57 protein-coding genes and 1 pseudogene (2 of these 58 only partly in view) are annotated in these 55,881 nt (G+C 61.6%); 37 read left to right on the top strand and 21 right to left on the bottom strand.

The annotated features are described in order from the left end of the window. On the top strand, positions 1–1,702 hold the 3' portion of the coding sequence (locus MRY17_RS02895) for a hybrid sensor histidine kinase/response regulator (RefSeq protein WP_191953135.1). 1,070 nt of this gene lie to the left of the window's left edge; 1,702 of the gene's 2,772 nt are visible here — the last part of the coding sequence; its start codon lies beyond the left edge, outside the window; it ends in the stop codon at positions 1,700–1,702. Positions 1,703–1,881: 179 nt separating this feature from the next. Beyond that, a complete protein-coding gene (locus MRY17_RS02890; RefSeq protein WP_065883442.1) occupies positions 1,882–2,478 on the top strand; it encodes a MarC family protein in 597 nt (198 codons plus the stop codon). On the opposite strand, the gene MRY17_RS02885 is transcribed toward MRY17_RS02890, so the two are convergent. From MRY17_RS02885 to cobG, 5 genes are all read right to left on the bottom strand, one after another. Further along, on the bottom strand, positions 2,475–3,254 hold the full coding sequence (locus tag MRY17_RS02885; RefSeq protein WP_181284862.1) for a hypothetical protein: 780 nt from the start codon (positions 3,252–3,254) through the stop codon (positions 2,475–2,477). The genes MRY17_RS02890 and MRY17_RS02885 overlap by 4 nt on opposite strands. Positions 3,255–3,491: 237 nt before the next feature. Beyond that, positions 3,492–5,129, bottom strand: a complete 1,638-nt coding sequence (gene cobJ / locus MRY17_RS02880) for a precorrin-3B C(17)-methyltransferase (RefSeq protein ID WP_243353269.1) — start codon at positions 5,127–5,129, stop codon at positions 3,492–3,494. Continuing rightward, positions 5,129–5,863 carry a precorrin-2 C(20)-methyltransferase gene (locus MRY17_RS02875; protein WP_375154675.1) on the bottom strand — a complete coding sequence of 245 codons (735 nt, stop codon included), beginning with the start codon at positions 5,861–5,863 and terminating at the stop codon, positions 5,129–5,131. Before MRY17_RS02875 ends, cobJ begins: the two co-directional genes overlap by 1 nt. Beyond that, on the bottom strand, positions 5,860–6,486 hold the full coding sequence (locus MRY17_RS02870) for a precorrin-8X methylmutase (protein ID WP_181284864.1): 627 nt from the start codon (positions 6,484–6,486) through the stop codon (positions 5,860–5,862). The genes MRY17_RS02875 and MRY17_RS02870 overlap by 4 nt, the downstream gene beginning before the upstream one ends. Further along, positions 6,479–7,825 carry a precorrin-3B synthase gene (gene cobG / locus MRY17_RS02865; RefSeq protein ID WP_243353268.1) on the bottom strand — a complete coding sequence of 449 codons (1,347 nt, stop codon included), beginning with the start codon at positions 7,823–7,825 and terminating at the stop codon, positions 6,479–6,481. Before cobG ends, MRY17_RS02870 begins: the two co-directional genes overlap by 8 nt. A 38-nt stretch (positions 7,826–7,863) precedes the next feature. Between cobG and cbiE the strand changes: the two genes are divergently transcribed. The 21 genes and pseudogenes from cbiE (at position 7,864) to ureC (ending at position 26,131) form a co-directional block, all read left to right on the top strand. Next, positions 7,864–9,069 carry a precorrin-6y C5,15-methyltransferase (decarboxylating) subunit CbiE gene (gene cbiE, locus MRY17_RS02860; protein ID WP_191953139.1) on the top strand — a complete coding sequence of 402 codons (1,206 nt, stop codon included), beginning with the start codon at positions 7,864–7,866 and terminating at the stop codon, positions 9,067–9,069. Next, positions 9,066–9,791, top strand: coding sequence for a cobalt-precorrin-6A reductase (locus MRY17_RS02855; RefSeq protein ID WP_243353267.1), 726 nt, complete (start codon positions 9,066–9,068; stop codon positions 9,789–9,791). The genes cbiE and MRY17_RS02855 overlap by 4 nt, the downstream gene beginning before the upstream one ends. Before the next feature lie 56 nt (positions 9,792–9,847). After that, a complete protein-coding gene (locus MRY17_RS02850) occupies positions 9,848–10,180 on the top strand; it encodes a type II toxin-antitoxin system RelE/ParE family toxin (protein WP_124431329.1) in 333 nt (110 codons plus the stop codon). A 5-nt stretch (positions 10,181–10,185) separates the two neighbouring features. Beyond that, positions 10,186–10,509: a DNA-binding protein gene (locus MRY17_RS02845; protein ID WP_124425569.1), complete on the top strand. Its 324-nt coding sequence runs from the start codon at positions 10,186–10,188 to the stop codon at positions 10,507–10,509. 297 nt (positions 10,510–10,806) lie between these two features. Then, complete coding sequence (locus tag MRY17_RS02840) at positions 10,807–11,199, top strand: DUF2946 domain-containing protein (RefSeq protein ID WP_243353266.1); 393 nt, start codon at positions 10,807–10,809, stop codon at positions 11,197–11,199. A gap of 46 nt (positions 11,200–11,245) precedes the next feature. Next, the gene (locus tag MRY17_RS02835) at positions 11,246–11,728 is read left to right on the top strand and encodes a copper chaperone PCu(A)C (RefSeq protein WP_191956845.1); all 483 of its coding nucleotides are present in this window, start codon (positions 11,246–11,248) and stop codon (positions 11,726–11,728) included. 11 nt (positions 11,729–11,739) lie between these two features. Beyond that, the gene (locus MRY17_RS02830; RefSeq protein ID WP_243353265.1) at positions 11,740–12,147 is read left to right on the top strand and encodes a DUF2946 domain-containing protein; all 408 of its coding nucleotides are present in this window, start codon (positions 11,740–11,742) and stop codon (positions 12,145–12,147) included. Positions 12,148–12,239: 92 nt separating this feature from the next. Then, the gene (locus MRY17_RS02825) at positions 12,240–14,300 is read left to right on the top strand and encodes a TonB-dependent copper receptor (protein ID WP_243353264.1); all 2,061 of its coding nucleotides are present in this window, start codon (positions 12,240–12,242) and stop codon (positions 14,298–14,300) included. Between the two features lie 141 nt (positions 14,301–14,441). Then, positions 14,442–15,803, top strand: coding sequence for a PepSY-associated TM helix domain-containing protein (locus tag MRY17_RS02820; RefSeq protein ID WP_243353263.1), 1,362 nt, complete (start codon positions 14,442–14,444; stop codon positions 15,801–15,803). Positions 15,804–15,998: 195 nt separating this feature from the next. Continuing rightward, complete coding sequence (urtA, locus tag MRY17_RS02815) at positions 15,999–17,264, top strand: urea ABC transporter substrate-binding protein (protein ID WP_181284873.1); 1,266 nt, start codon at positions 15,999–16,001, stop codon at positions 17,262–17,264. 137 nt (positions 17,265–17,401) lie between these two features. Beyond that, positions 17,402–18,904: an urea ABC transporter permease subunit UrtB gene (urtB, locus tag MRY17_RS02810; protein WP_243353262.1), complete on the top strand. Its 1,503-nt coding sequence runs from the start codon at positions 17,402–17,404 to the stop codon at positions 18,902–18,904. Further along, a complete protein-coding gene (gene urtC / locus MRY17_RS02805; protein WP_181284875.1) occupies positions 18,904–19,971 on the top strand; it encodes an urea ABC transporter permease subunit UrtC in 1,068 nt (355 codons plus the stop codon). The genes urtB and urtC overlap by 1 nt, the downstream gene beginning before the upstream one ends. Then, complete coding sequence (gene urtD / locus MRY17_RS02800; RefSeq protein WP_164484618.1) at positions 19,968–20,801, top strand: urea ABC transporter ATP-binding protein UrtD; 834 nt, start codon at positions 19,968–19,970, stop codon at positions 20,799–20,801. Before urtC ends, urtD begins: the two co-directional genes overlap by 4 nt. A 24-nt stretch (positions 20,802–20,825) precedes the next feature. Next, positions 20,826–20,912: pseudogene (locus MRY17_RS02795) on the top strand (outer membrane lipoprotein carrier protein LolA); the annotation flags it as partial. Between the two features lie 22 nt (positions 20,913–20,934). Next, positions 20,935–21,633, top strand: coding sequence for an urea ABC transporter ATP-binding subunit UrtE (gene urtE / locus MRY17_RS02790; RefSeq protein WP_191953146.1), 699 nt, complete (start codon positions 20,935–20,937; stop codon positions 21,631–21,633). 31 nt (positions 21,634–21,664) lie between these two features. Further along, on the top strand, positions 21,665–22,504 hold the full coding sequence (locus tag MRY17_RS02785; RefSeq protein WP_243353261.1) for an urease accessory protein UreD: 840 nt from the start codon (positions 21,665–21,667) through the stop codon (positions 22,502–22,504). Positions 22,505–22,648: 144 nt separating this feature from the next. Continuing rightward, complete coding sequence (ureA, locus tag MRY17_RS02780) at positions 22,649–22,951, top strand: urease subunit gamma (protein WP_003171437.1); 303 nt, start codon at positions 22,649–22,651, stop codon at positions 22,949–22,951. 9 nt (positions 22,952–22,960) lie between these two features. Further along, positions 22,961–23,473, top strand: a complete 513-nt coding sequence (locus MRY17_RS02775) for a GNAT family N-acetyltransferase (protein ID WP_181284878.1) — start codon at positions 22,961–22,963, stop codon at positions 23,471–23,473. A gap of 5 nt (positions 23,474–23,478) precedes the next feature. Further along, on the top strand, positions 23,479–24,012 hold the full coding sequence (locus MRY17_RS02770; RefSeq protein ID WP_191953148.1) for a GNAT family N-acetyltransferase: 534 nt from the start codon (positions 23,479–23,481) through the stop codon (positions 24,010–24,012). Next, positions 24,009–24,314 (top strand): urease subunit beta, encoded by a 306-nt coding sequence (locus MRY17_RS02765; protein ID WP_243353260.1) that lies wholly within the window; start codon positions 24,009–24,011, stop codon positions 24,312–24,314. Before MRY17_RS02770 ends, MRY17_RS02765 begins: the two co-directional genes overlap by 4 nt. A 116-nt stretch (positions 24,315–24,430) precedes the next feature. Continuing rightward, positions 24,431–26,131: an urease subunit alpha gene (gene ureC, locus MRY17_RS02760; RefSeq protein WP_191953149.1), complete on the top strand. Its 1,701-nt coding sequence runs from the start codon at positions 24,431–24,433 to the stop codon at positions 26,129–26,131. A gap of 51 nt (positions 26,132–26,182) precedes the next feature. Here ureC and MRY17_RS02755 read toward each other — a convergent pair whose 3' ends face one another. Further along, positions 26,183–27,121 (bottom strand): DnaJ C-terminal domain-containing protein, encoded by a 939-nt coding sequence (locus tag MRY17_RS02755; RefSeq protein ID WP_181284882.1) that lies wholly within the window; start codon positions 27,119–27,121, stop codon positions 26,183–26,185. A gap of 237 nt (positions 27,122–27,358) precedes the next feature. Here MRY17_RS02755 and MRY17_RS02750 point away from each other — a divergent pair, with 237 nt between their 5' ends. Continuing rightward, the gene (locus MRY17_RS02750; RefSeq protein ID WP_181284883.1) at positions 27,359–28,627 is read left to right on the top strand and encodes an Hsp70 family protein; all 1,269 of its coding nucleotides are present in this window, start codon (positions 27,359–27,361) and stop codon (positions 28,625–28,627) included. Between the two features lie 123 nt (positions 28,628–28,750). Here MRY17_RS02750 and MRY17_RS02745 read toward each other — a convergent pair whose 3' ends face one another. After that, entirely contained in the window at positions 28,751–29,764 is a 1,014-nt protein-coding gene (locus MRY17_RS02745; protein ID WP_057724189.1) for an AI-2E family transporter, read from the bottom strand. 177 nt (positions 29,765–29,941) lie between these two features. Beyond that, positions 29,942–30,241, bottom strand: coding sequence for a PsiF family protein (locus MRY17_RS02735; RefSeq protein WP_181284884.1), 300 nt, complete (start codon positions 30,239–30,241; stop codon positions 29,942–29,944). 138 nt (positions 30,242–30,379) lie between these two features. Here MRY17_RS02735 and MRY17_RS02730 point away from each other — a divergent pair, with 138 nt between their 5' ends. Both MRY17_RS02730 and MRY17_RS02725 read left to right on the top strand, forming a co-directional pair. After that, on the top strand, positions 30,380–31,255 hold the full coding sequence (locus MRY17_RS02730) for a DMT family transporter (protein ID WP_181284885.1): 876 nt from the start codon (positions 30,380–30,382) through the stop codon (positions 31,253–31,255). A gap of 112 nt (positions 31,256–31,367) precedes the next feature. After that, on the top strand, positions 31,368–31,898 hold the full coding sequence (locus tag MRY17_RS02725; protein ID WP_124422191.1) for a ferritin-like domain-containing protein: 531 nt from the start codon (positions 31,368–31,370) through the stop codon (positions 31,896–31,898). A 131-nt stretch (positions 31,899–32,029) separates the two neighbouring features. Here the strand turns inward: MRY17_RS02725 and MRY17_RS02720 are convergent, their stop codons facing one another. Then, on the bottom strand, positions 32,030–34,096 hold the full coding sequence (locus MRY17_RS02720; RefSeq protein WP_181284886.1) for an AsmA family protein: 2,067 nt from the start codon (positions 34,094–34,096) through the stop codon (positions 32,030–32,032). Positions 34,097–34,453: 357 nt separating this feature from the next. Here MRY17_RS02720 and MRY17_RS02715 point away from each other — a divergent pair, with 357 nt between their 5' ends. Next, a complete protein-coding gene (locus MRY17_RS02715; protein WP_124431307.1) occupies positions 34,454–34,825 on the top strand; it encodes a hypothetical protein in 372 nt (123 codons plus the stop codon). 151 nt (positions 34,826–34,976) lie between these two features. Next, positions 34,977–35,609, top strand: a complete 633-nt coding sequence (locus MRY17_RS02710; protein ID WP_181284888.1) for a TetR family transcriptional regulator — start codon at positions 34,977–34,979, stop codon at positions 35,607–35,609. Positions 35,610–35,614: 5 nt separating this feature from the next. Here MRY17_RS02710 and MRY17_RS02705 read toward each other — a convergent pair whose 3' ends face one another. Further along, a complete protein-coding gene (locus MRY17_RS02705) occupies positions 35,615–36,112 on the bottom strand; it encodes a C40 family peptidase (RefSeq protein ID WP_243353259.1) in 498 nt (165 codons plus the stop codon). Positions 36,113–36,462: 350 nt separating this feature from the next. Between MRY17_RS02705 and ureE the strand changes: the two genes are divergently transcribed. The 5 genes from ureE to MRY17_RS02680 all read left to right on the top strand — a co-directional run bounded on the left by ureE (position 36,463) and on the right by MRY17_RS02680 (position 40,153). Next, positions 36,463–36,963 (top strand): urease accessory protein UreE, encoded by a 501-nt coding sequence (ureE, locus tag MRY17_RS02700; protein WP_181284890.1) that lies wholly within the window; start codon positions 36,463–36,465, stop codon positions 36,961–36,963. Further along, complete coding sequence (locus MRY17_RS02695; RefSeq protein ID WP_181284891.1) at positions 36,960–37,634, top strand: urease accessory protein UreF; 675 nt, start codon at positions 36,960–36,962, stop codon at positions 37,632–37,634. Before ureE ends, MRY17_RS02695 begins: the two co-directional genes overlap by 4 nt. A gap of 21 nt (positions 37,635–37,655) precedes the next feature. After that, positions 37,656–38,270: an urease accessory protein UreG gene (gene ureG / locus MRY17_RS02690; RefSeq protein ID WP_017849719.1), complete on the top strand. Its 615-nt coding sequence runs from the start codon at positions 37,656–37,658 to the stop codon at positions 38,268–38,270. Between the two features lie 20 nt (positions 38,271–38,290). Further along, positions 38,291–38,863, top strand: a complete 573-nt coding sequence (locus tag MRY17_RS02685; protein ID WP_243353258.1) for a HupE/UreJ family protein — start codon at positions 38,291–38,293, stop codon at positions 38,861–38,863. A 180-nt stretch (positions 38,864–39,043) separates the two neighbouring features. Then, complete coding sequence (locus MRY17_RS02680) at positions 39,044–40,153, top strand: AGE family epimerase/isomerase (RefSeq protein ID WP_243353257.1); 1,110 nt, start codon at positions 39,044–39,046, stop codon at positions 40,151–40,153. 108 nt (positions 40,154–40,261) lie between these two features. On the opposite strand, the gene MRY17_RS02675 is transcribed toward MRY17_RS02680, so the two are convergent. From MRY17_RS02675 to amaB, 9 genes are all read right to left on the bottom strand, one after another. After that, positions 40,262–41,167, bottom strand: coding sequence for a cation diffusion facilitator family transporter (locus MRY17_RS02675; protein WP_191953155.1), 906 nt, complete (start codon positions 41,165–41,167; stop codon positions 40,262–40,264). A 206-nt stretch (positions 41,168–41,373) separates the two neighbouring features. Then, positions 41,374–42,138, bottom strand: coding sequence for an SDR family oxidoreductase (locus MRY17_RS02670; protein WP_181285332.1), 765 nt, complete (start codon positions 42,136–42,138; stop codon positions 41,374–41,376). A 762-nt stretch (positions 42,139–42,900) separates the two neighbouring features. After that, positions 42,901–43,617: an ABC transporter ATP-binding protein gene (locus tag MRY17_RS02665; protein WP_181285333.1), complete on the bottom strand. Its 717-nt coding sequence runs from the start codon at positions 43,615–43,617 to the stop codon at positions 42,901–42,903. After that, positions 43,614–44,489: an ABC transporter ATP-binding protein gene (locus tag MRY17_RS02660; RefSeq protein ID WP_191953156.1), complete on the bottom strand. Its 876-nt coding sequence runs from the start codon at positions 44,487–44,489 to the stop codon at positions 43,614–43,616. Before MRY17_RS02660 ends, MRY17_RS02665 begins: the two co-directional genes overlap by 4 nt. Beyond that, the gene (gene livM, locus MRY17_RS02655) at positions 44,486–45,763 is read right to left on the bottom strand and encodes a high-affinity branched-chain amino acid ABC transporter permease LivM (RefSeq protein WP_181285335.1); all 1,278 of its coding nucleotides are present in this window, start codon (positions 45,761–45,763) and stop codon (positions 44,486–44,488) included. The genes MRY17_RS02660 and livM overlap by 4 nt, the downstream gene beginning before the upstream one ends. Positions 45,764–45,765: 2 nt before the next feature. After that, positions 45,766–46,680: an ABC transporter permease subunit gene (locus MRY17_RS02650; protein ID WP_003188099.1), complete on the bottom strand. Its 915-nt coding sequence runs from the start codon at positions 46,678–46,680 to the stop codon at positions 45,766–45,768. Positions 46,681–46,863: 183 nt separating this feature from the next. Beyond that, on the bottom strand, positions 46,864–48,000 hold the full coding sequence (locus tag MRY17_RS02645) for a branched-chain amino acid ABC transporter substrate-binding protein (RefSeq protein WP_181285336.1): 1,137 nt from the start codon (positions 47,998–48,000) through the stop codon (positions 46,864–46,866). 389 nt (positions 48,001–48,389) lie between these two features. Beyond that, positions 48,390–49,673 (bottom strand): L-pipecolate oxidase, encoded by a 1,284-nt coding sequence (gene amaA / locus MRY17_RS02640; RefSeq protein WP_243353256.1) that lies wholly within the window; start codon positions 49,671–49,673, stop codon positions 48,390–48,392. A 151-nt stretch (positions 49,674–49,824) separates the two neighbouring features. Beyond that, positions 49,825–51,315 carry an L-piperidine-6-carboxylate dehydrogenase gene (amaB, locus tag MRY17_RS02635; RefSeq protein ID WP_243353255.1) on the bottom strand — a complete coding sequence of 497 codons (1,491 nt, stop codon included), beginning with the start codon at positions 51,313–51,315 and terminating at the stop codon, positions 49,825–49,827. Positions 51,316–51,469: 154 nt separating this feature from the next. On the opposite strand from amaB, the gene MRY17_RS02630 reads away from it, so the two are divergent. The 3 genes from MRY17_RS02630 (at position 51,470) to nadE (ending at position 54,613) form a co-directional block, all read left to right on the top strand. After that, positions 51,470–52,360 carry a LysR family transcriptional regulator gene (locus tag MRY17_RS02630; protein ID WP_243353254.1) on the top strand — a complete coding sequence of 297 codons (891 nt, stop codon included), beginning with the start codon at positions 51,470–51,472 and terminating at the stop codon, positions 52,358–52,360. Between the two features lie 207 nt (positions 52,361–52,567). Then, the gene (pncB, locus tag MRY17_RS02625) at positions 52,568–53,782 is read left to right on the top strand and encodes a nicotinate phosphoribosyltransferase (protein WP_065883346.1); all 1,215 of its coding nucleotides are present in this window, start codon (positions 52,568–52,570) and stop codon (positions 53,780–53,782) included. Between the two features lie 3 nt (positions 53,783–53,785). Then, complete coding sequence (gene nadE, locus MRY17_RS02620) at positions 53,786–54,613, top strand: ammonia-dependent NAD(+) synthetase (RefSeq protein WP_181285340.1); 828 nt, start codon at positions 53,786–53,788, stop codon at positions 54,611–54,613. 124 nt (positions 54,614–54,737) lie between these two features. Here nadE and azu read toward each other — a convergent pair whose 3' ends face one another. Next, positions 54,738–55,184, bottom strand: coding sequence for an azurin (gene azu / locus MRY17_RS02615; RefSeq protein WP_057724237.1), 447 nt, complete (start codon positions 55,182–55,184; stop codon positions 54,738–54,740). A gap of 333 nt (positions 55,185–55,517) precedes the next feature. Between azu and MRY17_RS02610 the strand changes: the two genes are divergently transcribed. Continuing rightward, positions 55,518–55,700: a hypothetical protein gene (locus tag MRY17_RS02610; RefSeq protein WP_243353253.1), complete on the top strand. Its 183-nt coding sequence runs from the start codon at positions 55,518–55,520 to the stop codon at positions 55,698–55,700. Between the two features lie 71 nt (positions 55,701–55,771). Here MRY17_RS02610 and MRY17_RS02605 read toward each other — a convergent pair whose 3' ends face one another. Further along, positions 55,772–55,881: the 3' portion of a transglutaminase family protein gene (locus MRY17_RS02605; RefSeq protein WP_181285342.1), read on the bottom strand. The gene runs 781 nt beyond the window's last position; only the last 110 of its 891 coding nucleotides appear in the window; its start codon lies off the right edge, out of view; the stop codon is at positions 55,772–55,774.

Genomic DNA, 55,881 nt, shown 5'->3' with positions numbered 1-55,881 from the left:
GAGTTTCATCTGCATCAGCGGCCTGTTGATGAGCCTGGCCCTGGGCGAGCGCCAGCGCGCCATTGTCGAAACGCGCTTCAGCCTCAGCCGCGACCTGGCTGCGAGCAACGCCGAAATCGCGGCCAAGGCCGAGTTCCTGGCGAAGATCAGTCACGAAATCCGCACCCCCATGAACGGCGTGCTGGGCATGACCGAATTGCTGCTGGGCACGCCGTTGTCGGTGAAACAACGCGACTACGTGCAGACCATCCACAGCGCCGGTAACGAGTTGCTCACGCTGATCAACGAAATACTCGACATCTCCAAGCTCGAGTCGGGGCAGATCGAACTCGATGATGTGCAGTTCGACCTCAACGCGCTGATCGACGACTGCCTGAGCATCTTCCGCGCCAAGGCCGAGCAGCAGAATGTCGAGCTGATCAGCTTCATCCAGCCTCAGGTACCGCGCGTGATCAGCGGTGACCCGACACGCCTGCGCCAGGCGTTGCTGAGCCTGCTGGAAAACGCCCTGCACAAAACCGACGAGGGCGAAGTGCTGATCGTCGTTGCCCTCGATGAACGCAGCACCCAGCCACGCCTGCGCATTGCAGTGCAAGACAGCGGCGTGCCGATGGAAGCCGCCGAGCGCGATGCCCTGTTGCACAGCGAACTGCACAGCAAGAACTTCCTTTCGGCGACACGCTTGAGCGGCCACCTGGGCCTGGTGATCGCACGCCAGTTGATCCTGTTGATGAACGGCGAATTCGGCGTCAAGAGCGGCAGTCACCAGGGCAGCACCCTGTGGCTGACCCTGCCTCTGGACCCGGAACGCCTCGAGCACCCGACCTCTGATCTCGACGGCCCGCTCAAGGACGCACGCGTACTGGTGGTGGACGACAACGACACCTGTCGCAAGGTGCTGCTGCAGCAATGTTCGGCCTGGGGCCTGAACGTCAGCGCCGTGGCTTCCGGCAAAGAAGCCCTGGCCCTGCTGCGCACCAAGGCGCACCTGCGCGATTACTTCGATGTGGTGCTGCTGGACCAGAACATGCCAGGCATGACCGGCATGCAACTGGCGGCCAAGATCAAGGAAGACCCGAGCCTGAATCACGATATCCTGCTGATCATGCTCACCGGCATCAGCAACGCGCCGAGCAAGATCATTGCGCGCAACTGCGGGATCAAACGCATCCTCGCCAAACCGGTGGCCGGCTATACGCTCAAGACCACCCTGGCCGATGAACTGACCCAGCGCAGCAAAGGCGTAACCCACCCTCGTCCCACCCCCGCCGCGCCGGTAGCCATTACCGTGCCCAGCGACTTCCGCATTCTGGTGGCCGAGGACAACAGCATTTCCACCAAAGTAATACGCGGCATGCTCGGCAAGCTCAACCTCAACCCGGACACCGCCAGCAACGGCGAAGAAGCGTTGGAGGCGATGAAAGCCCAGCGCTATGACCTGGTGCTGATGGACTGTGAAATGCCGATCCTCGATGGCTTCTCCGCCACCCAGCAGCTACGTGCATGGGAAGTCAGCCATCAACGTGTGCGCACGCCGGTGGTGGCGCTCACGGCGCACATTCTCTCGGAACATAAAGAACGCGCGCGCCAGGCCGGAATGGACGGGCATATGGCCAAGCCGGTGGAGCTGTCGCAGTTGCGCGAGCTGGTGGAATTTTGGGTGGCGCAGCGTCAGCAACGCCCGGAACACACTCCGTCCTAATTGAAATGCAATCAAGTGGTATGGGTGATCACATGTGGGAGGGGGCTTGCCCCCGATAGCGGTGGGTCAGTGACAAATAAGCTGACTGTCACACTGCAATCGGGGGCAAGCCCCCTCCCACATTTGATCTCTTGCGCCTGATAGACTCCTCCACACTTCCACCGCCCGCGAGTCCCCCCATGCTCCACGTGTTATTCAGCGTTTATCTGAAGATGCTGGTGCTCTACAGCCCGTTCTTCGTGCTGTCCTGCTTTATCAGCCTGACCCGCGGCTATTCCAGCAAGGAGCGGCGGCGCCTGGCCTGGAAAGTCGCGTTGGCGACGCTGGTATCGAGCGTGCTGCTGTACCTGTTCGGCCGGGTGATTTTCAGTGTGTTCGGCATCACCGTGGACGCGTTCCGCATCGGCGCCGGCAGCGTGCTGTTCATCTCCGCCCTGGGCATGGCTCAGGGCAAGTCAGCGGTGCAGACCGACAACGTGCAGCAGGACGTGACCATCGTGCCGCTGACCATCCCGCTCACGGTCGGCCCCGGCACCATCGGTGCGTTGCTGGTGATGGGGGTGAGCCAGCCCCATTGGGACGACAAGCTCACCGCCATCCTCAGCATCGCCCTGGCCAGTCTCACGGTGGGCGTGGTGCTGTACCTGTCCAATCGGATCGAACGCATTCTTGGCGACCAGGGCTTGCAGATCGTCAGCCGGTTGATGGGCCTGTTCGTGTGCGCCCTGGCCGCGCAGATTATCTTTACCGGGGTTCGTGGCTACCTGGTGACCTAGATCCGGTATTTGGCAATGGCCGACTGCACCTTGTCACCCGCACTGTCGCGCATCAGTTGAAGGGTCTTTTCGTTGACCACCGAGGTATTGAGCACCAGGCAGGTCTGCCCGCTGAAGGCCTCGAACGATGAACTGTCCCATTCAAGAAATGGCAACCCCACCTGTCTGCTCACGCCGTGGCTGCTGTAGGTCACCAATACCATCATGACTTCGCCATTGGTTTCAGCACAGGAGGCCACGCCGAAGTCACCGCCTTCGTGCACGCTGCTGTTGCGCTTGAACAAATCGAACGATGCCGGCTGTTGCTTCATGGCCTCCAGCGCATCCGCGGCCAGTTTCGGCAGCAGGCTGAGCAGCGACCCTGACAGCGACATCGAGGCGAGCATCACGCTGATGATATTCAGCGCTGCCAGTTGCACCGTCAGCCCCTTGCCGGCGCGTGAAACGCGCTCGAAACTTCTGCGCAGCGGCAGCCAGCCGAGGCTGACCATGACGTTGATAAATTCGTCGTACCAGGCCTCGGTACCCCGATGCACCTTCAATACATCGCTCACATAACTGCTCGCCAGCAGGTAACTTTTACGGATGTACTCGCGGTTAAGCCCGGACACCCCCTCGGCAAAAGAAATCACGCCGTTGTTGACCACTGCCGCGTTGCAGTCATCTTCGGTGTCCAGCGGTAAAGTCGCAGGCGCGCCTGGCGCACCCGGTAACTTGTAAGCGGCAATCAGCTTGCGCCGTTTTGTACTGTTGATCCTTCTATGGTGTCGCTCCATTTGCAATTCTCCACGTACACCCCGACTCGGGGCTTGTAACCACACTAGTCCACTCACTGACAGGCTTTCCAGACGACAAACATCCCTTGGCGCGGCACCGCAAAATGCGTCGGCCCGCAATGACGCGGCATGAACGATGGGTCTGGTTGTTTCGTCGTAAAAAAAAGAAAAAGGCCCGAACGACAGCAGGAAAATCCCTGTGTCATTCGGAGCTTTCGCGCCACCGTCGAGCTGTTTTCAGGAGGCGGGCTTATCGCCGTACCAGCGCGGTGTGTACACCCACTCGCCGCCACCGGCACGCGCAAAGGTGCAGGTGGTGGATGAACCGACCAGCACCATGGTGCGCATGTCCACCTGGTCCGGGGTGAGCTGCCCCAGCGTGGTGACGCGCAGCGTCTGGCCGGGACGACCGATATCACGGCCCAGCACCACCGGTGTCTGCGGGGTGCGGTGCTGTGCGACGATCTCCAGCGCACGCCCCAGTTGCCATGGCCGCGCACGGGAAATCGGGTTGTAGAACGCCAGGGCCAGGTCGGCCTGGGACGCGAGGTCCAGACGTTTTTCGATGATCGACCACGGCTTGAGGTTGTCCGACAGCGACATCACACAGAAGTCATGCCCCAGGGGCGCACCGGCCTGGGCGGCAGTAGCCAGGGAGGCAGAAACCCCCGGCAGGATTTCCAGGTCGACCTGATGCCAGGCCGGGTCCGTGGCATCGTGCAACGCCTCGATCACTGCGGCGGCCATCGCGAAAACACCCGGATCGCCGGACGACACCACCACCACCGAGCGCCCCTGGGCGGCCAGTTCGAAGGCGTGACGGGCGCGCTGCATTTCTTCACGGTTGTCCGTGCAATGCTGCACCTGATCATCCCGGAACGGCCCGGCCATGCGCACATAGGTTTCGTAGCCAAGCACATCGGTGCAGCGCGCCAACTCGGCCTTGACCGCTGGCACCATCAACTCGGCAGCACCGGGGCCCAGCCCGATCACGGCAAGGCGACCGCGTGGGCGGCCGACCTGTGACACGTCCAGAGGTTGCTCGGCGACGCTCAGGGTGATATCCGCCTGTGGCTCGACCCTGGCAAACCGCAGCGGTACGCCCAGTTCCAACGCGGCCTCATGCAGCGACGCTTCGGCCATCTGCAGGTCGCTGGCGAGCAGGCACGCCAGCGATTGCACGGCAATGCCCGCCTCATGCAAGGCGCTGCGCACACGTACCGCCAAGTGCACACCTGGCTTGCAGGTGGCGCACACCGTCTTCGGATAGATCAGCAATTCGTTGGCGGCGGGCGTACGCTCGGCACTGCCCACATGAATCGCCAGACGGGCGTGCGGGTCCTGCGGCAAGTTGGCCTGCGCAAGCCAGGGCGCCGCGCCTTCAATGCGCACGCTTTCACCGGCCAGCAGGTCCGAGACAAAGCGCTTGCCCACCTCCAGGTCCGCCAACTCATAGCCCTTGGGCGGGTTGAGCAGGCAGGTGCCAAAGCGCAGCTCGCCGCTGGTGGTGATCGCCGCCGCCACGCCCAACGCGGCGGCAATCTCACGCGCCATCACATTCACACCGCCCAGCCCCCCCAGCAACGGCACCACGGCGCTGCCGTCTTCGGCAACGGCCAGCACCGCCGGCTCCTCACCTTTTTCGAGCAACAGCGGTGCGAGGGTACGGATAACAATGCCGGCGGCGCACAGCGCAATCAGCGGTGTGCCCTGCTGGTAGAGCTGGCGCAGTGTGGCGCCGAATTCGCTGTAGCCCTGGTCCGCACCGTCGACCCGACCGGTCAGGCCGTGGATCAGCGCAGCCGGGTAAAGCTGCTGGAGCTTGCGCGCCGTCGCCAGGCTGCCCTGTCCCAGAATGACAATCGCCGGGCTCATCAACCTTGCCACCGTTCACCGGGCACGATGATCAACGAGAAATACGGTGACGACATCGGCTCCACCTGGTCCAGCGGCACGATTTTCTGATTGGCCATGGTGGCGCGTTCCACGTACAGCGCGCGCCCGGCCAGACCGAGTTCTTCCAGTACCTGACGCACCTTGGGGAAATTGCGCCCCAGCTTCATGATCACCGCCGCGTCGGCGTCCGCCAGCCGGCGCTTGAGGTCGTCGTGCGGCAACACGCCCGACAGCACCGACAGGCTCTGGTTGCGATACACCAGCGGCGCGCCCAATACCGAAGCGCCGCCCAGCATCGAACACACGCCCGGGATGACCTGCGCTTCATAGCGCTCGGCAAGGCGGTCATGCAGGTACATGTAGGAGCCGTAGAAGAACGGGTCGCCTTCGCAGATCACCGCCACATCGCGACCCGCATCCAGGTGCGCGGCCACGTCGACGCTGGCGGTGTCGTAGAAGTCGCTGATCACTTGCTCATAGGACAGCGGCGCCGGCAGCGCCTCGGTGGTCACCGGGTACACCAGTGGCATCAGGGTCTGTTGCGGCACCAGATGATCCTCGATGATGCCGAACGCATTGCCCTTCTTGCCCTTGGCCACGAAGTACGCCACCACCGGCGACTCGCGCAGCAGGCGCAGGGCTTTGACGGTTATCAGCTCAGGGTCGCCGGGCCCTACGCCCAGGCCGATCAGACGTCCGCGTGCGTGCATCATTCGACCTCCGTGGCGAGCGCATTGACGGCGGCGGCGGCCATGGCGCTGCCGCCCAGACGGCCCTGCATGATCACGAACGGTACGCCACGGCTGTCGGCGGCGAGCATCGCCTTGGATTCGGCCGCGCCGACGAAACCCACCGGGAACCCCAGGATCAACGCCGGTTTCGGCGCGCCGGCGTCAAGCATTTCCAGCAGGTAGAACAAAGCCGTCGGCGCGTTGCCGATCACCACCACACTGCCCGCCAGGTGCGGGCGCCACAATTCCAGGGCGGCGGCGGAACGGGTGTTGCCCAGCTCCCGCGCGAGCTCAGGCACGCTGTCGTCGCGCAGGGTGCAGATCACCTCGTTATGGGCCGGCAGGCGCGTACGGGTCACGCCTTCGGAGACCATCCGCGCATCGCATAAAATCGGCGCGCCCGCCGCAAGCGCTTCGCGCCCGGCCTTGCCCGCGCCTTCGGAAAACTGCAGACCGTCGATGGCCTCAACCATGCCGCAGGCATGAATCACCCGCACCGCGAGCTTTTCCAGATCCGCCGGGATGCGGTCCAGGTTGGCTTCCGCGCGAATAATGGCGAAGGAGTTGCGATAGATCTCCTGACCGTCGCGGATGTAATCAATCATCGGTGTTGCTCCGTGGGCGAGCGCGTAACAGGGCGCCCGCCGCTTCAATGGAAAGAGTGCACGCGTGCAGCCGGCCAAAACCCGGATGGGCGGCGTCGCGAAAATAGAGGTCGTAGTGGCCGGGGCTCACCGCCAGTAAGGTGGCCGGCGCGGTGTGCGCGGCGGCGCAGGAGCGCGGGCAACCGGACAGGTGCACCTCAACCCCCGGTTGCAGGGCGGCCAGTTGTACTGCGTCGGCCTTGGTATCGGCCAGGCCTTTGCCGCAGCCGCTGGACCCGGTGCAGGCGATCATGCGTGCCAGGGGCTGGTTGATTGAGCAGAGAAAGCCCAGTTGCGCCAAGCGTTCAGTCACGGCGCCAGGGCGTTCAATGTTGGGCAGCAGCACGCCCTGCCAGGGCGTGAAGCGCAAGGTGCCATCGCCGTACTCGCTGGCCAGCTTCGCGACGCCCTGGAGCATCAGCGAATCCAGGCGGCCCAGTGGCGCGACTGCCGCGACATAGAACTGATTTTTCTGCGACTGGGGATAACTTCCGATGTGCAGCAACGCACCATTGGCCGGGCGTTTGAAGCCTTGCGCCGACCGCAGCGGCAGGCTCAGGCGGCTCAATAACTTATCCACAGGCAGATGGCGCATACGCGTCTGTTCGGGTATCGCCAGGTCGAGAAAGGCCTCCAGCACCGCCACCACCAGCGCATGGCCCTGGTCCAGCGGTACTGCCGCCACCGGCGCATCCAGCCCCGGGCACCCGGCCAGGCCGAACGCGAATAACGTCTTGCCATCGCGCACAAACGCCGACAGCCACAGGTCGTGATGATGTTCGAGCATCGCCAGGGCCTCGCCGCCGTCCAGCTGTATAGCAAACTTGGCCGACAATTGATGAAAACGCGGATGAGTTTCCAACGTGGCGAGAATCTGCGCCGCCAGCGGGCGCGTGTCGAACAGCATCTGCGGATCGATGCCGGCGCTGGGGCTGAGCATCAGGTTACGCACGTCATCACCGGCCGCAGTGCTCGGGCCGAGACCGGCCGCCAGCAGCATTGCGATCAGGGCGTCCTGCTCGGCGCCGATTCCGCGAATCTGCAGGTTGGCGCGGTTGGTTGCTTCGATCACCCCCCTCGCGTACGCCTGGGCCGCGTCCGCCACGGCGTTGGCCTGGGCTGCGGTGATCGAACCACCGGCCAGTTTGACCCGGCAAATGCCGCCGTCCAACGCCTGGACAATACGCAGCAACCCCGGACAAGCCGAGGGGCGCAAGGTATTCAGAGCGGGCGTTGGGTTCACGGGGCTACCGGTTGACGGGTAAAGGCGCGGTATTATGCCTGCTTTGTCCGGCGGCATGAAAAGCCTGCCCGTCGGATGTCGTTCAAGGAATTGCTATGTCGCCCTGGCTGACGGTTGTAGGCATCGGTGAAGACGGCTTCAAGGGCCTGGGCAGGAATGCTCGGCACGCCCTGTTGCGCGCCACGCGGATTATAGGCGGCCAACGCCAGTTGGACCTGTTGCCACTGTGTATTCGTGGCGAGCGCCAGCTGTGGCCGAGCCCGTTTTCCCTGGAGCCGGTGCTGGCGAAGCGCGGCGAACCGGTGTGCGTACTGGCCAGCGGAGATCCGATGTTTTATGGCGTCGGCGCCAGCCTGGCCCGGCAGGTGGCGGCTGAAGAATTATTGATTTTGCCCGCGCCGTCGTCGGTGTCCCTGGCGGCGGCGCGCTTGGGTTGGCCGCTGCAGGACGTGGTGACGATATCCGTGGTGGCCCGCCCCTTTGCGGCAATCAACGCGCACCTGGCCAGCGGTGTGCGCTTGTTGGTGCTGAGCAATGATGGTGGCAGCCCTGCGTTGATTGCCGCGTTATTGACGCAGGCGGGGTTTGGGCCCAGCCGATTGACGGTGTTTGAACACCTGGGCGGCGCCAAGGAGCGGCGCCTGGACGGCCTGGCCGCAGACTGGCGACACCTCGGCACTGCCGATCTGAACCTGGTCGCCATCGATTGCCTGGCCTCCAGCGACACGCCACCTCTGTCGCGCCTGGCAGGCCTGCCGGACTCGGCGTTCCAGCACGACGGCCAACTGACCAAACGCGATGTGCGCGCCATGACCCTCGCCCGCCTCGCGCCGATGCCCGGCGAACTGCTGTGGGATGTGGGCGCAGGCAGCGGGTCCATCGGCATCGAATGGATGCGCACGCATCCCAGCTGCCGTGCGCTGGCGATAGAGGCCGACATAGGCCGCCAAGGCCTGATCGAACACAATCGCGACGCCCTCGGCGTGCCCGGCCTGCACCTGATTCGCGGCCAAGCCCCGGACGCGTTGCACGGCCTGCCGGTCCCCGACGCCATCTTCATCGGCGGCGGCGTCACCCGTGACGGCGTGCTCGATACCTGCTGGCAACAATTGCGGCCCGGTGGACGGTTGGTCGCCAACGCCGTGACCCTGCAAAGCGAAATGACCTTGATGAACTGGCGCGCGGAGCACGGCGGCGAGCTGACCCGCATCCATGTGGCCCAGGCGCAGCCATTGGGCGAGTTCGATACCTGGCGCCAGGCGCTGCCGATCACGCTGCTGGAAGTGATCAAGCCGCTATGAAAAGGATTCTGTTGCTGGGCGGCGTGACGGAAGCGCTGGCCATTGCCAGCACGTTGGGGCCGGAGCATATCTACAGTTTGGCCGGTGTGGGCCGTGTGCCGACCGACCTGACGTGCCAGGTTCGAGTCGGCGGTTATGGAGGCGCTGAAGGCTTGGCCCAGTTTGTTCGCGATGAACGCATCAGCCTGATCCTCGATGCCACCCATCCGTATGCGGCGCAGATCAGCCACAACGCGGCCCGGGCTGCACGGTTGTGCGGCGTGCCGTGCTGGGCGTTGCGACGTCCGGCGTGGCAGCCGCAGGCGGGGGATGATTGGCGCGAAGTGTCCGGCTGGGCCGAGTTGGTAGAGGCGTTGAAGCCCTTCAAGCGCCCGCTGTTCACCTTGGGTCGCGAACCGTTGCAGCATCTCGATGAAATCCCCGCCGACCAGTTCTGGACGTTGCGCGCGCTGGACGTGTACCCGGGCAATGAGCGCTGTGAAGTAATCGGCGCGCGGGGGCCGTTTCTGATCGAGGACGAGCGGGCTTTATTCGAACGGCGCAGGATTGATGTGCTGATCAGCAAGAACAGCGGCAGTACCGCCACCGAGCCAAAGCTGGAAGTGGCGCGGGAGCGAGGGGTGCCGGTGCTGGTGTTGAAGCGGCCGGTGTTGGCTCAGGTAGACCGTGAACTCCTGTCGCCTGAAGAAACACTCAATGCGTTGGCAAATTTCATTCGATAAGTCAGGATCTCTCGCTTGCTTGATAAGTAACCTATTTGTTACCTTCAGGACGGCTAATGATTGAGATTGAAGAATATCGGCGCGACAACCTGTCCAGCCCCTTCGATGAGTGGTTTTCATCATTGAGTGTGCCGGCGGCAACCAGAGTCTCAACCGCCTTGGTTCGACTTGAAATGGGCAACACCAGCAACATCAAGTGGTGCGACGGGTTCGGTGAATACCGCATCGATTGGGGACCAGGCCTGAGAATCTATCTGATACAGGAAGGTAACCGATTAATTGTCCTGTTCGGTGGCGGGGACAAGTCCAGTCAAAAGCGCGATATCAAAATCGTTAAGTCGCTGATCAGTGAGCATCAGCGTGACAAGAAATTGAAACAAAAGAGGTAACCAGCATGGCGTTAACCCGCAGCTACAAGCACACCATCGCTGAACGTGCCCAGCGCGACCCTGCATTTGCCCAAGCTCTTCTCGACGAGGCTGCTACTCTGTTTCTCAACGGTGAGCCGGAAATTTCCCGCGTGATTCTGCGTGATTTGGTCAACGCCACAGTGGGCTTTGAAGGACTTGCGAAAGGAACTGCCAAACCGAGTAAAAGCCTGCACCGAATGCTCTCAGCCAGCGGTAACCCAAGCATGGATAACCTCGCCGCGATTTTTGCAGTGATCAGAAAAGCTTTAGGTGTCGACATGCAGGTGCACGGAGTTCCCACTGCATAATTCATCAGCGGTGCTACAGACAATCACCACTCTCTAAACTCCACCTATCCAATGTGGGAGGGGGCTTGCCCCCGATTACAGTGGTTCAGCCAGCAACTCGTTAGCTGACACACCGCAATCGGGAGCAAGCCCCCTCCCACATTTGACCTGCGTGGTCTTGAAGATCGGCATCCACTCGATTACCCGTCTATCCTCAATTCCAGCACTGCGACACCACACCACACCGCGCGTTTTTACTTATCCCCCCCGATCAGGCTAAATACCCCCCTGATCGTTTAACCCTACGGATTATCCGCCATGGCCCGTCAACGCTTTGCAATTGCCTGGATCGCCTGCCTTGCAGTGCTGTTCAATGCGTTTGCCATGCCGTTGGCCAGTGCGATGCAGCAAGCCGATGACCCGGTCAAACGCCTGATATGGGGCGGGTTCTGTTCGTCCAATGGCGCCAGCCTGAAGGTCATTGCCCTGGGCCAGCTGGAAATCCCGGCAGCGCCGGACGATCACTCCGCCATGCAGCATTGCTGGTGTTGCTCGGGCTCGGCGTCGCTGGTGGCGTTGCCGGGGCATGTGCCGCAGTTGTATGTGATGCGCTTGGAGGCGGTACAGAGCCTGCCGCCGCGCTCATTGCAAAATCCCACCCCGCGCCGGCAATGGCCGAGCCTTAACCCCCGCGCCTCTCCAATGGTCTGATCTTCTTCGCAAGTGACTGCGTTTAAAACCGTTCCGGAGAACTGCCATGCTTAAATCTTCCCTGCTTCTGGCGGCGTTGCTGCTGCCGGTGTTCAGTGCTGCCAATGCCGAAGACTACAAGGCCGGCGACTTGCTGGTCAGCGATCCCTGGTCCCAGGAGTTGCCGCCCAATGCTCCCACCATCGCGGCGTACTTTGTGATTCATAACACAGGCGCCACCCCGGATCGCCTGCTCAGTGCCGAGACGCCCCTGGCGGAAAAAGCCGAACTGCATGAACACGTCATGCAGGGCGACCTGATGAAAATGCGACAGGTACCCAGCGTCGCCGTACCGGCCAAAGGCGAGTTGACCTTCGCGCCCATGGCCTACCACGTGATGTTGCTGGGCATCAAAGACCGCAGCCTCTTGGCCGACGGCAAGCAATTCCCGCTGACCCTGACCTTTGAAAAGGCCGGCAAGGTCGAGGTGGAGGTATCGGTGCAAAAAGTGCCGCCGATGGCCAGCCACGCGCATAAACACGCCCAGTAGGCAGACACTCGATGGGCGCCCCTCGCGCCAGGCTCTCTCTACACCACCGCGTGAAGCGCGGCAGTTGGATCAGTCTGTTCGCCATGCTGATGATCTTTATCGGTCCGCTGATTTCCCAAGCGATGCCGATGGATCATCACGCCGGTATGTCGATGCCGATGAGCATGTCCATGGACATGCCGAGCGACCATGGCGAAGGTCATCACCCTAATATTCCCGACGAACATCACGCACTCTGGGCCAAGTGCGGTTATTGCGACCTGCTGTTCAGTTGCCCCGCCCTGCCCGGCAGCGTGTCATTCGTGGCCCTTGGCACCCCGCCGCCGGCCAACGCGCTTATCCCCGCCCCGCATCTGGGCCATGCCCGGCAGAGCATCTTCCCCGGCGCGCGCAGTCGTGCGCCGCCTATCGCGTCGTAAGCCTTCACTGCGCTACTTCACCCCGGCCGACTTCAACCAGACAGCCGCAGGCTGCTGGCCGTGTTGTTTACGATTGATTGATGGAATTTGTCATGTCCAGGTTTTCTGCTGACCCCCGTTTGGGATGTACTCCCCTGCTCGCCGCCCTGTGCGGCGCATTGCTGGCTCCGCATGTCTACGCGGACGAACATGAACTGAGCCCCACGGTCATCACCGCGATCGCCCCCAGCTCGCCCCTCACCGTTGTCACCCACCCCAAGGATCCACGCCAGCCGGTGCCTGCCAGCGATGGCGGCGACTACCTCAAGACCATCCCCGGCTTCGCCCTGGTGCGCAACGGCGGCACCAACGGCGACCCGGTGCTGCGCGGCATGTTCGGCTCGCGCCTGAATATCCTCACCAACGGCGGCATGATGCTCGGCGCCTGTCCGGGCCGCATGGATGCGCCCACCTCGTACATTTCGCCGGAAACCTACGACAAGCTCACCGTGATCAAGGGCCCGCAAACCGTGCTCTGGGGCCCGGGTGCATCGGCCGGTACGATCCTGTTCGAGCGTGAGCCCGAGCAGTTCGGCGAGCTGGGCACACGGGTCAACGCCAGCATACTGGCCGGCTCCAACGGGCGCTTCGACAAGGTCATCGATGCCGCTGCCGGCGGGCCGTTGGGCTATGTGAGGGTGATCGGCAACCAGGCCCATGCCGACGACTACAAGGACGGCAACAACGACACCATCGCCTCGCGCTATGACAAGTGGAACGGTGACGTGGCCGTGGGCTTCACGCCTGACGCCGATACCCTGCTGGAACTGACCGCAGGGCGTGGCGATGGCGAAGCGCGCTACGCCGGGCGCGGTATGGACGGCTCGCAGTTCCTGCGCGAAAGCCTCGGGCTGCGCTTTGAAAAGTCCAACATCGGCGAGGTGCTGGACAAGGTCGAGGCCCAGGTCTACTACAACTACGCCGACCACGTCATGGACAACTACAGCCTGCGCGTCCCCTCGGGTACCGGCATGATGGCCGGGCCCATGGCCTCCAATGTCGACCGTCGCACCCTGGGCGGTCGGATCAAGGCGACCTGGCGCTGGGCCGATGTGCAACTGATCGGCGGCCTGGACGCGCAGACCAACGAACACCGCGCGCGCAGCAGCATGGGCATCGACACCTACAAAGACCTGCCGCGCGACAAGGACGCCAACTTTCACAACTACGGCGTATTCGGTGAATTGACCTGGTACGCCGCCGAGAATGACCGCCTGATCACCGGCGCCCGCCTGGACCGCGCCTCGGCCAAGGATTTTCGTCAACGCACCGGTTCGGGAATGATGAGCCGTGCCAACCCCACCGCCGACGATACCCGCGCCGACACCTTGCCATCGGGCTTTGTACGCTACGAGCACGACCTGACGGACACGCCCACCACCGTCTATTCGGGCCTGGGCCACGCTGAGCGCTTCCCGGACTACTGGGAGCTGTTCTCGCCGAACACCGGTGCGGCCGGCTCGGTGAATGCCTTCGACGGCGTGAAGCCGGAGAAGACCACCCAGCTGGATTTCGGCGCGCAATACAAAACCGCCGACCTTGAAGCCTGGGCTTCGGGTTACATCGGCCAGGTGCGCGACTTCATCCTGTTCGACTACCGGCCCGGCATGATGGGCACCACCTCCCAGGCGCGCAATGTGGACGCACGCATCATGGGCGGTGAACTGGGCGCGGCGTACAAGCTGACCCGCCATTGGAAAGCCGACGCCACGCTCGCCTACGCCTGGGGCAAGAACAGCAGCGACGGCAAGGCCCTGCCGCAGATGCCGCCGCTGGATGCGCGCCTGGGCCTGACCTACAGCGAAGACGACTGGAGTGCCGGTGCTTTGTGGCGCGTGGTCGCGGCGCAGAACCGCATCGACCCGAACAAGGGCAACGTGGTCGGCAAGGACTATGACAAGAGCAGCGGTTTTGGCGTGTTCTCGCTGAACGCCGCGTACCGCATCAACAAGAACTTCAAGGTCAGCAGCGGGGTCGACAATCTGTTCGGCAAGGCTTACGCCGAGCATCTGAACCTGGCCGGTAACGCTGGCTTCGGTTACCCGGCGAACGACCCGCAGGCCATCAGAGAGCCGGGGCGTACGCTCTGGACCAAGGTGGACATGAGCTTCTAAAAGCATCGGGGGCAAGCCCCCTCCCACATTTGACCGTGTTCACATATTTTGATTTGCAAACCCGATCAAGTGTGGGAGGGGGCTTGCCCCCGATGGCGGTACAACTGACACAAGAAAATCAAAAGCCTTGCGGAGCCCCTGATGACCACACAAAAGATTTCCTTCTACAACCTGGCCTGGCGCTGGCACTTCTACGCCGGCCTCTTCGTCGCCCCCTTCATGGTGCTGCTGGCCCTGACCGGCATCATCTACCTGTTCAAACCCCAGCTCGACCCGCTGATGTACGGCCACCTGCTCACCGTACCCGCCGCCGAACATGCGCTGAGCGCCGACGAGCTGCTGCAACGCGCCAAAACCGCCTACCCCCAGGCGGCGATCAGCAAGTACCTGCCGCCTGCCGAGGCCACCAGCAGCGCACAGTTCGTGTTGCACAACGACGGCCGCGAAGTGACGGTATTCGTCGACCCGTATCGCGGCACAGTCCTGGGTGAGCAGGATGCCAAATACAACCTGCAAGCCATCGCCCGCGCCCTGCACGGCGAGCTGATGATCGGCACCACCGGCGACCGCCTGATAGAGCTCGCCGCCGGCTGGGGCGTGATGCTGGTGGTGTCCGGCCTGTACCTGTGGTGGCCACGGGGCAAGTCATCGGCTGGCGTTTTGTGGCCGCGGCTCAACAGCCGTGGCCGGTTGCTTTGGCGCGACCTGCACGCTGTCGCTGGCTTTTGGGGCGCTGCGTTTTTGCTGGTGATGCTGCTCAGCGGCATGACCTGGACCGGTTTCTGGGGCAAGCAATACGCCGACCTGTGGAACACCTTCCCGACGGCAATGTGGAACAGCGTTCCGCAGTCCGACCAGCAGGCGCGAGTGCTCAATACCGCAACCCAACAGACCGTGCCCTGGGCCCTGGAAAATACACCGATGCCGATGTCCGGCGACCATGCCGAACACATGAACCACGGCGCCATGCACACAGGTCCCGCCGCGCCCGGCATCAGCCTGCAAAAGGTGGTCGAGCTGGCCAACGCACGCGGTGTGGAGCCCGGCTACAGCATCACCTTCCCCACGACCGCCACGGGGGTGTTCACCATCGCCGTGTTCGCCAACGACCCACGCAATGACGCCACCCTGCATGTGGACCAGTACACCGGCAAGATTCTGGCCGATGTGCGGTGGGAACATTACAACCTGGTCGCACGCGCCACCGAGACCGGCGTGATGCTGCACGAAGGCAAGATGTTCGGCTGGGTCAACCAACTGATCGTGCTGCTGATCTGCCTGATGATCCTGCTCAGTGCGGTGAGCGGCGTGGTGATCTGGTGGAAACGCCGGCCACAAGGCGGGCTGGGGGTGCCGCCGCTGCGCCATGACCTGCCCAAATGGAAAACCGCGATGGTGATCATGCTCGGGCTGGCGATCATTTTCCCGTTGGTGGGCGCATCGTTGATCCTGGTGTGGGCGCTTGATCGCTTGCTGCTGTCACGGATTCACGCGACCGCCTGAGCCGCCGCGTCGCGCAACGCCCTCTTTTGAAGCCTGCCGTGCACTCAACGGCCCCTGTGGCGCCAACCTGGTGCGCCACAGCGGCATCCCCTCCTGAACCCGCCTGTAAATCCGTGCCTCGCGTAGCAGGCACAGCCCTTGCAAAGTCGTGTGTATCTGCCCAAACAAAAACTATCGGTTTACGGAGATCGCACCATGCAGCGTCGTAGCTTGATCAAGGCTTTCACTTTGTCGGCATCCCTGGTTGCCATGGGGTTGACCTGGACCGTACAGGCTGCCGAGACCATCAAGGTCGGCATCCTGCACTCCCTGTCGGGGACCATGGCCATCTCCGAAACCTCGCTTAAAGACATGGCGCTGATGACCATCGACGAGATCAACGCCAAGGGCGGTGTGAACGGCAAGATGCTCGAACCGGTAGTGGTGGACCCGGCGTCCAACTGGCCGCTGTTCGCGGAAAAAGGCCGGCAGTTGCTGACCCAGGACAAGGTCGCCGTGGTGTTCGGCTGCTGGACCTCGGTGTCGCGTAAATCCGTACTGCCGGTGTTCGAAGAACTCAACGGCTTGCTGTTCTACCCGGTGCAGTACGAAGGCGAAGAGATGTCGCCGAACGTGTTCTATACCGGTGCGGCGCCGAACCAGCAGGCGATCCCGGCGGTGGAATATCTGATGAGCGAAGAAGGCGGCAGCGCCAAGCGCTTCTTCCTGCTCGGCACCGACTACGTGTACCCGCGCACCACCAACAAGATCCTGCGCTCGTTCCTGCACTCCAAAGGCGTGGCGGATAAGGATATCGAAGAGGTCTATACCCCGTTCGGCCACGCCGACTACCAGACCATCGTCGCCAACATCAAGAAGTTCTCCGCCGGCGGCAAGACCGCAGTGGTCTCCACCGTCAATGGCGACTCCAACGTGCCGTTCTACAAGGAACTGGCCAACCAGGGCCTGAAGGCGACCGATGTACCGGTGGTGGCATTTTCCGTGGGTGAAGAAGAACTGCGCGGCATCGACACCAAGCCGCTGGTGGGCAACCTCGCGGCGTGGAACTACTTCCAGTCGGTAGAGAACCCGGTGAACCAGAAATTCGTCGCCGATTGGAAAGCCTACGCCAGGAAGCACAACCTGCCGGGCGCGGACAAAGCCGTGACCAATGACCCGATGGAAGCCACCTACGTAGGCATCCATATGTGGGCCCAGGCGGCGGAGAAAGCCAAGTCCACCGACGTCGACAAAGTGCGTGAAGCCCTGGCCGGCCAGACCTTCGCCGCGCCGTCGGGCTTCACCCTGACCATGGACAAGACCAACCACCACCTGCACAAACCGGTAATGATCGGCGAGATCCAGGCCGACGGGCAGTTCTCGGTGGTGTGGCAGACCGAAGCGCCGATCCGCGCCCAGCCGTGGAGCCCGTACATTCCGGGCAATGACAAAAAACCGGACTATGCGGTGAAGAGCAACTGAAGCCCACTATAGGTCAAAAATGTGGGAGGGGGCTTGCCCCCGATAGCGGAGTGTCAGACCTATATTCATCAACTGACACACTGCCATCGGGGGCAAGCCCCCTCCCACACTGTCCCCGCATGATCAGGACATTGTGTATGCCCACTGCCCTCCAACGCTGTTTCCTGGTATTGCTGCTGTTGCTGCCTTTGGCCGCACACGCCAGCGACGCCGAAGACTTCCTTGCCGCCAACCCGGTACAGCAAGCCAAACTTCTCCAGGCGTGGGCCGCCAACCCCGACCCTGCGCGCATCGAACTGGTGGACGCCCTTGCGCAAGGCCAGCTCAGGCTCAACGGCGAAACCAGGACTGTGCGCCTGAACAACCGCCTGCGCGGCCTGATCGACAACGTCCAAGCCAGCCAGCAATTGCTCGCCGCCGATCCCCAGGTACGCCTTGACGCTGCGCGCACCCTGCAAAAAAGCGCAGTGCCTGCGCAACTGAAATTCCTCGACCAGCAGGTCGCCGCCGAGACCGACGAGGATGTGCACAGCGCCCTCAGCCTGGCCCTGGCCAACCTGCAACTGGTCGACACTGACCCGGTGGTGCGCCTGGCCGCCGTGCGCTTGCTCGGCAGCACCGGCGACCCGCTGGCCCGCACGCGCCTGGAAGCCTTGCTCGCGCCCGGCGTGGAAACCGATGCCACCGTGCATACCGCCGCCGAAACCAGCCTGGCCCAGGTCAAACGCAAATTGATGTTCGGTGAAATCCTCGGCCAGGCCTTCAGCGGTATGTCGCTGGGCTCGATCCTGTTACTCGCGGCCCTGGGCCTGGCGATCACCTTCGGCCTGCTCGGCGTGATCAACATGGCCCACGGCGAGATGCTGATGCTCGGCGCCTATTCCACCTACGTGGTGCAGTTGCTGATGCAGCGCTACGTGCCCCAGGCCATCGAGTTCTACCCGCTGATCGCGCTGCCGGTGGCATTCTTCGTCACCGCCGCCATCGGCATGGCGCTGGAGCGCACGGTGATTCGTCACCTGTATGGCCGCCCCCTGGAAACCCTGCTCGCCACCTGGGGCATCAGCCTGATGTTGATCCAGTTGGTGCGCCTGGTGTTCGGTGCGCAGAACGTCGAAGTGTCCAACCCGCAATGGCTGTCCGGCGGCATTCAAGTGCTGCCCAATCTGGTGCTGCCGTACAACCGCCTGGTGATCATTGCGTTCGCGCTGTTCGTGGTGGTGTTGACCTGGCTGCTGCTGAACAAGACGCGCCTGGGTCTCAACGTGCGCGCCGTCACCCAGAACCGCAACATGGCCGCCTGCTGCGGCGTGCCCACCGGGCGCGTGGACATGCTTGCTTTCGGCCTCGGCTCCGGCATAGCGGGCCTGGGCGGCGTAGCGCTGAGCCAGGTCGGCAACGTCGGCCCGGACCTGGGCCAGAGCTACATCATCGACTCGTTCCTGGTGGTGGTGCTCGGCGGTGTCGGCCAGTTGGCCGGCAGCGTGACGGCAGCGTTTGGCCTGGGGATCGCCAACAAGATCCTGGAGCCGCAGATCGGTGCGGTGCTCGGCAAGATCCTGATCCTCGCGCTGATCATTCTGTTTATCCAGAAACGCCCGCAAGGACTCTTCGCACTGAAAGGACGGGTGATCGACTGATGAATCAGCCATTGATGCTAACGGCCACGCAAAAGGCCGGCCCCAAAGTGACGATTGCAGTGGGCGCGGTGATCCTGTTCCTGCTGCTGGCTCTGCCCTTGGGTTCGCTGCTGTCGCCGGAAAACCCGCTGCATGTGTCAGCCTATACCCTGACCCTGGTCGGCAAGATTCTCTGCTATGCCATCGTCGCACTGGCGCTGGACCTGGTGTGGGGTTACGCCGGCATGTTGTCCCTCGGCCATGGCCTGTTCTTCGCCCTCGGTGGTTATGCCATGGGCATGTACCTGATGCGCCAGGCATCGGGCGATGAGTTGCCGGCGTTCATGACCTTTTTGTCGTGGACCGAATTGCCGTGGTACTGGGTCGGCACCCAACACTTCTGGTGGGCGCTGTGCCTGGTGGTCCTGGCGCCAGGCTTGCTGGCGCTGGTCTTCGGTTTCTTCGCCTTCCGCTCGCGGATCAAGGGTGTGTATTTCTCGATCATGACCCAGGCCCTGACCTTTGCCGGGATGCTGTTGTTCTTTCGCAACGAGACAGGGTTTGGCGGCAATAACGGCTTTACCAATTTCCGCAGCATCCTCGGTTTCGGCATCACCGAGCCGGGCACGCGGGCGGTGTTGTTCGTCACGACGGTACTGCTGCTGGTGGCCAGCCTGTACATCGGTTGGCGCCTGGCGCGCAGCAAGTTCGGTCGCGTATTGACCGCCCTGCGCGATGCCGAGAACCGCCTGATGTTCTGCGGCTATGACCCGCGTGGCTTCAAGCTGTTCGTGTGGGTGCTGAGCGCGGTGCTGTGTGGTTTGGCGGGCGCGTTGTACGTGCCGCAGGTGGGCATCATCAACCCCAGCGAAATGTCGCCGACCAACTCCATCGAAGCCGCCGTGTGGGTGGCCCTCGGCGGGCGTGGCACGCTGATCGGCCCGCTGCTTGGCGCCGGCGTGGTGAACGGCATGAAGAGCTGGTTCACCGTGGCCTTTCCCGAGTACTGGCTGTTTTTCCTCGGGGCGCTGTTCATCATCGTCACCCTGTACCTGCCCAAGGGCGTTATCGGGCTGCTGAAGAAATGAGGAACGTCATGCTTGAACCTATTTTCGATGCCGGCAGCGGCCGCGAGGCCATTGGTATCGGCCAGGCGGCCGGCAAGGGCCTGAACACCCGCCACGGCACCATACTGACCCTGGAAGACATCAGCGTCAGCTTCGACGGTTTCAAGGCGCTCAACGACCTCAACCTTTACATAGGTGTCGGCGAACTGCGCTGCATCATCGGCCCCAACGGCGCGGGCAAGACCACGCTGATGGACGTGATCACCGGCAAGACCCGGCCCAGCCACGGCAACGCCTGGTTCGGCGAAACCCTGGACTTGACCGGCATGAGCGAGGTGCAGATCGCCCAGGCCGGTATCGGCCGCAAGTTCCAGAAGCCCACGGTGTTCGAAGCCCTCAGCGTGTTCGAAAACCTCGAGCTGGCGCAGAAGACCGACAAGTCCGTCTGGGCCAGCCTGCGCGCGCGCCTGAGTGGTGAGCAAAAAGACCGCATCGATGAAGTGCTCGACACCATCCGCCTCACCGCCTCGGTGCATCGGCCCGCCGGCTTGCTGTCCCACGGCCAGAAGCAGTTCCTGGAAATCGGCATGCTGCTGATGCAGGACCCGCAACTGTTGCTGCTGGATGAACCGGTGGCGGGCATGACCGACGCCGAAACCGAATTCACCGCCGAACTGTTCAAGCGCCTGGCCGGCAAGCATTCGTTGATGGTGGTGGAGCACGACATGGGCTTTGTCGGCTCGATTGCCGACCATGTGACCGTGTTGCACCAGGGCAGCGTATTGGCCGAAGGGTCGCTGGAACAGGTGCAGGAAAACGAGCGGGTGATCGAGGTTTACCTCGGCCGCTAAGGTAATTTTCCTGTAGGAGCGAGCTTGCTCGCGAAGATCGTCAACGATAACGCGGGCATTCTGAATGCACGCGGTGCCCTCAGGTTTTTCGCGAGCAAGCTCGCTCCTACAGGGGATTGAGGAGGTTTTTGGAATGCTGCAAGTCGACAAGCTGCACCAATACTACGGCGGTAGCCACATCCTGCGCGGACTGTCGTTTGATGTGAAGATCGGCGAAGTCACCTGCCTGCTCGGGCGCAACGGTGTGGGCAAGACCACCCTGCTCAAGTGCCTGATGGGCCTGCTGCCGGCCAAGGAAGGCGCAGTGAATTGGGAGGGCAAGGCCATCACCGGCTTCAAACCGCACCAGCGTGTGCATGCCGGGATCGCCTATGTGCCTCAGGGCCGGGAGATTTTTGGCCGGCTCACGGTGGAAGAAAACCTGCTGATGGGCCTGTCACGCTTTCCCGGCTCGCAAGCCAGAGAAGTGCCCGCATTCATCTACGAACTGTTCCCGGTGTTGCTGCAAATGAAGCATCGACGCGGCGGCGACTTGTCCGGCGGCCAGCAGCAGCAATTGGCGATTGGCCGCGCCCTGGCCAGCCGTCCGCGCCTGTTGATCCTCGATGAACCCACCGAAGGCATCCAACCGTCAGTGATCAAGGAAATCGGCGCGGTGATCAAGAAACTCGCCGCACGCGGTGACATGGCGATTCTCCTGGTGGAGCAGTTCTACGACTTCGCCGCCGAATTGGCCGACCAATATCTGGTGATGTCCCGTGGTGAAATCGTGCAGCAGGGCCGTGGTGAAAATATGGAAAGCGAGGGTGTGCGCGGTCTCGTAACCATCTAATCTGTGGCGTCACGACACTAAGCCAAAAACCATGAACCTGCCTGTCTCCCCTGCCCTGTTCACCCCCAGCTGGCACGCCGCGCTGGAACTGGGCTATGCGCGTTTCGGCGACACCACGCGCCCGGTCATGCGCCGTCACCTTGGCCCGCTGCGGGTGCAAAAGCACCTGTACGCCGAAGGTCCCGAGGTGTGTCAGCACATCATCGTGCACCCGCCCGGCGGCATTGCCGGCGGCGATCGCCTGGACATCAGCGCCCACGTCGGCGCCGGTGCCTGGGCACAGTTGACCAGCCCCGGTGCGGCCAAGTGGTACCGCGCCAGCGGCCCGGCGTTCCAGCAGCTTGAATTGACCGTGCAAGCCGGCGCGACCCTGGAATGGTTGCCCCAGGAAACCATCGTGTTCAGCGCCGCCCAGGCCGAACTCACCACGCGCATCGACCTGCAAGGCGATGCCCGGCTATTTTACTGGGATGTCGTTGCCCTCGGCCGCCCGGCCAGTGATGAGCGCTTCGACCTCGGGCACTTCCAATCACACCTGGATATCCGCCGCGACGGCCAGTTGCTCTGGCACGAACGCCAGCGCATCGTGGGCGGCGATGGACTGCTGGATTCACCGATCGGACTGGATGGGCAACCGGTGTTTGCCACGTTGCTCGTGACCGGCGAGATCGACCCTGAACTGCTTGAACACTGCCGCTCACTGCCCCATGCGGTGCGCGGCGACTTGACCCAATTGCCCGGATTGCTGGTGGCGCGTTGCCTGGCCAGTGAAGCGCTGCTGGCGCGGGGGTGGTTGATTGATTTATGGCGGCTGTTACGCCCCGCCGTATTGGGACGAGAAGCGATATCACCGAGAATCTGGAGCACATGAAGATCAACTGTGGGAGGGGGCTTGCCCCCGATGGCGGTGGGTCAGTAACAGGTGTATTGGCTGACACCCTGCAATCGGGGGCAAGCCCCCTCCCACAGTTTGATCCTCATTGTATTTAAGAATGTATTTAAAGGACCTTGAACCATGGACCTGACCCCACGGGAAAAAGACAAACTGCTGATCTTCACCGCAGGCCTGGTCGCCGAACGGCGCCTGGCGCGCGGTGTGAAGCTCAACTACCCGGAAACCATCGCCTATATTTCCGCCGCGCTGATGGAAGGCGCTCGCGATGGCCGCACCGTGGCCGACCTGATGCATTACGGCACCACCCTGCTCAGCCGCGAACAGGTGATGGAAGGCATCCCGGAAATGATCCCGGATATCCAGGTGGAAGCCACCTTCCCGGACGGCACCAAGCTGGTCACCGTTCACCAGCCCATTGCATGAGGCACGGCCATGATTCGTGATGCAACCGAGCAGGACCTGCCGGCAATCCGCGCCATCTACAACGACGCGGTGCAGAACACCACGGCGATCTGGAACGAGCAACCGGTGGACCTGGCGAACCGTCAGACCTGGTTCAGCGCGCGTCAGGCGCAGCAGTACCCAATCCTGGTCGCGGTGGAAAACGATGAAGTCACCGGCTACGCCTCGTTCGGCGACTGGCGCCCCTTCGAGGGCTTTCGCTACAGCGTCGAACATTCCGTGTACGTGCGCAATGACCAGCGCGGCAAAGGCCTCGGCCCACGCTTGATGCTGGCCCTGATCGAGCGAGCACGCAGTTGCGGCAAGCACGTCATGGTCGCCGCCATTGAAAGCGGCAACCTGGCCTCGATCCGCCTGCATGAACGCCTGGGTTTCAGCGCCACTGGGCAGATGCCCCAAGTGGGCATCAAGTTCGGCCGCTGGCTGGACCTGACCTTTATGCAACTGACGTTGAATCCGGGCGCCGAACCGCCCAGGGAGTGAGATCGATGAGCGCTGCACAATTGCGTCGCGTCAATGCGGAAAGTTTTGCCCATTACCGCCTGGGTTTGATCGAGCTATTGCTGGACGCGGTGCAGCATGGCGCTTCGGTCGGCTTTATGGCCGATTTCGATGAGGTCCAGGCCCGCGAATATTTGACCGGCGTGCAAGCCGGTATCGAAGACGCCAGCCTGTTGCTGTGGGTTGTGGTACGCGACGAGCAAGTGATCGCCAGTGTTCAATTGGCGCTGTGCCAGAAAGCCAACGGCCTGAACCGCGCCGAGGTGCAAAAGTTGCTGGTGCACAGCAGCGCGCGCCGCCATGGCCTGGGCCAGCAATTGATGAACGCCCTGGAACTCGCCGCCCGCCAGCACAAGCGCGGCCTGCTGTACCTGGACACCGAGGCCGGCTCCGGCGCCGAGGCCTTCTACCAGTCGCTGCGCTACACCAAAATCGGTGAACTGCCCGATTACTGCCAAAGCCCGGACGGGCACTACAGCCCGACCGCCATCTACTACAAGACCCTGGGGCAACCTGCATGATTCCTGGCGAATATCAGATCCAACCTAGCGAAATCGAACTGAATGTCGGCCGACGCACCGTCACCTTGAGCGTGGCCAACAGCGGCGACCGACCAATCCAGGTGGGTTCGCATTATCATTTTTTCGAGACCAATGACGCGCTGGCGTTTGACCGCGCCGCGAGCCGGGGCATGCGCCTGAATATTCCGGCGGGCACAGCGGTGCGTTTCGAGCCGGGGCAGCGTCGGGAGGTGGAGTTGGTGGATTTGAGTGGTGGGCGGCGGGTATTCGGGTTTGCCGGGCGGATCATGGGCGACCTTTAGGGCCTCATCGGGGGCAAGCCCCCTCCACATTTGGAGCTGTGAATACCTTCAAAGGTGGGAGGGGGCTTGCCCCCGATAGCGATTTCACATTCAACGCATATCTTCAGGGCACTCATATGAAAATCACCCGCCAAGCCTACGCCGACATGTACGGCCCCACCGTCGGTGACAAGGTGCGTCTGGCCGATACCGAGCTGTTCGTCGAAGTGGAAAAAGACTTCACCGTCTATGGCGAAGAAGTCAAATTCGGCGGCGGCAAGGTGATCCGCGACGGCCAGGGCCAGAGCCAGCTGCTCGCCCATGAAGTCGTCGACACGCTGATCACCAACGCGCTGATCATCGACCACTGGGGCATCGTCAAGGCTGACGTCGGCCTGAAGAACGGTCGCATCCACGCGATCGGCAAAGCCGGCAACCCGGATATCCAGCCCGGCGTGACCATGGCCATCGGCGCCAGCACCGAAGTGATTGCGGGCGAAGGCATGATCCTCACCGCCGGCGGCATCGACTCCCATGTGCATTTCATCTGCCCGCAGCAGATCGAGGAAGCGCTGACCAGCGGCGTCACCACCATGATCGGCGGCGGTACGGGGCCGGCTACCGGCACCAATGCCACCACCTGCACCTCCGGCCCGTGGCACCTGGCGCGGATGCTGCAGGCCAGTGATTCGTTCCCGATGAACATCGGCTTTACCGGCAAGGGCAACGCCAGCTTGCCCGAGCCGTTGATCGAACAGGTCAAGGCCGGCGCCATTGGCTTGAAGCTGCACGAAGACTGGGGCACCACACCCGCGAGCATCGACAACTGTCTGAACGTCGCCGACCAATACGACGTGCAGGTGGCGATCCACAGCGACACCCTCAACGAATCCGGCTTTGTCGAAACAACGCTGGCCGCACTCAAGGGCCGCACCATTCACACTTACCACACCGAAGGTGCCGGTGGCGGCCACGCGCCGGACATCATCAAGGCCTGCGGTTTCCCCAACGTGCTGCCCAGCTCCACCAACCCGACGCGGCCGTTCACTCGCAACACCATCGACGAACACCTGGACATGCTGATGGTGTGCCATCACCTGGACCCGAGCATCGCCGAGGACGTGGCCTTTGCTGAAAGCCGCATCCGCCGCGAGACCATCGCCGCCGAGGACATCTTGCATGACCTGGGCGCGTTCTCGATGATCAGCTCCGACAGCCAGGCCATGGGCCGCGTCGGCGAGGTGATCACGCGCACCTGGCAGACCGCCGACAAGATGAAAAAACAGCGCGGCCCGCTGCCCGGTGACGGCCCCGGCAACGACAACTTCCGCGCCAAGCGCTATATCGCCAAGTACACCATCAATCCGGCGATCACCCACGGTGTGAGCCATATCGTCGGCTCCATCGAAGTTGGCAAATGGGCCGATCTGGTGCTGTGGCGCCCGGCGTTTTTCGGCATCAAGCCGACGCTGATCCTCAAGGGTGGCGCGATTGCATCAAGCTTGATGGGCGATGCCAATGCGTCGATCCCGACACCGCAACCGGTGCACTACCGTCCGATGTTTGCCAGCTTCGGCAGCTCACTGCACGCCACCAGCCTGACATTTATCAGCCAGGCGGCGCAGGACGCCGGATTACCCGAGGCCCTGGGCTTGAAGAAGCAGATTGCGGTGGTCAAGGGATGCCGCGATGTGCAGAAGACCGACCTGATCCACAACGATTACCTGCCGGATATCGAGGTGGATCCGCAGACCTATCAGGTCAAGGCCGATGGGGTATTGCTGTGGTGCGAGCCGGCTGACGTACTGCCGATGGCGCAGCGGTATTTCCTGTTCTGAAAACCGCTGGCCTGTGTGGGAGCTGGTTTGCTCGCTCCCACACCGGTCAGCTTAGAAGTTTTCGCGCGGATTGAAGTTGGCTTTTTTCGCCAGTTGCTGCCACAGCGCAATGGTCTCGTCGTCAGCCTGCTTCGGCATCACCGCTTTAAGCTGCACGAACAGGTAACCGCGCTCACCGGCCTTGTTCAACAAACCGTGACCCTTGGCGCGCATGCGCTGGCCGTTCTGACTGCCGGCGGGTACCTTGAGGTTGATCTTGCCGGTCAGGGTCGGCACCGCGACTTCCGTGCCCAACGCCAATTCCCACGGCGCCAGCGGCAGGTTGATGACCAGGTTTTCGCCATCGACCTCGAACCTTGGGTGCGGCGCAAACTTGATGATCAGGTACAGGTCGCCGTTGGCGCCGCCGCCGATGCCGGGCGCGCCCTGGGCCTTGAGACGGATGCGCTCGCCGTCGGCCACACCGGCCGGGATCTTCACGTTCAGGCTCTTGACGCTGTTGCTGACATGCCGACCGGAAGCGTCGTATTGCGGCACCTGGAAGCTGATCTGCTTGGACTCGGTGGACAGGGTTTCCTCAAGGGAGACCGACAACTGCATCTCCACATCCTGGCCCTTGCGCCCGGTTGGACGGCGCTGGCCGCCGCCGAACGCATCACCGCGCCCGCCAAAGATCGAGCTGAAAAAGTCCGAGAAGTCTTCTGTGCCCGCACCACCACCAAAGCCACCACGGCTCTGCCAACCCGGCGGTCCCTGGAACGGCTGGCCGTGCTGGCCGTATTTGCGCAGCTCGTCGTACTCGGCGCGCTTGTCGGCGCTCTTGAGCGCTTCATAGGCTTCGGACGCGTCCTTGAATTTGGCTTCGGCGTCTTTTTCCTTGCTTACATCCGGATGATATTTGCGGGCGAGCTTGCGATAGGCGGCCTTGATTTCCTTGTCATCGGCGCTCGGCTCGACCCCCAGAATCTTGTAGTAATCTTTGAAATCCATCGGCGGTTCACCATCCTTAAATCGAGATCGCACAGCCCGGACACAAGGTGCGCTGGTTTGCACGTGTTGAGTCTTGTGGCCTGGGGTGCGTCGCAGTGTTATCGGCACATGCCGTATGCACCAGATGTGGGGGCGAATGCCGCGCTTTCAAGCACTATTTAACAGATGGTCGGCCTACGCATCCGGCGTCGACTGGCATACACTGCGCGGCCGTTTTGCAACCGGAACCCGATCGACATGAAAAACCAATCTCCAGCCCGTGCCTGCGGCATCGACTTCGGCACGTCCAACTCCACCGTCGGCTGGATCCGCCCCGGCGAGGAGACGCTGATCGCGCTGGAGGACGACAAGATCACGTTGCCGTCAGTGGTGTTCTTCAACTTCGAGGAGCGCCGCCCGGTATACGGTCGCCTGGCGCTGCACGAATACCTGGAAAACTATGAAGGTCGCTTGATGCGCTCGCTCAAGAGCCTGCTGGGTTCCAAGCTGATCAAGCACGACACCAGCGTGCTCGGCACCGCAATGCCGTTCACCGACCTGCTGGCGCTGTTTATCGGCCAGCTCAAGAGCCGCGCCGAAGCCAATGCCGGTCGTGAGTTCGAAGAAGTGGTGCTGGGGCGCCCGGTGTTCTTCGTCGATGATGACCCGATGGCCGACCAGGAAGCGGAAAACACCCTGGTGGACGTGGCGCGCAAGATCGGTTTCAAAGACATTTCGTTTCAGTACGAACCGATTGCGGCGGCGTTCGACTACGAGTCCACCATCGAGAAAGAAGAGCTGGTGCTGATCGTCGACATCGGCGGCGGTACCTCCGACTTCTCCCTGGTGCGCCTGTCCCCGGACCGTCGCCACAACGACAACCGCCAGAGCGACATCCTCGCCACCGGCGGCGTGCACATCGGCGGCACCGACTTCGACAAACAGCTCTCGCTGGCCGGCATGATGCCGCTGTTCGGCTACGGCAGCCGCATGAAGAGCGGCGCCTACATGCCCACCAGCCATCACATGAACCTGGCCACCTGGCACACCATCAACTCGGTGTACTCGCAAAAGTCCCAACTGGCCCTGGGCAGCATGCGCTACGACATCGAAGACACCGGCGGCATCGACCGCCTGTTCAAGCTGATCGAACAGCGCGCCGGGCACTGGCTGGCCATGGAAGTGGAAGAGACCAAGATCCAACTGACCCAGGCAGACAGCCGCCATGTGCCGCTGGACCGTATCGAAGCGGGCCTGAGCGTGGACTTGAGCCGGGCGCTGTTCGAGTCATCCATCGACAACCTGCTCGAACGCGTGCGCGGCAGTGTCACGCAGTTGCTCAACGACGCCTCGGTGAGCGTGGCCCAGGTGGACACGGTGTTCTTCACCGGCGGCTCCAGCGGCATCCCGGCGCTGCGCCACAGCATTGCGGCGATGCTGCCGAATGCGCGGCATGTGGAAGGCAATATCTTTGGCAGTATTGGCAGCGGTTTGGCGATTGAGGCGAGCAAGCGCTACGGCAGCTGATTTCCAGCTTAAACCGCGGCGCGCCCATCGGGGGCAAGCCCCCTCCCACATTTTGATATGTGAACACCTTCAAAGGTGGGAGGGGGCTTGCCCCCGATAGCGTCAGCCCAGGCAACACAAGGCTTAAACCATCCCGCCGAGCTTCAACTCACTCTTGAGGTACGCATAATAAATCGGCCCCGCCACCACCCCCGGCAGGCCGAACGCTGCCTCGAACACCAGCATCGCCAACAACAACTCCCACGACTTGGCACTGATCTGCCCGCCGACAATGCGCGCGTTGAGAAAGTACTCAACCTTATGGATCACGATCAGATACCCCAGCGCCGCCACCGCGACCCAGATCGACAGCGACAACGCGACAATCGTGATCAGGGTGTTGGACATCAGGTTGCCGATCACCGGCAGCAGGCCGAGCAGGAAGGTCAGTACGATCAGGGTTTTGGTCAGCGGCAGATGAATACCGCACAGTGGCAGCACCACGGCGAGGAAGATCGCAGTGAAAGCGGTGTTGAGCGCGGCGATCTTGATCTGGGCGAAGACGATATTGCGAAATGCCTGGACCAGCAGGTGCAATCGGTCGAACAGCGCGGCGGCCAGGGGTTTGCGCTTGGTCAGGTCGGGCACGCGCTGCAGGGCGATGATCGCGCCGAGCACCATGCCGATCAGCAGGGTGACGAACATGTGCGCGGCGTCCTTGCCGACCAGCTGCAGTTCGCTCAGGTGCTTGCTCAGCCATTGGCCGATGGCCACGCGAAACTCGGCGGCGCTGGCGGGCAGGTAGGCGTCCAGGAACGGCGGCAGCTGGCCGCGCGCGCGGTCGACCACGCCCATGAACTTGTCGAGCGAAGCGCCTGGATTTTCCGCTTCGTGGAGCAGAAAGCTGATGGCGCCGGCGAAGATCAACGCGAGTACGCTGACGATCAAAGTACCGAGCAAGGCCACCGCCAGCCAGCGCGCACGCCGCCCTTCGATCAGCCGTTGCAGTTGTGGGGTGAGCATGTTGACCAGTTCATAGACCAACAGGCCGGCCAACAGGCTGGGCAGCAATTTGAGCGGCAGCACCAGCAGCAATCCGCCGAAAATGATGATGTAGCTGGCCAGCAACAACACATGACGCTGAGAAAACGTTGGCATACAGCCTCAAAACGAACGGCGTTAAAGGATGTTGTAGGAGCGAGCTTGCTCGCGAAAAACGAAAGGGCACCGCGTTTAGTCAGGGTGCCCGTGTGATCGTTCACGTTTTTCGCGAGCAAGCTCGCGCCTACAAAGGGACTGTGTGCGAGTGTCGCAGCCTTCTATGGCCTGGGGCTATTACTTCTTCAGGCAGGTGCTCATGAATGTTTTACGCGCATCACCCGCCAGGGCTTTGGTTTTAGCCGACGCATTGCAGTCCTTCATTTTCTGCTGCTGCGGCGTCAGGGTATTGGCATCGTTGGCGGCAGGCGCCGACAGGCAGGTCTTCATGAAGGCCTTGCGCTCATCGCCCTTGAGCGTCTTGGTGGTGGCCTCGGCATTGCAGGTGGTCATCTTGTTTTGCTGGGCGGTGGCGGCAAAACCCTGGGAACACAGCAGCAGGCCCATCATCAACAGCGGAATACGCAGCATCTTCATGGAGTTTTCTCCCTGTTACCGTACCGAAGGGCACGGCCTACAACGCAGTGTAGTCAAAACCTGTTACAACTTCACCGGCGGCGAATAGTCGTCCGACGGTATCGCTTCCGCCTCTTCAACACAGTGAGTCTGCTTTCGATGCAATACGCGTATCCCCTGCTGGCCATCCTTATCTGGGCCGGCAACACCGTGATCAACAAACTGGCGGTGGGTTCGATTTTCCCGGCTGAAATCGGCTTTTATCGCTGGCTGTTCGCCGCGCTGCTGTTCACGCCGTTCATGCTCAAGCCAGTCATCGCCAACTGGGCGCTGATCCGCCCGAACCTGGGCAAGATCTTCATTCTCGGCGTGCTGGGCATGGCCGTGTATCAAAGCCTGGCCTATTACGCGGCCACACTGACCAGTGCCACCAACATGGGCATCATCCTCTCGCTGATGCCGCTGATGGCTTTGACTGCCGCCATCATCAGCCTCGGCCAACGCCTGACGTATGGCGCGCTGACCGGCGCGGTGCTGTCGTTCGCCGGCGTAGTGGTGGTGGTGTCATCCGGCAGCCTGGCAGCCTTGCTGCAACACGGAGTAAACCTCGGTGACGGCATGATGCTGGTCGCCACCCTGGCCTACGCGGTCTACAGCACCCTGCTGAAAAAATGGCAACTGCGCCTGCCGCCGTTGGTGCTGCTGTATCTGCAGGTGCTGGTGGCGGTGGTGGTGCTGTTGCCGCTATTCCTGTTCTCGGCCAAGGCAGGCCTGGGCTGGGCGAATATTCCGCTGGTGCTGTACGCCTGCCTGCTGGCTTCGATGCTGGCGCCGCTGGCGTGGATGCATTCGGTAAAAACCCTGGGGCCGAGCCGTACCACGTTGTTTTTCAACTTGCTGCCGTTGATTACCGCGCTGATTGCGGCCGTGGTATTGAAAGAAGAATTGGCGTCGTATCACTTGGTGGGCGGTTTGCTGACCCTGGGCGGGGTCATCCTTTCGGAACGCTGGACCCTGCCGATCAGACGCGCTTGAGACACATCCGGTTAAATCCGATAAAACTTTTCGCCTCTCTCGCGACTCACAACTGGGAGCGACCACGCCGGCAGAGCGTGGCGCAAAACCGGATTAGCCCCAGGAGAATGAGATGACTGAAGCACACTTGACTGACGTTGCGACCCTGCGCAGCCGCGCTCGCCAGAACGTCGAAAACGGTGCCGTGACCGAAGGCTATAATGCCGATCGCGAAGAAATTATCCGCCTGCTCAACGAGTCGCTGGCCACCGAACTGGTCTGCGTGTTGCGCTACAAGCGTCATTACTTCATGGCCAGCGGCCTGAAAGCCAGCGTCGCGGCCGACGAGTTCCTGGAGCACGCCACCCAGGAAGCCGAACACGCCGACAAACTCGCCGAACGCATCGTGCAGCTGGGCGGTGAGCCGGAATTCAACCCCGACCTGCTGTCGAAGAACTCCCACGCACAATACGTGGCGGGCAACTCGCTGAAAGAAATGGTCTACGAAGACTTGGTGGCCGAGCGGATCGCGGTGGACAGCTATCGCGAGATCATTCAGTACATCGGCGATAAGGACCCGACTACCCGGCGCATTTTTGAAGACATCCTGGCCCAGGAAGAAGAACACGCCGATGACATGGCGGATATTCTGGAAGGCCTGTAATCAGCCGCACAGCAATACCCATGTGGGAGGGGGCTTGCTCCCGATAGCAGTGGTTCAGTCAAAGATGTTTTGGCTGATACACCGTTATCGGGGGCAAGCCCCCTCCCACATTTGGTTTCAGGTGCAGTCAGTTACTTCACGGTCTTGGGCGCCTTGCCCTCTCTCATCTGTTGCAGCAACGGTGCGCACGCATTCGGCTCACCGCCGCTTGGGGCAACCAGTGCGAGCAACCCCGCCGCCGGGCCGGCGATCACACCCAGGGCGACCATGCCCGCGCCACGCAGTGCCAGGGGGATGGCTTTGACGCCGGCATTGGGCTTGATGAACGGGCCGTTCACATACAACGGCGAGCGCAGGGAGAAGAGGCGGAAACCCTTGGACTCCGGCGTAATGGTCAGGTCCAACTGCTCGGTCGCCATATTCGCGGTGCCATCGACGTAGATGATCGCGTTCTCGGTATCGAACACAAACAAGCGGGTTGTCGCCAGGCCGGTCTTGATGCCGAAGTCCGCCGCAGCGCAGTTGATCTTCACTTCCTTGTCGCCAAACAGGCGCCCCACCACATAATTGCCCACGTTGAGGCCGGCGATTTCCATCAGGCCACGGCTGATCGCACCGTCGTTGATCAGCATCTTCAAGTCACCATTGGAGGTGCCCAGCAGCGCTGCGACAGAGTTGCCGCGCCCGGAAATATCGGCGTCGCCGTTGAGTTCGCCAAAGCTGGTTTTCATCGGCTCAAAACTTGGGAACAACTGTTTGAGCTTGAAGTTGCGCGCCGTGAGTTTCGCGCGCCCTTCCATCGGCGTGGTACGGCCGTTCAAGCGGATCTGCGCATCGAGTTTGCCACCGGCCACGCCGAAGCGCAGGGGCTCAAGGCTCAGCTCGCCATCGTTGAGCACCAGGTGCGTATAGAGGTCGGTGAACGGCAACTCGGCGCTGTGCACGATGCGTTTGCCGGTGAATTCCACGTCGGCATCCATCTCGCGCCAGCGCTCGGTGCGGAACTCTTCAACCGGCAGCACCTTGGTCGCCGGTTGCTTGCTTTCACCGCCACGGGCTTTCTGCTTGGCGTTGGAGTCGGCGCCGATCAAGGGCGCCAGGTCGTCCATCAGCAGTTGATTGGACACCAGCGCGCCGCTGAGCTTGGGCCGTGGCTGGCTGGCCACGTAGGCGAGGTCGCCGTGGATATCGCTGTTGCCGATCTTGCCGTTGAAGTTTTCATAGCGGAAGGACGCGCCGCTGGCTTCATGCAGTTTGGCGATCAGATGACCATCGGTTGAATACGCCGGCGAGTCGGGCAACGTCACGCCGGTCAGCGGGTAGAGGTTGCCCAGGCTGGCACCGGCGAGTTTGAGGCGCAGGTCCAGGGCGCCGAGGTTCAGCGGATCGGTCAGGGTGCCGGCCAGGGCGATGCTGGTGTCGGCGATCTTGACCTGGGCCTGCAGCGGGAACGGCTTGGCCGCGTCCTGCAGGGCAAGCAGGCCGCCGATCTTGCCGGTGCCGGCGAGCGCCTGGCCGTGATACTGGCCTTTGACCTTGAGGCCGAACGCATAGTCCTGCGGCGCCGAGCCTTTTTCCAGGGCCTTTTTGGCATCCGCGTCTCCGACGATTTCACCGAAGGGGATCGGTTTGCCCAGCGGGTCAATAATCACATCGAGCCGGGTCCTGAGGGTCTGGTCGTCGAGGGTGACGTGGCCTTTGTCGAAGCCGATGGCGCCAATATCCACCACCCAGCTGGAAGGCTCGGCGTCGGGGTCCTTGGGGTCGAACTTGAAGGTCCAGTTGGCGCGGCCGTCAGCCAGGCGCTGCAGGTCGGCGCTCGGCTCGGTGAGGTCGATGCGCGGGATCACCACGCGCTGTGCCAGCAACGCCAAGGGCGAAATACGCAACTCGACCTTCTTGAGCGTAACCATCTGAGGTTGCTTGGACCAGTCAGGATTGCCCAGGCTCAGGTCTTCGGCAATCACATGGGGCCAGGGCACCCAGGCCCGCCAGCCGCCTTCGTCGGGCTCACGCTGCCACACCACCGCCAGGTTGCCATTGATGGCGAATGGGCGGTGCAACTCTTCGGAGACCTTGGCATTGAGGGGTGGCTTGATGCGGTTCCAGTCGAAAAACACCAGGACCAATACCGCGATGGCAATTAACAGAACGAAGCTGGCGCAGCTCCAGGCGACGACTTTTCGAGTGCGCGTCATTGCACAAAACTCCTGAATACGACTGGCTGGGCAACAGCCTTTGACACAGCTTATAGGACTACGACTGGCAAAGTGCCTGGGGGTTTAACGCAACGGCCGAATTAGCCGAAAAAAACGATTTTCCTGATCGAGCAGACAGATTCAATCATCAACGGCGCACCATTGTTACCCCGGTTCGTGTCGAAAATACCCACCTCGGTGCAAAACCGCGTGCTTGAGAGGCGCGTTCTAGAGCCTCCCGTGGGAACAATCAATTCTGTTGATTATTACCATTGCGTTTATGAACTTTTATATCGACTTATCAAGAGTAGCATTAGCCATGTACCCACTTTATCGCCCTCCCAAGGAGCAACCCTCATGAAACGCCAACTACTCGCTACCGTCCTGTTATCCGTTCTGGCTTCCAGTGCCTTTGCCCTGCCAGCCGCCGAACAGGCCACCCCACAGAACAAAGCCCAGGCCGTCCAGTCCAGCCAGACCGTGGCTCGCAGCGGTTCGCAAGAAGACGAAAACCGTGACTACGCCAAAGGCGCTGTCGCTGAAAACGGTTCTGAGCAGGCCAACAAACGCGCCTACACCGAAGGCCTGACTGAAGGTGGCAACGACCGCCTGCAGGAAAAAGGTCTGGTAGAAGGCGGTGCTGAACAAGCCAATGATCGCGCCTACACCCAAGGTATTGCCGAAGGTGGTGCCGACCGTCTGCAAGAACTGCATCAAGCACAGAGCTAAGCCCGTGGTGGCCCAGAAAAAAGCCCGATCTGTCGATCGGGCTTTCGCTTTTATATAGACCCCGTCACGCAATGCCCCCGCCAAGTTCGACGCCGGCAAAGCGGTTTTGCTAGAGTGCGTCGCTGTACTCGCCAACAAAGCCCATCCGCTCATGCTGCCCCGCGCCGAACAGAAGCAACAGACCCGCCTCGCCTTGATGGACGCTGCCCGCCATCTGATGGAGTGCGGCCGTGGGTTTGGCAGCCTGAGCCTGCGCGAAGTGGCCAAGACAGCGGGAATCGTGCCCACCGGCTTCTATCGCCATTTTGCCGATATGGACCAGCTTGGGCTCGTATTGGTCAGTGAAGTCGGCCAGACGTTCCGCGCCACGATTCGCCTGGTGCGCCATAACGAATTCGTCATGGGCGGAATCATCGATGCGTCCGTGAGGATCTTTCTCGATGTGGTCTCGGCCAACCGTTCCCAATTCCTGTTCCTGGCCCGCGAACAATACGGCGGTTGCCTGGCCGTGCGCCAAGCTATCGGCGCCCTGCGCGAAGACATCACCCGCGACCTGGCGGCCGACCTCACACTGATGCCCAAACTGCAACACCTGGATCCCGATGGCTTGCACGTGATGGCCGACCTGATCGTCAAAAGTGTGTTCGCCACCCTGCCCGATATCATCGACCCGCCCGCACAGGCCTTGCCTGCCCACCTCACGCCCCAGGCGAAAATCACCCAGCAATTGCGCTTTATCTTTATCGGCCTCAAACACTGGCAAGGTCTGGGCAGCACCGAGTAATACGATCAGCCGGCCTTATGAAAGCGCTTGGCGGTGGTGTAGTTCCTGTTCCAGTAGCTATTTCTCAACGAATCGATCCGTACGCTCTTGCCGGTACGCGGTGAATGGATGAATTTGCCGTCGCCGATATACAGCCCGACGTGACTCACCCGCCCCTGCCCGTTGCCTTTGAAAAAAACCGCGTCGCCCGGCTTCAATGCAGCGCGCTTGATGGTCGCGGCCGTTGAACGGTGCATCGCAGCGGTGGTGCGCGGCAGCTGAATATTGGCTTGGGTCTTGAACAGATAGACCAGGAAACTGCTGCAATCGAACCCTTGCTCGGTAGACGTACCGCCCGACTTGTAGGGTGTGCCGAGCAGTTGATGGGCGCGGTCGATCACATCTTCGACCGGAGACGATGCATGCGTGGAACCAAAAGTCGGCGGCTGTTGAAGCGTGGCCGAGGCTGACGAAATAAGACAAGAGAGGCTGACAATGACGGAACAGACAAGTGACTTGAACATGATGGACATCGCGGCGAATTAAACACGGCGCGAATCTTAAAGAACCCCCACGTAAACTCACGAAGGCCAATTCTCTGGCTCTTGTAGGATAATTCTTTAAAACCAAATGAAGAATTGGATGAAAGACATTTCATGCAATACGTCGGCGTACCCCACGCAAAATGCCCCTTCCCGGTGCCGAGGCCCGCTCAAGCGCACCAAATTGCATCACCGCTGCATTCGGCGAGTGCCCTGCTCTGTAGCGTACGCGCCCTGCTGACAGGAAATTCCTACGCGCCTGGCGGGTTGGCAAGCCCCTTGCTCTAGCCTCTTTATAGCCCCCTTTATCGTTCATAGCTGGAAACCTTCCGATGCTGGTGATCCACCGCCGAATCGCTCCGCAAGCCCTCTGGGCCGCCGAGCTGCTGCTGAACTTCGAAGCCCGCAGCAAAAGCCGTCTGCGCTGTTTCAGTGCCGACGGTGAAGACGTCGGCCTGTTTTTGGAGCGTGGGCAACCGCCGCTGCATGATGGCGAATTCCTGCAAGCCGAGGACGGACGCGTCGTACGCGTGTGCGCACGCCCTGAACAACTGCTGCACGTCACCTGCCGCAACGCATTCGAACTGACCCGCGCGGCCTATCACTTGGGTAACCGCCATGTCGCCCTGCAGGTCGGCGATGGCTGGCTGCGTCTGCTCGATGACTATGTGCTCAAGGCCATGCTGGAACAGCTGGGCGCCGATGCGCAAAGCATCGAGGCGCCGTTCCAGCCCGAACACGGGGCCTATGGCGGCGGTCATCATCACTCGCGCCATGGCGACGAAGATTTCAACTATGCGCCCAGGCTGCATCAGTTCGGCGTGCGTCCATGAACCCGGCCTGGGCGCTGCTGCGCCTGGCCAGTCCGCAGTTGCCGATTGGCGGCTACAGCTACTCCCAGGGCCTGGAAATGGCCGTGGAGAACGGCCGCGTCAGCGATGCCGCCAGCGCAAGGCGCTGGATCAGTGACCAATTGCTGCTCAACCTCGCGCGTTTCGAAGCGCCCCTATTGCTCGCCCATTGCCGCGCCGCCGCTGAGCAGGCGTGGCCACGTCTGGCGCAATTGTGTGAAGAACACCGCGCCAGCCGCGAAACCCGCGAGCTGTATCAGGAGAGCCGGCAGATGGGCTACTCCCTGCAACAACTGCTCGGTGGCTTGCCGGAATTGGACGCCGACGCCCGTGGTTTCCTCGACCAACAGCCTGAACCCCACCTGGCCCTTGGCTGGGCGCTGGCTGCGCGCGCCTGGGCCATCCGCCCAGGCGACGCTCTGGCGGCCTGGCTCTGGAGCTGGCTGGAGAACCAATTGGCCGTGCTGATGAAAACCCTGCCCCTGGGCCAGCAAGCCGCGCAGCGCCTGACCAGCGAACTGCTGCCGCTGTTGCAGCAGGCCCAGCACGAGGCTGGCCGTGTCGAACCCGATCACCTTGGCAGCGCCGCCTTTGGCCTGTCTTTGGCGTGCATGGCCCACGAGCGCCAGTACAGCCGCCTGTTCCGTTCCTGAGGCTTTTTTGGAGACCCCAACATGAACACACAACCCCTGCGCGTCGGCATCGGCGGCCCGGTCGGCTCCGGCAAGACCGCCCTGACCCTGGCCCTGTGCCTGGCGCTGCGCGACCGCTACAACCTGGCGGTGGTCACCAACGACATCTACACCCGCGAAGACGCTGATTTTTTGGTGCGTAACCAGGCGCTGGCGCCGGAGCGCATCATCGGCGTGGAAACCGGTGGCTGCCCGCACACCGCGATCCGCGAAGATGCCTCGATCAACCTGGAGGCAGTGGACCAGCTCAACCGTCGCTTTCCCGGTCTGGACCTGATCCTGGTGGAGTCCGGCGGCGACAACCTGTCGGCCACCTTCAGCCCCGAGCTGTCCGACCTGACCATCTACGTGATCGATGTGTCCGCCGGCGACAAGTTGCCGCGCAAGGGCGGGCCCGGTATTTGCAAATCCGACCTGCTGGTGATCAACAAGATCGACCTCGCGCCGCTGGTGGGCGCCTCGCTGGAATTGATGAACAGCGACACCCAACGCATGCGCAATGGCAAACCCTTTGTGTTCAGCAACCAGAAAACCGGCGTCGGCCTGGATGAAATCGTCGCCTTTATCGAACGTCAAGGCCTGCTGACCGCTGCCTGATCCCCCTACGGAGCCTGTTTATGAACCTCAAGAAACTGTTCGCCGCCGCCGCGCTGCTGCTGACCCCCGCCCTCGCCTTCGCGCACCCGGGCCACGGCGACAATGGCCTGGTCGCCGGTATCAGCCACCCACTGGGCGGTCTTGACCACCTGCTGGCCATGGTTGCGGTCGGCCTGTGGGCGGCGCAGCAAAAAGGCAATGCACGCTGGGCGCTGCCTTGTGCCTTCGTCGGCACTATGTTGATCGGCGGCATGCTCGGTTTTGAAGGCCTGCATTTGCCGGCGCTGGAAAGCGGGATTGCCGCATCGGTGCTGGCGCTGGGCCTGGCGGTGGCGCTGGCGGTGCGGCCGCCGTTGTTCGTGGCGGTGGGGACAACGGCGTTGTTTGCGTTGTTTCATGGCGTGGCCCATGGCCTGGAGCTGCCGGATATGTCCAGCTCCTGGGCGTATGCGGCGGGGTTTGTCGGCGCGACGGCTGCGTTGCATGCGGCGGGTTATGCGGTGGTGCGTTTCCTGCCTGCGGCTGCAGCGCCGCTGGTGCGGGTGGCGGGGGCAGCTTCGGCGGCGACTGGGGTGTGGTTGTTGGCGGGCTGATTTGCGGCGTGCTGAAGGCCTCATCGGGGGCAAGCCCCCTCCCACATTCGACCGCATTTCAAAGTTGGAACGCGGTTAACTGTGGGAGGGGGCTTGCCCCCGATAGCGGTGCCACAGACACCACAGTTCCCAAGCCTGCTACCATGCGCGCCTACACCCCTGCCGTGACGACGCCAGCCAATGCCCATCGCTTCTCCACCCACTTTGAATTCCGTGCTCACGCACTTCCATGACCTGATCGTGCCGCTGTGGCAGGGCCCGGGCTGGAATGCCGAGTTGGCGCTGCCCTTCGAGGCACTGGACGCCGATCATCAGCCGCTGCCCCCGCAACGCTACCGCGCCATGGCCTGCGCCCGGCAGTTGTACCTGTTCGCCAGCCTGATCGGCGAGCCCGGCAAGGCCTTCGCGCAAGAACGCGCGGCGCAATTGTTCCGTTCCCTGCAACGGCACTTCCACGACGCCGAACACGGCGGCTGGTTCTACAGCATCGACCCGGCCGGGCAGCCGCTGGACAAACGCAAAGACCTCTACACCCACGCCTTCATCATCTTCGCCTGCGCCCACTACTGGGCCAAGGTGCCTGAGCCGTTGGTAGAGTCGGTGCTCAATGCCGCGCTGGAAGTAGTCGCCCAACGTTTTGCCAGCGGTGACGGGCTGTACGACGCGGTGCTGGAGCGCAACTGGGCCTCGCTCAAGTCCGGCCCGTTGCAAAACCCGTTGATGCACTTGGCCGAAGGCTTCCTCGCTACCCTCGCGGTACGTGAGGACGCCGAGGTACAAGCGGCCCTGCTGGCATTGGCGACGGCCATGCAGCAACGCTTCATCGACCGCGAGCATGGCGTGATGCTGGAGAAACCGCTCGGTGCTGTGGATAACTGGTTTGAACCGGGCCACCAGTTCGAATGGTTCTTTTTGCTGGAGTCGTCCGATGTATTACGCGGCACACCGCTGCACGGGTCGCTGACGCGGGCGTTTGCCTATGCCGAACAAACGGGTGTGGATAAGTTGAGCGGTGCGGTCAGCGGCATGCTGTCTGTGGATGGCACCGTGCGCGACGGCACCCAGCGTATCTGGGCCCAGGCGGAATACCTGCGGGCATTGACCTTGCGCCCCGGCAGTGAGGCAGTACTGCAGCATCAATTGCTGGCGCTGCAAGAGCATTTCCTGCATGGGAAGGGTTGGCATGAATGCCTGGATGCCGACGGTCAGGTGAGCCGGCGGGATATGCCTTCTACCACGCCTTATCATTTGGCGACTTGCTATCAGGGTTTGATCAAGCATCTGGGCTGACCTTCAGGGCCTCATCGGGGGCAAGCCCCCTCCCACATTTGACTGTATTCACAAATCAAAGGTGGGAGGGGGCTTGCCCCCGATGGCCTCACCTCGGTTTACCTGACCTCACGCAACCCACTTGCGATCCCCGGTAAAACTGATGGTCAACCAGCGCGCCGCATCCGGCGTGCCCAGCGCTGTGGATATCTCTTCGCGCAACCCGTCGAGGGTCGCGACCTTATCCACCGGATAGTCGGCTGGCAACACCACATGAATCTCGATAAACCGCGCCCGCCCGTGCTTCTGCACGTAGGACACGTAATCGTCGAAGCCATGCCTGGCCTGGGCCGCGTCCATCACTTCGCGTACTTTGTCGTCCAAATGATCCGGGGCAATCCCCAGCACTTCGCGCAAGGCCGGGCGCAGGATCTTGAACGCCGGCGCCAGCATGCTCAGGGCCAGCAGAATCAGGATCATCGGGTCGACATACACCGCCCACTCGCCATACCCCTGGGACTTGAGCAACAGGGCCGCCAGAAAGCTGATCAGCAAGCCCACCGACAGCATTGCGTCCACCAGCCAGCTGATGTTGTCGAACTGGATCAGCGAGGATTTCAACCTGCGGTTGCGATAGCGCACATAGAAGAAGTAGGCGAATTCCACAACGGTAAACACCGCCGCGTACACGATCACCAGCCCCAACTCGATCTCGCGCCCGCCATTGATGATGCCGAACACACCGTTGAGAAACGCGTAGATGGCAATCAGCAGCAGGAAGCTGCCCTCGATCAGCAGCACCATCGGCTCCAGGTGCCAGTAGCCGAACTGGAAACGCTCGTTGCTTTTCTTGGCGATCAGCTTGGCCGTGATCAGCATCAGCACCTTGATGGCGGTGGCGATCAGCGAGAAAAAGCCGTCGAACAGAATGGATTGGGCGCCGGATATCACACCCATGACAATCCCGGCGATCGCGACGGCGAACATCAGGATGGTCGATTGTTTGAGCAGTGCCTGCTCACCTCGGTTACTCACATTTCCTCCCGTCAAAACCTTTAAACCGCACAATGCGGAGGGGTTTTCAGGGGTGGAGTGTACCTTATGGCCTGTTGTTGGCCGATTTGCCGCCATCGGGGGCAAGCCCCCTCCCACACTTGAATGGATTAACAAGTCAAATTCTGTGAACCCGATCCAATGTGGGAGGGGGCTTGCCCCCGATGGCAGCGACTCGGTCCAACGCCTTACTTGGCCCCACGCTCAATCGCAAACCCGGCCCAGGTCTGGCTCACCGGCATCAGCTCCAGCCGGTTGATATTCACGTGCGCCGGCGTGTTCAGCACCCAGAAGATCGTGTCGGCAATATCCTGTGGCTGGATCGGTTCGGCGCCGGCATAGGTGGCGTCATAGCGCGCCTGATCACCACCAAACCGCACCAGCGAAAACTCACTCTCGCACAGGCCTGGCTCGATGTTGGTCACCCGCACGCCAGTGCCTTGCAGGTCGCAGCGCAGGTTCAGCGAGAATTGCTTCACGAACGCCTTGGAGCCTCCGTACACATGGCTGCCCGGGTAAGGGTAGCTACCGGCGATGGAACCCAGGTTGATGATTCCGGCGCCACGCCCATGGGCGATCAGACGCGGCAGCAGCAGGTGGGTGGTGGTCAGCAGGCCCTTGATATTGGTGTCGACCATGGTTTCCCAATCGTCGAGGTTGCACTTGGGCGCAGGGTCGGTGCCCACGGCCAGGCCGGCGTTGTTGATCAGCCCGCGCAGCTTGGCGAACGAGGGCGGCAGGTTGGCGATGGCCTCTTCCATGGCTTTGCGATCACGCACGTCCACCACCAGGCCATGCACTTCGGTCTGCCTGGAAAGTTCTTCGACCAGTGCATTCAAGCGCTCGGCACGCCGGCCGGTCAGCACCAGTTTCCAGCCGGCCTCGGCAAAACGGCGGGCACAGGCTTCACCGAAACCTGAAGTGGCGCCAGTAATAAACAGCGTGTCGGACATGGTGTTCTCCTTGCGGGCATCGGGAAAAAGTTGCCAGCAGAATGCCCTTACGCCGCCGCTGCGGCAACCACTGCGCACATAACTGCTCACTTTTTAACCAACCTGAGCAAGGCTTTATAAACCGTGGCTTGTAGCGATATGCGCTCAGGTTATCCACAACTGCGCCCACAGTCTTTGGGGGCAAGTGCAAACGGCTCCAAGCCGCTGTGCGCAAGGCTTTCAGGCAGTTTCAGAAAGTTTTTTGCTTGACCTTGACCAGGCCGTGTGTAGCTCAGAAAAAATCGCTAAGACGCAACGATGGCTACAGGCCAGTCATTCCGGCCTCTACGGCGGTCTTTCCAGAGTTTAGTCACAGACTTATCCACAGGCTGTACCGACATATTCCGGTCATATACCTGTGTCTTTAAACAGGTTGACAAAACCCTCGATTGATCATGAAAAAACCATTGATCAAAAAACAGCCATCGTCTTACAGGCCACGTTTTTAAAGGCTTGCAGCGAGGTACTCCCACGTTACCCACAGCCGGTTCCACAGTGGATGGGGACAAGTCAAAACTGTGACAAAACAGGGATTTGCGGCGGCTATATGTCGCGCTTTGGAGATGGGCTGGATTTGTTTTCCACAATTTCAAAAGCCACTCAAAATCAAATGTGGGAGGGGGGTTGCTCCCGATGGCGGCGTGTCAGTCAGCACATTTAATACTGACCCACCGCTATCGGGGGCAAGCCCCCTCCCACAGGAGTTTTGCATCAGGCTTTAGGTCAGTGACCGCCGAGGTAGGCGTTGCGCACTTCCTCGTTCACCAGCAATTCCTTGCCAGTCCCTGTCAGACGAATCTCACCGTTGACCATCACGTACGCCCGGTCCGACAAGCGCAGGGCGTGGTTGGCGTTCTGCTCCACCAGGAAGATGGTCATCCCGGTGGACGCCAGCTCGCGCAGTGTGGAAAAGATCTGCTTCACCACAATCGGTGCCAGGCCCAGGCTCGGTTCATCGAGCAGCAACAGCTTGGGCCGACTCATCAGCGCGCGGGCGATGGCGAGCATTTGCTGCTCGCCGCCGGACATGGTCATGGCCCGCTGGTTGCGCCGCTCCTTGAGCCGTGGAAACAGCTCGAACATGCGCTGCATATCCTCACCGGCAAACTTGTCGCCAATGGGGATGGTGCCCATCAGCAGGTTTTCCTCGACGGTCATGTCGGGGAATACCCGCCGCCCTTCCGGCGACTGCGCGATGCCGTTGGAGGCAATGTAGTGGGACGACTTGTGGGTGATGTCCACGCCGTTATAGAGAATCTGCCCAGACTCGGCCCGAGGTTGGCCAAAGATCGACATCAGCAGCGTGGATTTGCCAGCGCCGTTGGAGCCGATCAGGCTGACGGTTTCGCCTTCGTTGATGTGCAGCGAGACGTTCTTCAGGGCCTGGATCGGGCCATAGAACACGTCCAGGTCCTTCATTTCGAGGATAGGCCCGCTCATACCAGTTCCTCTTCGTCCGCGCCCAGGTAGGCGGCAATCACTTTCGGGTCGTTGCGGATCGCGTCCGGCCCGCCTTCGGCAATCACGTTGCCGTGGTCGAGCACCACGATGTGGTCGGAAATACTCATCACCATGCCCATGTCGTGTTCGATCAGCACCACCGTAAGGTCGTGTTCGTCGCGCAGCAGGCGAATCATCGCACTGAGGGCTTCGGTTTCCTGGGGGTTGAGGCCCGCTGCCGGTTCGTCCAGGCAGATGATCTGCGGCCGGGTGCACATGGCACGGGCGATTTCCAGGCGGCGTTGCTGGCCGTAGGAAAGCTCACCGGCCAGACGGTTGGCACAGTCCACCAGGTCGACCACTTCGAGCCAGTAGAACGCGCAGTCCAGCGCGTCGCTTTCGGCCTTGCGGTAGCCCTTGGTGTTGAGGATGCCCGCGAGCATGTTGCGGTTGACCCACATGTGCTGGGCCACCAGCAGGTTTTCCAGCACCGACATTTCCTTGAACAGGCGAATGTTCTGGAAGGTCCGCGCCAGGCCCGCGCGATTCACGAGGTGGGTGCCGCCGAACATTTTGTAGTACACGCGGCTGAGGAAGCTTTTTGGCGACACAAAGTCGGTTGCCTGGAAACGCTCGCCGAGCAGCTGGATGACGTTGGTTTGCTTGCCGCGCACGTTGAGTTGGATCTTGCCGCCACTGGCTTTATAGAAACCGGTGAGGCAGTTGAACACCGTGGTCTTGCCCGCGCCGTTGGGGCCGATCAGGGCAAAGATCGAATTGCGCTTGACCTTGAGGCTTACATCACTCAGGGCCTTGATGCCACCGAAGTGCATCATCAGGTGTTCCACGGAAAGGACGACTTCCTTGCTCATGGCGCTACCCCCTTGCGTGGCGTCACACCGGTTCGGCTGATCCGAATCAGGCCACGTGGCCGCCAGATCATCATCACCACCATCAACACGCCAAACAACAGCACGCGGTATTCAGAGAAGCTGCGCAGCAGTTCCGGCGCAACGGTCAGCACGAACGCCGCGATGACCACGCCGACCGTCGAGCCCATGCCGCCCAATACCACGATGGCCAGGATCAACGCCGACTCGAAGAAGGTAAACGACGATGGATTGACGAAGCCCTGGTAACTGGCAAAGAACACCCCGGCCAAACCTGCGGTGGAGGCACCGATGGTGAATGCCGAGAGCTTGACCAGCACATGGTTCAGGCCCATGGAGCGGCAGGCAATCTCATCTTCGCGCAAGGCTTCCCAGGCGCGACCGACTGGCATGCGCGTCAGGCGGTGCTTGATGTACAGCACGGCCAGCACCACCAGAAACAGCACGATGTAGATGAACATGAACTTGATGTTGGGGTTGTAATCGATGCCGAAAAATTCGTGAAACGGGATGCCGCCATCTTTCGCACGCCTGCCGAACTCCAGGCCCAGGAAGGTCGGTGAAGGCACCGGCATCCCGTTCGGACCACCGGTGAACGACAGCCAGTTATTGAGCACCAGGCGAATGATTTCACCAAACCCCAGGGTCACGATGGCCAGGTAGTCACCGTGCATTCGCAGCACCGGGAAGCCGAGTATGCACCCCGCCAGCGCCGCCGCGATGGCCGCCAGCGGCAGCACCGTCCAGAAACCCAGGCCGAGGTATTGGTAACCCAGTGCCAGGCCGTAGGCACCGATGGCGTAGAACGCCACGTAACCCAGGTCTAGCAGACCGGCCAGGCCCACCACGATGTTCAGGCCCAGGCCGAGCAGGACGTAGATCAACCCGAGGATCACCACGGTGAGCAAATACTTGTTGGCGAAAATCGGAAACACGATGGCGATCACGATCAGTGCCGGGATAATCCAGCGCAGCCGCGATTTGTAATCCGGTGGCCGCACATGCACGCCCGAGCCGCTGCTTTCAAAACCCTGCAGGATCTTCACGCCCTTGGGGGTTTGCAGGAACAGGCTCAGGGCAAAGCGCCCGGCCATGACGATGGCGACCAGCACGGCAACACGCGCAGGTTCCAGGTTGAAGCTGTAGCCGTCGAGCACCACGCCGACAATCGGGCCGAACACGATCAGCGAAATCAGCCCGGCGAGGACCGTATCGACCACACTTTTCTTGATATCAATCGATTTGGCAGCAGACATGTTTACACCTTCGCCACAAGTGGGCGACCAAGCAGGCCCTGGGGACGGAAAATCAGAATCACCACCAGCAGGGAGAAACTGAATACGTCTTTGTAGTCAGAGTTGATCAACCCCGAGAACAGCGACTCGGAGATACCGAGGATGATCCCGCCGAGCATTGCCCCAGGCAGGGAGCCAATGCCGCCGAGTACCGCTGCGGTAAACGCCTTGATGCCGATGATGAAGCCGGCATAGAAGTCGAAGGTGCCGTAATTGAGGGTGATCAGCACGCCGGCCAGCGCAGCCATGGCGGCGCCGATGACAAACACGTAGGAGATCACGCGGTCGGTGTTGATGCCCAGGATCGAGGCCATCTTGCGGTCTTGCTGGGTGGCCCGGCACATGCGGCCCAGCTTGGTGTATTTGATGATGTAGGTGAGCAGCGCCATGCCGGCGAATGCCGCCACGAGGATGAACACTTTGGTGTAGGTCAGTTGCACGAAGCCGGTACCGATATCGACGCGCCAGGCGCCGGCCAGCAGGGTCGGGATGCCTTGTTGCTTGGCTCCCTGGGCGATCTGTGCGTAGTTCTGCAGGATCAGGGAGATGCCGATGGCGCTGATCAGCGGTGCCAGTCGGGTGGAGTTGCGCAGCGGTTTATAGGCGACACGTTCGATGACCCAGCCGTACACGCCGGTGACGACCACGGTGAAGATCAGGGTGCCGAGAATGAGCAGCGGGAAGGATTCGATGCCGAAGTAAGCCAGCAGTGCCAGACTGATCGCCGCGAGGTAAGCGGAAATCATATAAACCTCGCCGTGGGCGAAGTTGATCATGCCAATGATGCCATAGACCATTGTGTAGCCGATGGCGATCAGGCCATAGACCGACCCGAGGGTCAGGCCGTTGACCAGTTGCTGCAGGAAAATACCATCCATAACGCAATCTCACGCGGTGAGCACCTGCACACCGGTGGGTGTGCGGCGCTTCTGGAGGAAAAAACAGATACCCATAACCACACTGTTCCAATGTGGGAGGGGGCTTGCCCCCGATGCGATGTATCAGTCAACAAATGTGCAGCTGACCCACCGCGATCGGGGGCAAGCCCCCTCCCACAGGGATTACTTCTGTTTTTCCAGCTGGTGGTATTTGCCGTCTTTATCCCACTGGTAAACCACGTAGTCGGAGATTTTCAGGTCGCCCTTGGCATCCCAGGCTTTTTCGCCCATGACGGTTTTAACCGGGTTGGCCTTGAGCCACTTGGCAGCGTCCTCGCCCTTGTTGGACTTGGCGCCATTGAAACCGGCGGCCAGGGCCTGGATCGAGGCGTAGGCGTACAGGGTGTAGCCTTCAGGCTCGGTGCCGTTTTTACGGAACTGCTCCACCACCGCCTTGCTGTCCGGCAGCAGGCGCGGGTCGGCGCCGAAGGTCATGTAGACGCCGTCCACGTACTGCGCGCCGCCTGCGGTTGCCACCAGTTCGTCGGTCACCACACCGTCATCGGACATGAACTTGACGTCTTTCAAGCCCGCTTCACGGATCTGGCGAACCAGAGGGCCGGCTTCCGGGTGCAAGCCACCGAAGTACACGACGTCGGCGCCCAGGGAGCGGATCTTGGTGACCAGGGCGCTGAAGTCTTTCTCGCCACGGGTCAGGCCTTCTTCCAGTACCGGCTTGACGCCGCGCTTGGTCAACTGGGCAGCGGTGGCGTCGGCCAGGCCTTTGCCGTAGGTGTCCTTGTCGTTGATGACCGCGACTTTCTTGCCCTTGAGCACGTCGACGATGTAGTCGCCGGCGACGATGCCTTGCTGGTCGTCACGCCCGCACATGCGGAACATGGCGCCCAGGCCACGCTCGGTAACCTGTGGATTGGTGGAGCCTGGGGTGATGGCGATGATGCCCGCTTCGTCATACACCTCCGAGGCAGGGATGGTGTTGGACGAGCAGAAGTGCCCGACCACGCCGATCACTTTGTCCTGGTCAGCCAGACGGTTGGCCACTGCGACTGCCTGTTTTGGCTCGCAGGCGTCATCGCCGGCCACCAGCACGATCTTCTCGCCGTTGATGCCGCCCGCCTTGTTGACCTCATCGGCTGCCGCCTGGGCACCCTTCATGTACTGCTCACCGAAAGCGGCGTTGGCGCCCGTCATCGGGCCTGCTACGCCAATTTTCACATCAGCTTGAACAAACGTAGAAATACCCAGCGCCGCTGCCACGGCGAGGGCCAGAAAACCTTTCTTGTAAAACGTCTGGGACATGAGTGGTGCTCCGATATTTTTGATTTTTGGCACGACAACTTGCATTCAAACCTTTCACTGAAAGCTCAGAGCAAGCCGCGTGCCATTACTTTTTTATTCATCAAAAAGACACGGTGTCATTGTTATTGCAGGCGTTTCGCGTCCTCCCGCAAGGACGTGCAACCGTCTAGTCTCGACAGGTGCAACCGGCAAGCGAAAAAAGTACAACCTTGAACGGTGTCACCTGCAACCGAAGGGATAAACGACAGCTCCAGGCGCTGTAACCCTGCGCGTAACGGAACTGCACATTTACAGTGCGTGAATGCTACGACTTGCACCAATACAGATGGGTAGCCGGCTAAGAAAATACCGGCTATCGGGCGTTGTTTTCTCGGGTCATGTTTCGCGGGTCAGACCACGATACGCAGGCATTGCCCCGCGTGGTACAGCGAGAACCCCGCTTCATAGAGACAACTGCGCAGGCCCGCGCCTGCCAGGGGTTGCATCGGCGCAAAGGGAATCGGCAGCGACTGAGGATTGTGGTGACACAAATAGTCGGCAAACGCCTTGCCGACCACGCTGCCGGTGGTCACGCCGCGCCCGTTGTATCCGGTGACCGCCACCAGCCCGGGCGCCGGCTCGAACAATCGCATCAGGTGATCGGGGGTAAACGCGATGCAACCGGTCCAGGTGTATTGCCACTGCACGGATTTGAGATAGGGGAAGTAATGCTGCTGCACCCGATCGGCCCACGCTTTGAGGAACCAGATCGGCTTCTGGTTACCGTTGCCCAGGCTGCCGAGCAACAGGCGGCCATCGGCGTCGCGGCGAATACTGCTCAGCACCTGGCGCGTGTCCCATGAACCCTGGCCGCCAGGCAGGATGCGCCCGGCGTCGTCATCGGTGAGCGGCGCCGAGGCCACCTGATAGTAATAACCGGGGAAGAAATTACGCCGCAGCTCGGTCCATTCACCTTCGGTATAGGCATTGGAGGCGATCACCACCTGTGCGGCCTGCACCGCGCCCTGGGCGGTCTGTACAGACCACTCTGCGCCCTGGCGCTCGAGCTGGGTGACGGGGGAATGATCGAACAACTGCCCGCCCAATCCGACGGCCGCATTCGCCAGACCGCAGGTGTAGGCCATGGGGTTCAAGGTGCCGGCGCGGCGGTCCAGCAACGCGGCGGAGATTTTCGTGGTGCCGGTGGCCTGCTCGCAGGCCTGCCCGGTCAACAACTCGACCGGCGCGCCACGGCGCTTCCATTGTTCTTCACGACTGCGCAGATCCGCCTCGCCGCGGGCGTTATGCGCCATGTGCAGGGTGCCCTCGCGGCGCAACTGGCAATCGATGTTGTACTTGTCGATCAGGCCGAATACCACCGACGGTGCCGCGCCCAGCATGCGATTGAGCTGACTGCCTGCGGTTTCGCCGAAACCGGCTTCGATCTCGTCAGGCGGTATCCACATACCGGCGTTGACCAGCCCGACGTTGCGTCCCGAACCGCCGTGGCCGGTGCGGTGGGCCTCCAGCACCGCAACGCTTTTACCCTGTTCGAGCAAATGAATGGCGGCTGACAAACCGGTGATGCCGGCACCGATCACGCACACATCCACCTTGACCTCGCCCTTGAGCGCGGCACGATCCGGGCGATTGGGGGTGAGGTGTTCCCATAAACATGTTTCGCGTAAAGGCATTGCCAGACTCCGTAGAGGACCTAACAAACAGCTATTTTCAGTTGTGAACCCAATCAAATGTGGGAGGGGGCTTGCCCCCGATAGCAGTGTGTCAGTCAACAATATGCAGCTGATCCACCGCTATCGGGGGCAAGCCCCCTCCTACATGGACTCAGTCGAACGTGATGCCCTGCGCCAACGGCAACTCCAGCGAATAGTTCACGGTATTGGTCTGGCGGCGCATATACCCGCGCCACGCATCCGAGCCCGACTCACGCCCACCGCCGGTCTCTTTCTCTCCGCCAAAGGCGCCACCGATTTCCGCGCCGCTCGGGCCGATATTGACGTTGGCAATGCCGCAGTCACTGCCCACCGCCGACATGAACTGCTCGGCTTCGCGCACATCGGTGGTGAAGATGCACGACGACAAGCCTTGTGGCACCGCGTTGTTCAGGCGCAGGGCCTCGGCGAAGTCGCTGTAGCCGATCACGTAGAGGATCGGCGCAAAGGTTTCGGTGCATACCACGTCGCTCTGCTCGGGCATTTCCACAATGGCCGGCGACACGTAGTACGCGTTGGGGAACTGGTCTTGCAGCTGGCGCTTGCCGCCGAAGACCTTGCCGCCTTCACTCAGGGCTTGCTCCAGGGCGTCCTGCATGTTGTCGAAGCCATGCTTGTCGATCAGCGGGCCGATCAGGTTGCCTTCCAGCGGGTGGCCGATGCGCACTTTGGCGTAGGCGGCCTTGAGGCGGGTGACAATTTCTGCCTTGACCGATTCATGGGCGATCAGCCGGCGCAGGGTGGTGCAACGCTGGCCGGCGGTGCCGACGGCGCTGAACAGGATCGCACGCACGGCCATGTCCAGGTCGGCGCTTGGGCCCAGGATCATCGCGTTGTTGCCGCCCAGTTCAAGGATGCTGCGGGCAAAGCGCGCGGCGACTTTGGGCGCCACTTCACGCCCCATGCGGGTGCTGCCGGTGGCGCTGATCAGCGCCACGCGCGGGTCATCCACCAGCGCAGCGCCGGCGTCGCGGCCGCCGATAATCACTTGGCTGAGGTACTGCGGCGCATCCTTGAAATTTTTCAACACGCGCTCGAACAGTGCCTGGCAGGCCAGGGCGGTGAGCGGGGTCTTTTCCGAGGGTTTCCAGATCACTGCATTGCCGCACACCAGGGCCAGGGTGGTGTTCCACGCCCATACGGCGACCGGGAAATTGAACGCGCTGATCACCCCGACCACGCCGAGCGGGTGCCAGGTTTCACGCATATGGTGACCGGGACGCTCGGAGGCGATGGTCAAGCCGTACAACTGGCGCGACAGACCGACAGCGAAGTCGCAGATGTCGATCATTTCCTGGACTTCGCCCAGGCCTTCCTGGGTGATCTTGCCGGCCTCCCAGGAGACCAGCTCGCCAAGGTCAGCCTTGTACTCGCGCAACACGTCGCCGAACTGGCGCACCAACTCGCCGCGACGCGGGGCCGGTACCTTGCGCCAAGCGTCGAATGCATGCTCGGCGCGACTGACCTGCTGCTCCACCTCGGCGGCACCTTCCCAGTTCACGGCGCCGATGCGGCTGCCATCGATCGGCGAATGCACAGGCTGTTTACCCGCCTGGTACAGCGCCGGGTCTACCCCTAGACGGTCAAGCAATGCGGCAACCATGGGTCACTCCTTCAACTCTGCAAACACAAAATCGCGCCGCCGCAAACGCGGCGATCCAGACCTTATTTGTAGCTGGCCCAAGACTTGCCAACAAACGACGATTAGGCGAGATATCATTCCATTTACTCATGCAAAGAATAAAAAGAGGCACGCCGTGCTGAACAAAAGACATTTGCCGTCGATCACCGCGCTGCAGTGTTTCGAAGCCGCTACCCGCCACCTGAGCTTCACCCGCGCCGCCGAGGAGCTGAACCTCACACAAAGCGCGGTGAGCAAACAGGTGGCGCAGCTGGAAGAGTTGCTGCAACACCTGCTGTTTCGCCGCGTGCGGCGCCGCTTGCAGATGACCCCGGCGGGCGATTTGTACCTGGTGGAAGTGCGCAAGATCCTCTCCCAGGTGGAGATGTCCACCCACTACCTGCGCTCCTACGGCGGCGAAACCGAAGTACTGCGGGTGTCCACGCCCCATACCTTCGGCGCCCGCTGGCTGGTGCCGCGCCTCAAGGGTTGGCGCCTGCGCCATCCGCATATCCATCTGGACCTGTGCAACGAACAGGAACCGGATGAGCTGCTGCAGGGCAAGGCTGACATGGCTTTCTATTTCGGCCAGGGTTCACGCCCCGGAACCGAGAGTTTGAAGTTGTTCAGCGAAGAGCTTGTACCTGTATGTTCGCCCGAGAGCCTGCCGAAGGAGCCGTTCAACGATCCCACCCAACTGAGCGAGCTGGTGCTGCTGCAAAACGCCTCGCGCCCCCAAGGCTGGCATGATTGGTTCGCCAGCCAGGGTTTGCACACCGAGCACAGTTATCACGGGCCACGCTTTGACACCTTTTATATGTGCATTCGCGCGGCACAGGTCGGCTGTGGCGTGGCGCTGCTGCCGCGCTTTCTGGTGGAGGAGGAACTGGCCGAGGGCAAGCTGGTGATCCCTTGGCAATATGCAATGCCGAGCCAGGATGCTTACCATCTGGCTTATCCGGAGCATTCAGCAGAGGTGCCGAAGGTGCGCGCGTTTGTGAAGTGGATGCTTGAGCAAGTTATTTAGTGCCTGGACTACCGCCATCGGGGGCAAGCCCCCTCCCACCTTTTGGAATGCATTCCAAGTGTGGGAGGGGGCTTGCCCCCGATGGCGCCAGTGGCCTTACTGAAAAAATCACTGGCAAACCGACCCACGTCTATGCGCCACTAGCCCCCTTCCTCAATTATGCGTAAAGGCCGGCGCCCAGCGTCGACCCGTCTGGAGATTCCCGTTATGAGCGAGAGTGTGTTTGCCGATCGCATCGTGCAGAACCTGCTCGACACCGACTTCTACAAGCTGACCATGATGCAGGCGGTGCTGCACAACTACCCGAACGTGGAAGTTGAATGGGAGTTCCGTTGCCGCAACAGCGAAGACCTGCGCCCGTACCTGGCGGAGATTCGCTACCAGATCGAGCGTCTCGCCGAGTTGAGCCTGAGCCCGGACCAATTGGGCTTCCTGGAGCGCATCAGCTTTATGAAGCCGGACTTTTTGCGCTTCCTCGGGCTGTTCCGCTTCAACCTGCGCTACGTGCAGACCGGCATCGAGAACGGCGAGCTGTTTATCCGCCTGCGCGGGCCATGGCTGCATGTGATCCTGTTTGAAGTGCCGATGCTGGCCATCGTCAGCGAAGTGCGCAACCGCTATCGCTACCAGACCGTGATCCTGGAACAGGCCCGCGAGCAGCTGTACCGCAAGTTCGACTGGCTGACGGCGAATGCCGCCAGCGATGAACTGTCGGAGCTGCAAGTGGCCGACTTCGGCACGCGCCGGCGCTTCTCGTACCGGGTGCAGGAAGAAGTGGTCAGCGTACTCAAGCACGACTTCCCCGGCCGCTTTGTCGGCACCAGCAACGTGCACCTGGCCCGCGAATTCGACATGAAACCGTTGGGCACCATGGCCCATGAATGGATCATGGCGCACCAGCAACTCGGCCCGCGCCTGATCGACAGCCAGATCGCCGCCCTTGATTGCTGGGTACGCGAATACCGTGGCCTGCTGGGCATCGCCCTGACCGACTGCATCACCACCGACGCGTTCCTGGGCGACTTCGACTTGTACTTCGCCAAGCTGTTCGACGGCCTGCGCCACGACTCCGGCGACCCGGTGCAGTGGGCGGAAAAAGCCATCGCCCACTACCATAAGCTGGGTATCGAGCCGATGAGCAAGACCCTGGTGTTCTCCGACAGCCTGACGCTGCCCAAGGCCCTGGAGATTTTCCGCGCCCTGCGCGGTCGCATCAATGTGAGCTTTGGCATCGGCACCAACCTGACCTGTGACATTCCAGGGGTGGAACCGATGAGCATCGTGCTTAAAATGACCGCCTGCAATGGCCAGCCCGTCGCCAAGATTTCCGATGAAGCGGGCAAGACCCACTGCACCGATCCCAATTTTGTCGCCTATTTGCGTCACGTGTTCAAAGTACCTGCCCTATCCAGCAAGGAGTGAAGCATGCAAGCCGTACAGCGTGAGATTGCGCAGCAGCTCAAGGTGCAAGCGCCGTTCAAAGACCAGGCCGCCCTTGAGGCAGAAGTCGCCAGGCGCGTGGCCTTTATCCAGGACTGCCTGCGCAATTCCGGGCTCAAGTCGCTGGTGCTGGGCATCAGTGGCGGTGTCGATTCCCTGACCGCAGGCCTGTTGGCGCAACGTGCGGTGCAGGAACTGCGCGCCAGCAGCGGCGACGCGGCCTATCGTTTCATCGCCGTGCGCCTGCCCTACGAAACCCAGTTCGACGAACTCGATGCCCAGGCTTCGGTGGACTTCATCGAGCCGGACGAGCGCCACACTGTCAACATCGGCCCGGCGGTCAAGGCCCTGGCCAATGAAGTCGCGGCGTTCGATGACAAACCGGCAGCCTCCCGCGATTTCGTGCTGGGCAACACCAAGGCGCGCATGCGCATGGTCGCGCAGTACACCATCGCCGGCGCAAGCGGTGGGCTGGTGATCGGTACCGACCATGCGGCGGAAGCGGTGATGGGCTTTTTCACCAAGTTCGGGGATGGCGCCTGCGACCTGGCGCCGCTGAGCGGGCTGGTGAAAAACCAGGTGCGTGCGATTGCGCGGCATTTCGGCGCGCCGGAGTCGCTGGTGGAGAAAGTCCCGACCGCCGACCTGGAGGACCTGTCGCCGGGCAAGCCGGACGAAGCGTCACATGGCGTGACCTATGCCGAAATCGATGCGTTCCTGCACGGTGAGCCGGTGCGTGAAGAGGCGTTCAGGATTATCTGTGAGACGTACCGCAAGACGGAGCACAAGCGGGTGATGCCGTTTGCACCTTGAGGTGAGGCAGAGAGTTTTGCGTTGATTGCCAGAATGCCATCGGGGGCAAGCCCCCTCCCACATTGACTGTACTCACAAATCAAGTGTGGGAGGGGGCTTGCCCCCGATGAACGATAACGCGGTCTTACTTAACGGTCACAGTGCCTTTCATCATCGAAATATGGCCTGGGAACGAGCAGAAGAACATGTAGTCCGTGCCCGCCGTCAGCTTCGCCACATCGAACGTCACCGAATCTTTCTCGCCGGCACCAATGAGCTTGGTGTGGGCGATGATGCGGTCGTCGCCTTCCTTGAGGTAGTTTTTGTCAACCCCTGCGGCCATGCCGTCGCTGGCAACCGGCTGCATGTTGGCGGCGCTGGTCAGCACCCAGTTATGGCCCATGACGTTTTTCGGCAGGTTGCCGGAGTGAGTCAGCTCGACGGTGAACTGCTTGCAGCTCTTGTCGATTTCAATCGCTTTGGTGTTGAAAGACATCTGGTCGGTGGAGTCGACAGTGACCTTGCACTCTGCAGCAAGCAACTGGCCGCTAGCCAGAGTCAGCAGGGAAACAGCAACGAGTTTGGCGAACATGTGAATCTCCAGGGCAGGGTTGGAAAACGCGTATTGCGACAAAGGGTGCCTCAAGCAGGCTTAAGTTCTTATGATCTGCGTCAACAGATTGTATACAACTTTAGGCTATCAGGCTGATCAACACAATCTAACATCCGCCTCCACGGCAAACGGATATGATCGGCCCATCCCCCCTTGGAGCCCGCGCCATGCACCTCAATCAACTGTTCAACGGCCTGTTTGCCGCCTACGCCAGCGGTAAGTGAAGGCCAAGCGCGCTGCGAAGCTGCTACCATAGCGACCCAAGGCAGCCGCGCGCCGCCCACCCTCACCTTCGACCCTAGAGGATCGCCCATGGCCAAACCTAATTACTCCTTCGCCAAACGTCAGAGAGACTTGGCCAAGGAACAGAAGAAAGAGGAAAAGCTGCAACGCAAGAAAGCCGCTGCAGATGAAGAAGCGGGCGCACTGAACCCGGACGTCGATGCTGAAGAAACCGGCGACGACACTGAAACACCAAAAGATCCGGCTGAATAATCGATCATTCCCACGCTCTGCGTGGGAATGCAGCCTGGGACGCTCCGCGTCCCGGCGCACCTCAAGCACGATCATTCCAGCGGCATCACCGTCACCCGCACTTCCGGGTCATGGCTCCCACCTCCCAATATCACCCCCCGCAACGGCGACACATCGGAAAAGTCCCGGCCCCACGCCAGGG

It is taken from the genome of Pseudomonas orientalis, from assembly GCF_022807995.1.
GTDB lineage: Bacteria > Pseudomonadota > Gammaproteobacteria > Pseudomonadales > Pseudomonadaceae > Aquipseudomonas > Aquipseudomonas orientalis_B.
Note: the sequence above shows the minus strand (reverse complement) of the source record. Positions and strands in the feature narration are given on the sequence as shown.

What these genes read in the sequence shown, in the direction of transcription:
- MRY17_RS02890 (WP_065883442.1), top strand. Translation starts at nt 1,882, where the DNA reads ATGCTCCACGTGTTATTCAGCGTTTATCTGAAGATGCTGGTGCTCTAC.
- MRY17_RS02840 (WP_243353266.1), top strand. Translation starts at nt 10,807, where the DNA reads ATGGCCCGTCAACGCTTTGCAATTGCCTGGATCGCCTGCCTTGCAGTG.
- MRY17_RS02765 (WP_243353260.1), top strand. Translation starts at nt 24,009, where the DNA reads ATGATTCCTGGCGAATATCAGATCCAACCTAGCGAAATCGAACTGAAT.
- azu (WP_057724237.1), bottom strand. Translation starts at nt 55,184, where the DNA reads ATGTTCGCCAAACTCGTTGCTGTTTCCCTGCTGACTCTGGCTAGCGGC.
- MRY17_RS02730 (WP_181284885.1), top strand. Translation starts at nt 30,380, where the DNA reads ATGCAATACGCGTATCCCCTGCTGGCCATCCTTATCTGGGCCGGCAAC.
- MRY17_RS02610 (WP_243353253.1), top strand. Translation starts at nt 55,518, where the DNA reads ATGGCCAAACCTAATTACTCCTTCGCCAAACGTCAGAGAGACTTGGCC.
- MRY17_RS02725 (WP_124422191.1), top strand. Translation starts at nt 31,368, where the DNA reads ATGACTGAAGCACACTTGACTGACGTTGCGACCCTGCGCAGCCGCGCT.
- MRY17_RS02720 (WP_181284886.1), bottom strand. Translation starts at nt 34,096, where the DNA reads ATGACGCGCACTCGAAAAGTCGTCGCCTGGAGCTGCGCCAGCTTCGTT.
- MRY17_RS02875 (WP_375154675.1), bottom strand. Translation starts at nt 5,863, where the DNA reads ATGATGCACGCACGCGGACGTCTGATCGGCCTGGGCGTAGGGCCCGGC.
- MRY17_RS02650 (WP_003188099.1), bottom strand. Translation starts at nt 46,680, where the DNA reads ATGGATGGTATTTTCCTGCAGCAACTGGTCAACGGCCTGACCCTCGGG.
- MRY17_RS02825 (WP_243353264.1), top strand. Translation starts at nt 12,240, where the DNA reads ATGTCCAGGTTTTCTGCTGACCCCCGTTTGGGATGTACTCCCCTGCTC.
- MRY17_RS02870 (WP_181284864.1), bottom strand. Translation starts at nt 6,486, where the DNA reads ATGATTGATTACATCCGCGACGGTCAGGAGATCTATCGCAACTCCTTC.
- MRY17_RS02755 (WP_181284882.1), bottom strand. Translation starts at nt 27,121, where the DNA reads ATGGATTTCAAAGATTACTACAAGATTCTGGGGGTCGAGCCGAGCGCC.
- MRY17_RS02680 (WP_243353257.1), top strand. Translation starts at nt 39,044, where the DNA reads ATGCCCATCGCTTCTCCACCCACTTTGAATTCCGTGCTCACGCACTTC.
- urtA (WP_181284873.1), top strand. Translation starts at nt 15,999, where the DNA reads ATGCAGCGTCGTAGCTTGATCAAGGCTTTCACTTTGTCGGCATCCCTG.
- livM (WP_181285335.1), bottom strand. Translation starts at nt 45,763, where the DNA reads ATGTCTGCTGCCAAATCGATTGATATCAAGAAAAGTGTGGTCGATACG.
- MRY17_RS02715 (WP_124431307.1), top strand. Translation starts at nt 34,454, where the DNA reads ATGAAACGCCAACTACTCGCTACCGTCCTGTTATCCGTTCTGGCTTCC.
- cbiE (WP_191953139.1), top strand. Translation starts at nt 7,864, where the DNA reads ATGTCGCCCTGGCTGACGGTTGTAGGCATCGGTGAAGACGGCTTCAAG.
- ureE (WP_181284890.1), top strand. Translation starts at nt 36,463, where the DNA reads ATGCTGGTGATCCACCGCCGAATCGCTCCGCAAGCCCTCTGGGCCGCC.
- MRY17_RS02750 (WP_181284883.1), top strand. Translation starts at nt 27,359, where the DNA reads ATGAAAAACCAATCTCCAGCCCGTGCCTGCGGCATCGACTTCGGCACG.
- urtB (WP_243353262.1), top strand. Translation starts at nt 17,402, where the DNA reads ATGCCCACTGCCCTCCAACGCTGTTTCCTGGTATTGCTGCTGTTGCTG.
- MRY17_RS02670 (WP_181285332.1), bottom strand. Translation starts at nt 42,138, where the DNA reads ATGTCCGACACGCTGTTTATTACTGGCGCCACTTCAGGTTTCGGTGAA.
- amaA (WP_243353256.1), bottom strand. Translation starts at nt 49,673, where the DNA reads ATGCCTTTACGCGAAACATGTTTATGGGAACACCTCACCCCCAATCGC.
- MRY17_RS02645 (WP_181285336.1), bottom strand. Translation starts at nt 48,000, where the DNA reads ATGTCCCAGACGTTTTACAAGAAAGGTTTTCTGGCCCTCGCCGTGGCA.
- cobJ (WP_243353269.1), bottom strand. Translation starts at nt 5,129, where the DNA reads ATGAGCCCGGCGATTGTCATTCTGGGACAGGGCAGCCTGGCGACGGCG.
- cobG (WP_243353268.1), bottom strand. Translation starts at nt 7,825, where the DNA reads ATGCCGCCGGACAAAGCAGGCATAATACCGCGCCTTTACCCGTCAACC.
- MRY17_RS02830 (WP_243353265.1), top strand. Translation starts at nt 11,740, where the DNA reads ATGGGCGCCCCTCGCGCCAGGCTCTCTCTACACCACCGCGTGAAGCGC.
- MRY17_RS02685 (WP_243353258.1), top strand. Translation starts at nt 38,291, where the DNA reads ATGAACCTCAAGAAACTGTTCGCCGCCGCCGCGCTGCTGCTGACCCCC.
- MRY17_RS02855 (WP_243353267.1), top strand. Translation starts at nt 9,066, where the DNA reads ATGAAAAGGATTCTGTTGCTGGGCGGCGTGACGGAAGCGCTGGCCATT.
- MRY17_RS02835 (WP_191956845.1), top strand. Translation starts at nt 11,246, where the DNA reads ATGCTTAAATCTTCCCTGCTTCTGGCGGCGTTGCTGCTGCCGGTGTTC.
- MRY17_RS02710 (WP_181284888.1), top strand. Translation starts at nt 34,977, where the DNA reads ATGCTGCCCCGCGCCGAACAGAAGCAACAGACCCGCCTCGCCTTGATG.
- urtC (WP_181284875.1), top strand. Translation starts at nt 18,904, where the DNA reads ATGAATCAGCCATTGATGCTAACGGCCACGCAAAAGGCCGGCCCCAAA.
- MRY17_RS02885 (WP_181284862.1), bottom strand. Translation starts at nt 3,254, where the DNA reads ATGGAGCGACACCATAGAAGGATCAACAGTACAAAACGGCGCAAGCTG.
- MRY17_RS02775 (WP_181284878.1), top strand. Translation starts at nt 22,961, where the DNA reads ATGATTCGTGATGCAACCGAGCAGGACCTGCCGGCAATCCGCGCCATC.
- ureC (WP_191953149.1), top strand. Translation starts at nt 24,431, where the DNA reads ATGAAAATCACCCGCCAAGCCTACGCCGACATGTACGGCCCCACCGTC.
- MRY17_RS02850 (WP_124431329.1), top strand. Translation starts at nt 9,848, where the DNA reads ATGATTGAGATTGAAGAATATCGGCGCGACAACCTGTCCAGCCCCTTC.
- amaB (WP_243353255.1), bottom strand. Translation starts at nt 51,315, where the DNA reads ATGGTTGCCGCATTGCTTGACCGTCTAGGGGTAGACCCGGCGCTGTAC.
- MRY17_RS02820 (WP_243353263.1), top strand. Translation starts at nt 14,442, where the DNA reads ATGACCACACAAAAGATTTCCTTCTACAACCTGGCCTGGCGCTGGCAC.
- MRY17_RS02695 (WP_181284891.1), top strand. Translation starts at nt 36,960, where the DNA reads ATGAACCCGGCCTGGGCGCTGCTGCGCCTGGCCAGTCCGCAGTTGCCG.
- ureA (WP_003171437.1), top strand. Translation starts at nt 22,649, where the DNA reads ATGGACCTGACCCCACGGGAAAAAGACAAACTGCTGATCTTCACCGCA.
- nadE (WP_181285340.1), top strand. Translation starts at nt 53,786, where the DNA reads ATGCAAGCCGTACAGCGTGAGATTGCGCAGCAGCTCAAGGTGCAAGCG.
- MRY17_RS02665 (WP_181285333.1), bottom strand. Translation starts at nt 43,617, where the DNA reads ATGAGCGGGCCTATCCTCGAAATGAAGGACCTGGACGTGTTCTATGGC.
- pncB (WP_065883346.1), top strand. Translation starts at nt 52,568, where the DNA reads ATGAGCGAGAGTGTGTTTGCCGATCGCATCGTGCAGAACCTGCTCGAC.
- urtD (WP_164484618.1), top strand. Translation starts at nt 19,968, where the DNA reads ATGAGGAACGTCATGCTTGAACCTATTTTCGATGCCGGCAGCGGCCGC.
- MRY17_RS02735 (WP_181284884.1), bottom strand. Translation starts at nt 30,241, where the DNA reads ATGAAGATGCTGCGTATTCCGCTGTTGATGATGGGCCTGCTGCTGTGT.
- MRY17_RS02845 (WP_124425569.1), top strand. Translation starts at nt 10,186, where the DNA reads ATGGCGTTAACCCGCAGCTACAAGCACACCATCGCTGAACGTGCCCAG.
- MRY17_RS02745 (WP_057724189.1), bottom strand. Translation starts at nt 29,764, where the DNA reads ATGCCAACGTTTTCTCAGCGTCATGTGTTGTTGCTGGCCAGCTACATC.
- MRY17_RS02785 (WP_243353261.1), top strand. Translation starts at nt 21,665, where the DNA reads ATGAACCTGCCTGTCTCCCCTGCCCTGTTCACCCCCAGCTGGCACGCC.
- MRY17_RS02660 (WP_191953156.1), bottom strand. Translation starts at nt 44,489, where the DNA reads ATGAGCAAGGAAGTCGTCCTTTCCGTGGAACACCTGATGATGCACTTC.
- ureG (WP_017849719.1), top strand. Translation starts at nt 37,656, where the DNA reads ATGAACACACAACCCCTGCGCGTCGGCATCGGCGGCCCGGTCGGCTCC.
- urtE (WP_191953146.1), top strand. Translation starts at nt 20,935, where the DNA reads ATGCTGCAAGTCGACAAGCTGCACCAATACTACGGCGGTAGCCACATC.
- MRY17_RS02770 (WP_191953148.1), top strand. Translation starts at nt 23,479, where the DNA reads ATGAGCGCTGCACAATTGCGTCGCGTCAATGCGGAAAGTTTTGCCCAT.
- MRY17_RS02705 (WP_243353259.1), bottom strand. Translation starts at nt 36,112, where the DNA reads ATGTTCAAGTCACTTGTCTGTTCCGTCATTGTCAGCCTCTCTTGTCTT.